The 55,534-nt window shown below is 70.3% G+C and carries 50 protein-coding genes and 2 riboswitches (2 of these 52 cut by a window edge); of the genes, 29 read left to right on the forward strand and 21 right to left on the reverse strand.

The features are described 5' to 3' along the window. The 4 genes from AB4112_RS03805 to AB4112_RS03820 form a co-directional block, all read left to right on the forward strand. Positions 1 to 245, forward strand: the 3' portion of a protein-coding gene (locus AB4112_RS03805) for a phosphatidate cytidylyltransferase (RefSeq protein WP_441717183.1). The gene continues 694 nt to the left of window position 1, outside the view; only the last 245 of its 939 coding nucleotides appear in the window; the start codon falls outside the window, past its left edge; the stop codon is at positions 243 to 245. Positions 246 to 258: 13 nt separating this feature from the next. After that, positions 259 to 894: a lysophospholipid acyltransferase family protein gene (locus AB4112_RS03810; protein ID WP_309795146.1), complete on the forward strand. Its 636-nt coding sequence runs from the start codon at positions 259 to 261 to the stop codon at positions 892 to 894. Between the two features lie 191 nt (positions 895 to 1,085). After that, positions 1,086 to 1,598, forward strand: coding sequence for a hypothetical protein (locus AB4112_RS03815; RefSeq protein ID WP_441717185.1), 513 nt, complete (start codon positions 1,086 to 1,088; stop codon positions 1,596 to 1,598). 112 nt (positions 1,599 to 1,710) lie between these two features. Beyond that, positions 1,711 to 1,956: a hypothetical protein gene (locus tag AB4112_RS03820; protein WP_441717187.1), complete on the forward strand. Its 246-nt coding sequence runs from the start codon at positions 1,711 to 1,713 to the stop codon at positions 1,954 to 1,956. Positions 1,957 to 1,998: 42 nt separating this feature from the next. On the opposite strand, the gene AB4112_RS03825 is transcribed toward AB4112_RS03820, so the two are convergent. Both AB4112_RS03825 and AB4112_RS03830 read right to left on the reverse strand, forming a co-directional pair. Continuing rightward, positions 1,999 to 2,421: a group III truncated hemoglobin gene (locus AB4112_RS03825; protein WP_309795140.1), complete on the reverse strand. Its 423-nt coding sequence runs from the start codon at positions 2,419 to 2,421 to the stop codon at positions 1,999 to 2,001. Between the two features lie 227 nt (positions 2,422 to 2,648). Beyond that, entirely contained in the window at positions 2,649 to 3,653 is a 1,005-nt protein-coding gene (locus tag AB4112_RS03830) for an aldo/keto reductase (RefSeq protein ID WP_309795138.1), read from the reverse strand. Between the two features lie 117 nt (positions 3,654 to 3,770). Here AB4112_RS03830 and AB4112_RS03835 point away from each other — a divergent pair, with 117 nt between their 5' ends. Continuing rightward, positions 3,771 to 4,670, forward strand: coding sequence for a LysR family transcriptional regulator (locus tag AB4112_RS03835; protein WP_309795136.1), 900 nt, complete (start codon positions 3,771 to 3,773; stop codon positions 4,668 to 4,670). A gap of 129 nt (positions 4,671 to 4,799) precedes the next feature. On the opposite strand, the gene AB4112_RS03840 is transcribed toward AB4112_RS03835, so the two are convergent. From AB4112_RS03840 to AB4112_RS03850, 3 genes are all read right to left on the reverse strand, one after another. Further along, complete coding sequence (locus tag AB4112_RS03840) at positions 4,800 to 5,696, reverse strand: fatty acid desaturase (RefSeq protein WP_309795134.1); 897 nt, start codon at positions 5,694 to 5,696, stop codon at positions 4,800 to 4,802. 45 nt (positions 5,697 to 5,741) lie between these two features. Further along, positions 5,742 to 6,755: a D-cysteine desulfhydrase gene (locus AB4112_RS03845; protein ID WP_441717191.1), complete on the reverse strand. Its 1,014-nt coding sequence runs from the start codon at positions 6,753 to 6,755 to the stop codon at positions 5,742 to 5,744. 89 nt (positions 6,756 to 6,844) lie between these two features. Continuing rightward, complete coding sequence (locus AB4112_RS03850) at positions 6,845 to 7,933, reverse strand: LacI family DNA-binding transcriptional regulator (protein WP_309795129.1); 1,089 nt, start codon at positions 7,931 to 7,933, stop codon at positions 6,845 to 6,847. Between the two features lie 141 nt (positions 7,934 to 8,074). Between AB4112_RS03850 and AB4112_RS03855 the strand changes: the two genes are divergently transcribed. The 4 genes from AB4112_RS03855 (at position 8,075) to AB4112_RS03870 (ending at position 13,167) form a co-directional block, all read left to right on the forward strand. Next, positions 8,075 to 9,715 (forward strand): alpha-glucosidase family protein, encoded by a 1,641-nt coding sequence (locus tag AB4112_RS03855; RefSeq protein WP_441717194.1) that lies wholly within the window; start codon positions 8,075 to 8,077, stop codon positions 9,713 to 9,715. Positions 9,716 to 9,844: 129 nt separating this feature from the next. Beyond that, positions 9,845 to 11,125, forward strand: a complete 1,281-nt coding sequence (locus AB4112_RS03860) for an ABC transporter substrate-binding protein (RefSeq protein ID WP_441717196.1) — start codon at positions 9,845 to 9,847, stop codon at positions 11,123 to 11,125. A 76-nt stretch (positions 11,126 to 11,201) separates the two neighbouring features. Beyond that, positions 11,202 to 12,311, forward strand: coding sequence for a carbohydrate ABC transporter permease (locus AB4112_RS03865; RefSeq protein ID WP_309795123.1), 1,110 nt, complete (start codon positions 11,202 to 11,204; stop codon positions 12,309 to 12,311). A 10-nt stretch (positions 12,312 to 12,321) separates the two neighbouring features. Then, the gene (locus tag AB4112_RS03870) at positions 12,322 to 13,167 is read left to right on the forward strand and encodes a carbohydrate ABC transporter permease (RefSeq protein ID WP_374710622.1); all 846 of its coding nucleotides are present in this window, start codon (positions 12,322 to 12,324) and stop codon (positions 13,165 to 13,167) included. 30 nt (positions 13,168 to 13,197) lie between these two features. On the opposite strand, the gene AB4112_RS03875 is transcribed toward AB4112_RS03870, so the two are convergent. Beyond that, positions 13,198 to 14,694: an MDR family MFS transporter gene (locus AB4112_RS03875; protein WP_309795121.1), complete on the reverse strand. Its 1,497-nt coding sequence runs from the start codon at positions 14,692 to 14,694 to the stop codon at positions 13,198 to 13,200. Positions 14,695 to 14,982: 288 nt separating this feature from the next. On the opposite strand from AB4112_RS03875, the gene AB4112_RS03880 reads away from it, so the two are divergent. Then, positions 14,983 to 15,561, forward strand: a complete 579-nt coding sequence (locus AB4112_RS03880; protein WP_441717199.1) for a septation protein A — start codon at positions 14,983 to 14,985, stop codon at positions 15,559 to 15,561. Beyond that, positions 15,558 to 16,235: a pyrimidine 5'-nucleotidase gene (locus AB4112_RS03885; protein ID WP_441717201.1), complete on the forward strand. Its 678-nt coding sequence runs from the start codon at positions 15,558 to 15,560 to the stop codon at positions 16,233 to 16,235. Before AB4112_RS03880 ends, AB4112_RS03885 begins: the two co-directional genes overlap by 4 nt. 4 nt (positions 16,236 to 16,239) lie before the next feature. On the opposite strand, the gene AB4112_RS03890 is transcribed toward AB4112_RS03885, so the two are convergent. Further along, the gene (locus AB4112_RS03890; protein ID WP_441717203.1) at positions 16,240 to 16,701 is read right to left on the reverse strand and encodes a DUF2147 domain-containing protein; all 462 of its coding nucleotides are present in this window, start codon (positions 16,699 to 16,701) and stop codon (positions 16,240 to 16,242) included. A 199-nt stretch (positions 16,702 to 16,900) separates the two neighbouring features. On the opposite strand from AB4112_RS03890, the gene leuC reads away from it, so the two are divergent. Next, positions 16,901 to 18,307: a 3-isopropylmalate dehydratase large subunit gene (leuC, locus tag AB4112_RS03895; protein ID WP_441717205.1), complete on the forward strand. Its 1,407-nt coding sequence runs from the start codon at positions 16,901 to 16,903 to the stop codon at positions 18,305 to 18,307. Positions 18,308 to 18,445: 138 nt separating this feature from the next. Then, a complete protein-coding gene (locus AB4112_RS03900) occupies positions 18,446 to 19,156 on the forward strand; it encodes an SAM-dependent methyltransferase (protein ID WP_309795112.1) in 711 nt (236 codons plus the stop codon). 159 nt (positions 19,157 to 19,315) lie between these two features. Here AB4112_RS03900 and AB4112_RS03905 read toward each other — a convergent pair whose 3' ends face one another. Continuing rightward, positions 19,316 to 19,912: a YqgE/AlgH family protein gene (locus AB4112_RS03905; protein ID WP_309795718.1), complete on the reverse strand. Its 597-nt coding sequence runs from the start codon at positions 19,910 to 19,912 to the stop codon at positions 19,316 to 19,318. 114 nt (positions 19,913 to 20,026) lie between these two features. On the opposite strand from AB4112_RS03905, the gene AB4112_RS03910 reads away from it, so the two are divergent. Continuing rightward, on the forward strand, positions 20,027 to 22,156 hold the full coding sequence (locus tag AB4112_RS03910) for a protein-disulfide reductase DsbD family protein (protein WP_441717207.1): 2,130 nt from the start codon (positions 20,027 to 20,029) through the stop codon (positions 22,154 to 22,156). A gap of 53 nt (positions 22,157 to 22,209) precedes the next feature. Beyond that, positions 22,210 to 22,695, forward strand: coding sequence for a peroxiredoxin (locus tag AB4112_RS03915; protein ID WP_441717209.1), 486 nt, complete (start codon positions 22,210 to 22,212; stop codon positions 22,693 to 22,695). A 181-nt stretch (positions 22,696 to 22,876) separates the two neighbouring features. Here AB4112_RS03915 and AB4112_RS03920 read toward each other — a convergent pair whose 3' ends face one another. The 3 genes from AB4112_RS03920 to AB4112_RS03930 form a co-directional block, all read right to left on the reverse strand. After that, positions 22,877 to 23,875, reverse strand: coding sequence for a hypothetical protein (locus AB4112_RS03920; protein WP_441717211.1), 999 nt, complete (start codon positions 23,873 to 23,875; stop codon positions 22,877 to 22,879). A gap of 62 nt (positions 23,876 to 23,937) precedes the next feature. Next, positions 23,938 to 24,393, reverse strand: coding sequence for a ribonuclease HI (gene rnhA / locus AB4112_RS03925; RefSeq protein WP_309795717.1), 456 nt, complete (start codon positions 24,391 to 24,393; stop codon positions 23,938 to 23,940). Positions 24,394 to 24,446: 53 nt separating this feature from the next. Then, on the reverse strand, positions 24,447 to 25,412 hold the full coding sequence (locus AB4112_RS03930) for a homoserine kinase (protein ID WP_309795106.1): 966 nt from the start codon (positions 25,410 to 25,412) through the stop codon (positions 24,447 to 24,449). 368 nt (positions 25,413 to 25,780) lie between these two features. Here AB4112_RS03930 and AB4112_RS03935 point away from each other — a divergent pair, with 368 nt between their 5' ends. The 3 genes from AB4112_RS03935 to AB4112_RS03945 all read left to right on the forward strand — a co-directional run bounded on the left by AB4112_RS03935 (position 25,781) and on the right by AB4112_RS03945 (position 31,264). Further along, entirely contained in the window at positions 25,781 to 26,677 is an 897-nt protein-coding gene (locus AB4112_RS03935; RefSeq protein WP_309795105.1) for a LysR family transcriptional regulator, read from the forward strand. Positions 26,678 to 26,947: 270 nt separating this feature from the next. Then, on the forward strand, positions 26,948 to 28,126 hold the full coding sequence (locus AB4112_RS03940) for an efflux RND transporter periplasmic adaptor subunit (RefSeq protein ID WP_309795103.1): 1,179 nt from the start codon (positions 26,948 to 26,950) through the stop codon (positions 28,124 to 28,126). Positions 28,127 to 28,129: 3 nt separating this feature from the next. Further along, positions 28,130 to 31,264 carry a multidrug efflux RND transporter permease subunit gene (locus AB4112_RS03945; RefSeq protein WP_309795101.1) on the forward strand — a complete coding sequence of 1,045 codons (3,135 nt, stop codon included), beginning with the start codon at positions 28,130 to 28,132 and terminating at the stop codon, positions 31,262 to 31,264. A 117-nt stretch (positions 31,265 to 31,381) separates the two neighbouring features. Here AB4112_RS03945 and AB4112_RS03950 read toward each other — a convergent pair whose 3' ends face one another. Together AB4112_RS03950 and ispH are read right to left on the reverse strand one after the other, a co-directional pair. Further along, entirely contained in the window at positions 31,382 to 32,449 is a 1,068-nt protein-coding gene (locus AB4112_RS03950) for a lysine-2,3-aminomutase-like protein (protein WP_309795099.1), read from the reverse strand. Between the two features lie 2 nt (positions 32,450 to 32,451). After that, positions 32,452 to 33,438 carry a 4-hydroxy-3-methylbut-2-enyl diphosphate reductase gene (gene ispH, locus AB4112_RS03955; RefSeq protein WP_309795097.1) on the reverse strand — a complete coding sequence of 329 codons (987 nt, stop codon included), beginning with the start codon at positions 33,436 to 33,438 and terminating at the stop codon, positions 32,452 to 32,454. Positions 33,439 to 33,477: 39 nt separating this feature from the next. Here ispH and AB4112_RS03960 point away from each other — a divergent pair, with 39 nt between their 5' ends. The 6 genes from AB4112_RS03960 (at position 33,478) to AB4112_RS03985 (ending at position 39,512) form a co-directional block, all read left to right on the forward strand. Beyond that, positions 33,478 to 34,173, forward strand: coding sequence for a hypothetical protein (locus tag AB4112_RS03960; RefSeq protein ID WP_309795095.1), 696 nt, complete (start codon positions 33,478 to 33,480; stop codon positions 34,171 to 34,173). A 75-nt stretch (positions 34,174 to 34,248) separates the two neighbouring features. After that, a riboswitch (glycine riboswitch) is annotated at positions 34,249 to 34,348 on the forward strand. Between the two features lies 1 nt (position 34,349). Next, a riboswitch (glycine riboswitch) is annotated at positions 34,350 to 34,444 on the forward strand. A 58-nt stretch (positions 34,445 to 34,502) separates the two neighbouring features. Continuing rightward, positions 34,503 to 35,621: a glycine cleavage system aminomethyltransferase GcvT gene (gene gcvT, locus AB4112_RS03965; RefSeq protein ID WP_441717215.1), complete on the forward strand. Its 1,119-nt coding sequence runs from the start codon at positions 34,503 to 34,505 to the stop codon at positions 35,619 to 35,621. A 20-nt stretch (positions 35,622 to 35,641) separates the two neighbouring features. After that, a complete protein-coding gene (gcvH, locus tag AB4112_RS03970) occupies positions 35,642 to 36,019 on the forward strand; it encodes a glycine cleavage system protein GcvH (protein WP_441717217.1) in 378 nt (125 codons plus the stop codon). Then, complete coding sequence (gene gcvPA, locus AB4112_RS03975; protein ID WP_441717219.1) at positions 36,019 to 37,368, forward strand: aminomethyl-transferring glycine dehydrogenase subunit GcvPA; 1,350 nt, start codon at positions 36,019 to 36,021, stop codon at positions 37,366 to 37,368. Before gcvH ends, gcvPA begins: the two co-directional genes overlap by 1 nt. Beyond that, positions 37,365 to 38,888 carry an aminomethyl-transferring glycine dehydrogenase subunit GcvPB gene (gene gcvPB, locus AB4112_RS03980; RefSeq protein ID WP_441717221.1) on the forward strand — a complete coding sequence of 508 codons (1,524 nt, stop codon included), beginning with the start codon at positions 37,365 to 37,367 and terminating at the stop codon, positions 38,886 to 38,888. The genes gcvPA and gcvPB overlap by 4 nt, the downstream gene beginning before the upstream one ends. Positions 38,889 to 39,122: 234 nt before the next feature. After that, the gene (locus AB4112_RS03985; RefSeq protein WP_309795088.1) at positions 39,123 to 39,512 is read left to right on the forward strand and encodes a Rid family detoxifying hydrolase; all 390 of its coding nucleotides are present in this window, start codon (positions 39,123 to 39,125) and stop codon (positions 39,510 to 39,512) included. 23 nt (positions 39,513 to 39,535) lie between these two features. Here the strand turns inward: AB4112_RS03985 and AB4112_RS03990 are convergent, their stop codons facing one another. Together AB4112_RS03990 and AB4112_RS03995 are read right to left on the reverse strand one after the other, a co-directional pair. Next, the gene (locus AB4112_RS03990; RefSeq protein WP_441717223.1) at positions 39,536 to 40,054 is read right to left on the reverse strand and encodes a hypothetical protein; all 519 of its coding nucleotides are present in this window, start codon (positions 40,052 to 40,054) and stop codon (positions 39,536 to 39,538) included. Beyond that, positions 40,051 to 40,482, reverse strand: coding sequence for a hypothetical protein (locus tag AB4112_RS03995; protein WP_309795084.1), 432 nt, complete (start codon positions 40,480 to 40,482; stop codon positions 40,051 to 40,053). The genes AB4112_RS03990 and AB4112_RS03995 overlap by 4 nt, the downstream gene beginning before the upstream one ends. 285 nt (positions 40,483 to 40,767) lie before the next feature. Here AB4112_RS03995 and corA point away from each other — a divergent pair, with 285 nt between their 5' ends. Further along, positions 40,768 to 41,730: a magnesium/cobalt transporter CorA gene (gene corA / locus AB4112_RS04000; RefSeq protein ID WP_441717274.1), complete on the forward strand. Its 963-nt coding sequence runs from the start codon at positions 40,768 to 40,770 to the stop codon at positions 41,728 to 41,730. Positions 41,731 to 41,778: 48 nt separating this feature from the next. On the opposite strand, the gene AB4112_RS04005 is transcribed toward corA, so the two are convergent. The 3 genes from AB4112_RS04005 to AB4112_RS04015 all read right to left on the reverse strand — a co-directional run bounded on the left by AB4112_RS04005 (position 41,779) and on the right by AB4112_RS04015 (position 46,115). Then, a complete protein-coding gene (locus AB4112_RS04005; RefSeq protein ID WP_441717226.1) occupies positions 41,779 to 42,324 on the reverse strand; it encodes a sterol desaturase family protein in 546 nt (181 codons plus the stop codon). A 121-nt stretch (positions 42,325 to 42,445) separates the two neighbouring features. Beyond that, a complete protein-coding gene (metG, locus tag AB4112_RS04010; RefSeq protein ID WP_441717228.1) occupies positions 42,446 to 44,137 on the reverse strand; it encodes a methionine--tRNA ligase in 1,692 nt (563 codons plus the stop codon). A 259-nt stretch (positions 44,138 to 44,396) separates the two neighbouring features. Then, positions 44,397 to 46,115, reverse strand: coding sequence for a diguanylate cyclase domain-containing protein (locus AB4112_RS04015; RefSeq protein WP_441717230.1), 1,719 nt, complete (start codon positions 46,113 to 46,115; stop codon positions 44,397 to 44,399). 96 nt (positions 46,116 to 46,211) lie between these two features. On the opposite strand from AB4112_RS04015, the gene AB4112_RS04020 reads away from it, so the two are divergent. After that, positions 46,212 to 46,973 (forward strand): tRNA-uridine aminocarboxypropyltransferase, encoded by a 762-nt coding sequence (locus AB4112_RS04020; RefSeq protein WP_309795077.1) that lies wholly within the window; start codon positions 46,212 to 46,214, stop codon positions 46,971 to 46,973. Here AB4112_RS04020 and AB4112_RS04025 read toward each other — a convergent pair. After that, complete coding sequence (locus AB4112_RS04025; RefSeq protein WP_441717232.1) at positions 46,970 to 48,403, reverse strand: DHA2 family efflux MFS transporter permease subunit; 1,434 nt, start codon at positions 48,401 to 48,403, stop codon at positions 46,970 to 46,972. The genes AB4112_RS04020 and AB4112_RS04025 overlap by 4 nt on opposite strands. 232 nt (positions 48,404 to 48,635) lie before the next feature. On the opposite strand from AB4112_RS04025, the gene AB4112_RS04030 reads away from it, so the two are divergent. The 3 genes from AB4112_RS04030 to AB4112_RS04040 all read left to right on the forward strand — a co-directional run bounded on the left by AB4112_RS04030 (position 48,636) and on the right by AB4112_RS04040 (position 51,876). Beyond that, positions 48,636 to 49,256, forward strand: a complete 621-nt coding sequence (locus AB4112_RS04030; protein ID WP_309795073.1) for a TetR/AcrR family transcriptional regulator C-terminal domain-containing protein — start codon at positions 48,636 to 48,638, stop codon at positions 49,254 to 49,256. A gap of 129 nt (positions 49,257 to 49,385) precedes the next feature. Beyond that, positions 49,386 to 50,333: an AEC family transporter gene (locus AB4112_RS04035; RefSeq protein WP_441717235.1), complete on the forward strand. Its 948-nt coding sequence runs from the start codon at positions 49,386 to 49,388 to the stop codon at positions 50,331 to 50,333. 157 nt (positions 50,334 to 50,490) lie between these two features. Continuing rightward, on the forward strand, positions 50,491 to 51,876 hold the full coding sequence (locus AB4112_RS04040) for a carbohydrate porin (protein WP_441717237.1): 1,386 nt from the start codon (positions 50,491 to 50,493) through the stop codon (positions 51,874 to 51,876). A gap of 63 nt (positions 51,877 to 51,939) precedes the next feature. Here the strand turns inward: AB4112_RS04040 and AB4112_RS04045 are convergent, their stop codons facing one another. Together AB4112_RS04045 and AB4112_RS04050 are read right to left on the reverse strand one after the other, a co-directional pair. Then, positions 51,940 to 54,138, reverse strand: a complete 2,199-nt coding sequence (locus tag AB4112_RS04045) for a hypothetical protein (RefSeq protein ID WP_441717239.1) — start codon at positions 54,136 to 54,138, stop codon at positions 51,940 to 51,942. 434 nt (positions 54,139 to 54,572) lie between these two features. Then, positions 54,573 to 55,534 carry the 3' portion of an SDR family oxidoreductase gene (locus AB4112_RS04050; RefSeq protein WP_309795066.1) on the reverse strand. The gene runs 85 nt beyond the window's last position, so only the last 962 of its 1,047 coding nucleotides appear in the window; the start codon falls outside the window, past its right edge — the gene reads right to left on this strand; its stop codon occupies positions 54,573 to 54,575.

Genomic DNA, 55,534 nt, shown 5'->3' on the forward strand with positions numbered 1-55,534 from the left:
TCGTCGCCGGGCTGATCGGCCCGCTGCTGGCGCCCCTGTCCTGGCCGATGGCGCTGTGGGTCGGGGCGCTGATGGCGATCAGCGGCTTCTTCGGCGACCTCACCGTCTCCGCCGTCAAGCGCGACATCGGCATCAAGGACACCGGCACGCTGATCCCCGGCCATGGCGGCGTCCTGGACCGGGTGGACAGCCTGATCTTCGCCGCGCCGCTGTTCTTCCACTTCATGCGCTACTTCTACTACTGAGGGGCGGCGGAGCATGTGGCGCCTGCTGTTCCACTGGCTGGTGACCAAACCGGCGATGCTGCTGTTCGTCGGGCTGCATGTGCGGAACCCCGAGCGGCTGCCGATGGCGGGCCCGGCGATCATCGTCGCCAACCACAACAGCCATGCCGACACCGTGGCCCTGACCTCGCTGTTCCCCAGCCGGATCCTGCACAAGGTGCGCCCCGTGGCGGCGGCCGACTATTTCCTGAGCAGCCGGGCGATGGCCTGGTTCTCGATCAACTGCATGGGCATCCTGCCCTTCGACCGCCATGCGCGGGAGCGCGGCGAGGACCCGCTGACCGGCTGCGTCGAGGCGCTGGACCGTGGGGACATCCTGATCCTGTTCCCGGAAGGGTCGCGCGGCGAGCCGGAAAAGCTGCAGCACTTCAAGAAGGGCATCTGCCATCTGGCGGCGCGGCGGCCGGAGGTGCCGATCATCCCGGTCTACTTGCACGGCCTCGGCAAGGTGCTGCCGCGCGGCGCCTTCCTGCCGGTGCCGTTCTTCTGCGACGCCTTCGTCGGCCTGCCGCTGGCCGAGCGGCCGGAGGACACCGACGCCTTCGTCGCCGGGCTGGAGGCCGCCATGGCGAAGCTGGTGGAGGGCACGAGGTTCCCGGAATGGGAGTGAGAGATCGCCTGCAAACACGCCGGCGCGGTCGTCTGAAGGCGGTTCCTCTGCTTCCGGTGCTCACGGACCCAACGTCCGCTGCGCGCCGGTTCTCGGGACCACCTCCAGCCGACTCACGCCAGCGCGTTTTCAGACGATCTCTTACGGCCCTCGCCTTTCTGTGGGGTATCGCTGAGGCCTGCCTGTTCTTCGTGGTGCCGGACGTGCCGGTGTCGCTGATCGCCCTGGCCCGGGGCTGGCGGGCGGGGCTGCGCGCCGCCGTGGCCGCGGCCGCCGGGGCGGTGGTCGGCGGCACGGCGCTGGCGCTGTTCGCAACCTGGGCCCCCGAGACGGCGCTGGCCGTGGTCGAGCGCGTACCGGCAATCTCGCCCGCCATGATCGCCCGGCTGCAGGCCATGATGGCGCAGGCGGATTCGCCCGCGGCGCTGGTCGGCACGCTGATCCTGGCCAGCCTGACCGGCATTCCCTACAAGATCGCCGCCGCCAGCGCCCCGGGCCTGGGCATCCCGGTGTGGGAGCTGGCGCTGATCACCCCGCTGGTGCGGCTGCCGCGCTTCGCGTCCCTGGCCGCCGCCGGGGCGATCCTGCGCCGGCTGACCCCGGCGATGCCGGGCTGGATGCAGCCGGTGCGGGTGCGGCTGATGATCGCCGCGCTGGGCTGGTCTGCGTTCTACGTGAACTACTGGATGCATGTCGGGGGATGACGCCGGGCCCCGGCCGCCCTATTTTCCCTGAACAAGAAGAAACATCGGACGTAATTGACGCTGCCGCCGCGGAGATTCGGCTCAGCCGGACCGCCCGTGTTTGGAGAGAACCATGGCCCTGTCGCGGATCGAAGACCACACGGACGGCGTGGCGTCGGCGTCGGAGAAGTCCTCCGACCTGCGGTCGCTGCTGACGGTCGGCGGCATCTCGGCCGCGGGGCTGGGCGTCAGCCTGGTGGCGCTGTTCGGCCCGCCCGGCAGCGACCTGTCGATTGCGCTGACCATCGTCACCGCGGTCGGCGCCGTGGCCGCCATCGGCGCCGGCTTCGTCCTGGCCTCGATCGCCAGCCGCCGCTGATCCCGCTCAATCCCGGTTTTCGCGATCCCGCTGCGGCGGGCATCAGCCGGCGCGGCGCGCCGGGATGTCCGGCAGGATGCCGCGCTGGAACATGATGCCGAGCCGCAGGCTTTCGGCGATCTTCTCCGCCCGGGCGATGAACCGCCCGGCCGCCCGCGGCGGGCAGACCTCGCGCGCGGTGGCGCGGAACAGCTCCAGCCAAAGGGCGAAATGCTCCGGCTGCAGCGCCGGGACGCCGGCATGGGCCTGCATCGGCCGGCCGCCGTAGCGCGCGGTGCGCAGCATCACCGACGACCAGAAATCGCACATCTTGGCGAGGTGCGGCGCCCAGTCGGCGCCGATCACGCCGGCGAAGACCGGGCCGAGCACGGCGTCGCGCCGCACCCGGCCGTAGAAGGCATGGACCAGCGAGACGATCATCGCCTCGTCGATCGGCTCGATGGGATCGGCATCCGTCATATCCATCGGGATATATGGCCCGACGGCGCCGACCACGGCAAGCGGATCAAAGGTCGCGGACATGGGTGAGGGGACAGACCCCGCCTCCTATCCCACCCGTCATCCCCGCGAAAGCGGGGATCTCGTCACGCTCTGAATCGGATGGAGATTCCCGCTTTCGCGGGAATGACGTTCAAGAGAGCGGCGACGGGACACGGCACGCCCAAGAGTGTGGGTGCCATGGCTTCCGCCGATCACCCCCGCCGTTCGCTGTCGAGGGTGGCCATGCCGTGCGGCGCGTAGCGTTCGCCCGCCGCGGCGTTCCGGGGCACCGTCTGCTCGATCTGGGCCAGGTCGTCCGGCGTCAGGGCGACGTCGAGCGCGCCCAGCGCTTCGGCCAGCTGGTCGCGGCGGCGGGAGCCGACCAGTGGCACGATGTCCCCGCCCTGCGCCGACACCCAGGCGATGGCGATCTGGGCGACGCTGACGCCCTTGGCCGCCGCGATGGTCCGCAGTGCCTCGACCAGCTCGAGGTTGCGGTCGACATTGCCGTCCTGGAAGCGCGGGCTGTGGCTGCGAAAATCCTTCGGGTCGGTGCTGCCCTTCTGCCAGTGGCCGCTGATCAGGCCGCGCGACAGCACGCCATAGGCGGTGATGCCGATGCCGAGCTCGCGGCAGGTGGCCAGGATGCCGTCCTCGATGCCGCGCGAGATCAGCGAATATTCGATCTGCAGGTCGACGATGGGGTGCACCGCCGCGGCGCGGCGCAGCGTCTCCGACCCCACCTCGGACAGGCCGATGTGGCGCACATAGCCCGCCTCCACCATGTCGGCGATGGCGCCGACCGTGTCCTCGATCGGCACGTTGGGGTCGAGGCGGGCCGGGCGGTAGATGTCGATGTGGTCGACGCCGAGCCGCTGCAGCGAATAGGCCAGGAAGTTCTTCACCGCCCCGGGACGGCCGTCGAACCCGCCCCAGCCGCCGGCAGGGTCGCGCATCCCGCCGAACTTGACGCTGAGCACGGCGGCGTCGCGCTTGGGACTGGCCCGCAGCGCCTCGCCGATCAGCATCTCGTTGTGGCCCATGCCGTAGAAGTCGCCGGTGTCGATCAGGGTGATCCCGGCGTCGAGCGCGGCGTGGAGGGTGGCGATGCTCTCGGCCCGGTCGGACGAGCCGTACACGCCGTGGGACATGCCCATGGCGCCGAGGCCGAGGGCCGAGACGCGGGGGCCGGTGGCGCCGAGCTGACGATACTGCATGGTCGAAACTCCTGGGTGCCGCAGGCAGCGGCGCATTGCATCGGTCCCTATTATGGGGCGCCGCCATCCGTGCGATAATCCGACCAATTACAAACAAGCCGTTCGGGAAAACGCACAATGGCCAGCCCCGACCTGTCCGATCTCGACGCCTTCGTGGCCGTCGCCCGGGCGCGCAGCTTCCGCGGCGCCGCCACGCTGCGCGGCGTCTCCGCCTCCTCGCTCAGCGAGGCGCTGCGGCGGCTGGAGGCGCGGCTGGGCGTGCGCCTGCTGAACCGCACCACGCGCAGCGTCACCCCGACCGAGGCCGGGGAGCGGCTGATCGAGCGGCTGACCCCGGCGCTGGGCGAGATCGCCGGCGCGCTGGACGCGGTGAGCAGCGTCCGCGACAGCGCGACCGGGACGCTGCGGCTGGACGTGCCATCGATCGTGGCGCGCCACATCCTGCCGCCGATCGCCTGCCGCTTCCTGGCCGCCCATCCCGGCATCACCCTGGAGGTGACGGCCAACGACACCTTCATCGACGTGCTGGCCGCCGGCTTCGATGCCGGCATCCGCTATGAGGAGCGGCTGGAGCGCGACATGATCGCGGTGCCGATCGGCCCGCGGATTCAGCGCTTCGTCATCGCCGCCGCCCCGGCCTACCTGGCCACGCGGGGCCGGCCGCTTCACCCCAGGGACCTGCTGGAGCACGCCTGCATCCGCCACCGCTTCCCCAGCGGCCGGATCGTGTCCTGGGAGTTCGAACGCGACGGCGAGACCATCCGCATCACCCCGGACGGCCCGCTGGTGGCGACGACGATCGATCTGGAGCTGGCCGCCGCCATCGCCGGGCTGGGCGTGATGTGCATCTTCGAGGAGGTGGTGCGGCCGGCGCTGGACAGCGGCGCGCTGGTGCCGGTGATGGAGGATTGGTGGCAGAGCTTCTCCGGCCCCTTCCTCTACTACCCCAGCCGCACCCACATGCCCGCGCCGCTGCGGGCGTTCGTGGATTTCATCAAGACGGATCGAGGGCGGTGAAAGCCCAACCTACTCGGACTTTTGTTGTCATTGCCCGGCTTGACCGGGCAATCCAGGGGCAGTCGAGAGCCGCTCTGGCCGCCCCTGGATGCCGCGGTCGAGCCGTGGCATGACATTTAAATTGTAACCCTACCCAGCCAAAGTCCGGCGGATCTCGCCATGCGCCGCCGGATAGCCCGGCGACACCGCCCGCAGCCGGTCGGCGACCAGGGCGTGCAGGCGCGGCAGGGCGTGGAACGGCACGCCCGGCACCAGATGGTGCTCGGCATGGTAGCTGGCGTTCCAGAACAGGCCGCGCAGCACGAAGCCGGCCAGCGTCGTCCGGGTGTTGGCCCAGCGGTCGTTGCTGCGGACGCAGCCGGAATGCTCGGCCAGCAGCACCCAGCGCAGCAGCGGCTGGGCCAGCAGCACCGGCCCGGCCCACAGGATCAGCGCCAGGGCGCTGCCGGTGGCGAGGCTGGCCGCCACCAGGATCGCGTAGAGCGACAGGTACAGCCGCGCCTCGGCCACCACCCGCGGCCGGTCCTGCGCCGGAATCCACGGCAGGTCGGCCCGGCCCGCCGCGGTCCGCACCAGCCCGGCGACCTGGGCGCGCCAATAGGGCAGGCCGGTCAGGATCAGCAGGTAGCGCCCGCGGGTCAGCGGCGCGGCGCCGATCAGCTCCGGGTCGCGATCGGGGTCCTGGGTGTGGCGGTGATGCGCCAGGTGGAACAGCCGGAAGCCCTCCGGCGGCAGCACCAGGACGAAGCCGGCGACCCAACCCACCAGCCGGTTCAGCCACAGCGACTTGAACGGCGTGCGGTGGGTGGTTTCGTGCAGCGGGCTGAACAGGGCGATCTCGGCGGCGCCGAGCACCGCCATCGCCGGCCACAGCCAGAGGCTGCCGCGCGCCGCCAGCACCAACGCGGCGCCGAGCGCGATCAGCCCGAGATGCCAGGCCAGCGCCTGCAGGCCGCGCGCGTCGGAGCGCCGGGACAGATCCTTCAACGCCCCCGGCGGGAGCGGCCGCGTGGCTGCGTCGGTCATGCCGTATCCTGCCGCCGGCCGCCCATCCGGATCAAGGCCGGGCGATCATTCGCCCCAATGGATCGGGAAGGCGTCTGGGTAGGCGAACAGCGACGGGGCGCCGCCGGTGTGCAGGAACACCACCACGTCATCCGGGCGGAAGCGGCCGGCGCGGATGCCGGCGATCAGCCCGGCCATGGCCTTGCCGGTGTAGACCGGATCGAGCAGCAGCGCCTCCTGCGCCGCGGCCAGGCGCAGCGCCTCGACCATGCCGTCCGTCGGCAGGCCGTAGCCTTCGCCGACCACGCCGTCCTCCAGCACCACATCGTCCCCAGACAGCGGCGAGGCGACGCCCAGCAGCGCGCTGCCCGCCTGCAGCAGGGCGGCGACGCGCGGCCGCTGCTCCTGCGACGTCCGGCTGATGCAGTAGCCGATCGCCGGGGCCGTGCTGCCGCCCAGCGCCAGGCCGAGCGCCAGCCCGGCATGGGTGCCGCCGCTGCCGCTGGCCAGCGCGACATGGGTGATGCCGACGCCCTGGGCCTTCGCCTGCGCCAGCAGCTCCCGCGCCGCATCGACATAGCCCATCATCCCCAGCGCGTTCGACCCGCCGATCGGGATGATGTAGGGCGTGCCGCCCTCTGCCCGGCACTGTTCGGCCGCGCGCGCCAGCTCCGCGTCGGGGTCGGCGGTGCCGGGGTGGAGTTCGATGCGGGCGCCGAACAGCTCGTCCAGCAGCAGGTTGCCGTTGGTGTGGTAGGTCGGGTCGCGCCCGGCCACCGCATCGGTCAGGATCAGCACGCAGTCGAGGCCTAGCTTCGCCGCCGCCGCCGCGGTCTGGCGGGCGTGGTTGGATTGCGGGCCGCCGGCGGTGATGATGGTGTCGGCGCCCTGGGCCAGCGCCTCGCCCAGCAGGAACTCCAGCTTGCGCACCTTGTTGCCGCCCAGCGCCAGGCCGGTGCAGTCGTCGCGCTTGATCCACAGCTGCGGCCCGCCCAGCGCGGCGGTGAGGCGCGGCATCGGCTCGAGCGGCGTCGGCGCGTGCTGCAAGGCGATCCGCGGCAGCTGGTCCAGCGAGGGCATCGGTTCCGTCCCGTGAAGCTGCGGCCCCGCCGGCCGCCTGCCCGCTTCGTATCACGGTTTGTGATCGGGCCAGAAGGGGCGGCCGGGTGCTACCCGGAGGGCGGGCGCGTCGAGCCGCGGATGACCAGCTCGGTCGGCAGCAGGCGCCGGGTCGCGGGGATGGGGCTGCCGTCGGCCACCGCCTTCAGCAGCAGCGTCGCCGCGGTGGCGCCCTTGTCGAACAGCGGCTGGCGGATGGTGGTCAGCGCCGGCCGCACCAGGGCGGCGCGCCGGATGTCGTCGAAGCCGGCGACCGAGACGTCCTCCGGCACCCGCAGGCCCAGCGACCGCGCCGCCTCGATCGCGCCGATCGCCAGCCGGTCGGACATCGCCAGGATCGCGGTCGGCCGGTCCGGCCGGCGCAGCAGCACCAAAGCGGCGTCGCGGCCATGCGCCTCGCTGCTGGCCGGGCGCTCCTCGATCGGCATCGAGTCCGGGTCGAGCCCGGCGGCGGCGATGGCCTCGGCATAGCCTTCCAGCCGGTCGACGCTGGTGCGGAAGGTCATGATCGCCCGCCGCGCGGCGTCGAGCGGCCCGACATAGCCGTCGACCGAGGATTCCAGCGAGATGATGCCGAGCTGGCGGTGGCCGAGCCCCAGCACATGCTCGGCCACCCGCCGGGCGGCGCCGTGGTCGTCGATGCCGACGAAGGCCACGCCATCGGGCGCCTGGTTGTCGATCGCGACCACCGGCAGGCCGCGGCGCAGCAGCGGCGCCCAGGCCTCCGCCCCATTCAGGAAGCCGTAGACCAGGAAGCCGTCGACCGCGGCGCGGTGGATGGCGCTGCGGCTGGCCGGGCTTTTCACCGCCGGCAGGATCAGGAGGCCGGACCGCGCCTTCTCGCAGGCCGCCGCCACGCCGCGCAGCATGCCCACCGCCGCCGGGTCGTCGAAGGCGAAGGGCAGCGTCTCGTGGAACAGCAGGCCGATGGCCTCCGCCTTGCCCGTCCGCAGCATCCGCGCCGCCGGGTTGGGGCCGTGCACGCCCATCGCCCGCGCCGCCGCCATGATCCGGTCGCGCAGCTCGGCCGACAGCTGGTCCGGCCGGTTGAAGGCGTTCGACACCGTGGTGCGCGAGACCCCGACCGCCGCCGCGATGTCCAGCAGCGTGCCCCGCCGCTTGTCGGTTCCGTCATTCATGCGGACACCCTAGGGGGCCCCTCTTGATCGATCAAGAAACTCTCGATACTGTCAAAACTGAATGCATTCAGAAGCCTTGTTCAGGGGACCGGGGCGGCTGGCGGGATCGCGGCCGGAATGCAGGAGATGCGGAGGGGTTGAATGCGCGAATGGTGGCGCGGCGCGGTGATGTACCAGATCTACCCGCGCAGCTTCCTGGACACGAATGGCGACGGCGTCGGCGACTTGGCCGGCATCACCGCCAAGCTGGACTACATCGCCGATCTCGGCGTCGACGGCATCTGGATCTCGCCCTTCTTCAAGTCGCCGATGAAGGATTTCGGCTACGACGTCTCGGATTACTGCGACGTCGACCCGCTGTTCGGCACGCTGGCGGATTACGACCGGCTGATCGAGAAGGCGCATGCGCTGGGATTGAAGGTGATCATCGACCAGGTGATCAGCCACACCTCGGACGCCCATCCCTGGTTCACCGAGAGCCGGGCCAGCCGCGACAACCCCAAGGCCGACTGGTTCGTCTGGGCCAACCCGAAGCCGGATGGCAGCCCGCCGAACAACTGGCTGTCGATCTTCGGCGGCTCGGCCTGGCAGTGGGACACCCGCCGGCGCCAGTACTACATGCACAACTTCCTGACCCAGCAGCCCGACCTGAACCTGCACAACCCCGAGGTGCAGGATGCGGTGCTGGCGGCGCTGGAGTTCTGGCTGCAGCGCGGCACCGACGGCTTCCGCCTGGACACCGCCAATTTCTACATGCACGACCGGCTGCTGCGCGACAACCCGGCCAAGCCGGCGGACACGGCGCCGACCGGCGACGAGCGGCCGGACAATCCGTACTTCATGCAGTTCCACCGCTACGACAAGTCGCAGCCGGAGAACCTGCTGTTCCTGCGCCGGCTGCGCGCGCTGCTGAACCGCTACCCCGACAGGATGGCGGTGGCCGAGATCGGCGATGACGACCCGATCGGCCGGACCGCGGAATACGTCCAGGCCGACCTGCTGCACACCGCCTACAACTTCAGCCTGCTGAACGACACCTTCAACGCGCCGCACATCGCCAAGGCGCTGATCGCCTTCCACCACGCCACCGACGACGGCTGGCCGTCCTGGGCCTTCTCCAACCACGACGTCAAGCGGGTGGTGTCGCGCTGGGGCGGGCCGGACGCCGACCCGCGGCTGGGCCGGATGCTGACGGCGCTGCTGAGCTCGCTGCGCGGCACCGCCTTCATCTACCAGGGCGAGGAGCTGGGGCTGCCCGAGGCGGAGGTGCCCTACGACAAGCTGCGGGACCCCTACGGCATCACCTTCTGGCCCGACTTCAAGGGCCGCGACGGCTGCCGCACCCCGATCCCGTGGGACGTCGAGGCGCCCCAGGCCGGCTTCTCCACCGCCGAGCCCTGGCTGCCGATCCCGGAGGCGCACCGCAAGCTCGCGGCCGGCGCCCAAGCGCACGACCCCGAATCGACCCTGGCCTTCACCCGCCAGTTCCTGCGCTGGCGCCGCAGCCACCCCGCCTTCGCCACCGGGGCGATTCGCTTCCTCGACACCGCCGACGGCGTCCTGGCCTTCGAGCGGGTGCTGGATGGCGAGCGCATGCTCTGCGTCTTCAACCTGACCGGCGAGACCCGGATCTGGACGGCGCCGACGGTGCAGATCGCTCCGACCGACGCGCCCGGGCTGGGCGGTCGGCTGGAGGGCGGGCGGGTGGCGCTGCCGCCCTACGCCGCCTTCTTCGGCGCGGTCGCCGCGGAAGCGATGCAGGCGGAGCAGAACGCGGCCTGACGGGTTGTCTCAGGAATAGTTTCGTTTCGACTCGCCAGAGGCCGGCCTGGCGAGTCACCCTTCACGACAAGACACGCACGCGGGGGGCGCGCCGGTCTTCCCCCGCTGCCAAAAGCAGATGGAGGAGACATGTCGAAGAGCGCGCTCTTGCCCCTCGCCCTTGCCCTGACCTTGGCCGGCGGCGCCGCCGCCCAGGCGGAAGGGGTCAAGGTCACGATCTCCTGCGGCTCGGTCGGCGCCGAACAGGCGCAATGCCGCGAAGGCGCCAAGGCCTGGTCGGCGAAGACCGGCAACACGGTCGACATCGTCGCCCCGCCGCAGTCGACCTCGGACCAGCTCGCCCTCTACCAGCAGATCCTGAACGCCAAGTCGGGCGACATCGACGTGTTCCAGATCGACGTGGTGTGGCCCGGCATGCTGGGCAGCCATTTCATCGACCTGAAGCAGTATGTCGACCAGGCCACCATCGACCAGCACTTCCCCGGCATCATCAAGGGGCTGACCCGCGACGGCCAGCTGATGGCCCTGCCGTGGTTCACCGATGCCGGGCTGCTCTACTACCGCCAGGACCTGCTCGACAAATACCAGCTCAAGGTGCCCACCACCTGGGAGGAGATGACCGCCGACGCCAAGACCATCCAGGAGGGCGAGCGCAAGGCGGGCAACGACCGCTTCTTCGGCTTCGTCTTCCAGGGCCGGGCCTATGAGGGGCTGACCTGCGACGCGCTGGAATGGATCGTCAGCTTCGGCGGCGGCGACATCGTGGAGGCCGACGGCAAGATCACCGTCAACAATCCGCAGGCGGCCAAGGCGCTGGACCTCGCCGCCTCCTGGATCGGCACCATCGCGCCGGACGGCGTGCTGAACTACATGGAGGAGGACGCCCGCGGGGTGTTCCAGTCCGGCAACGCCGCCTTCATGCGCAACTGGCCCTACGCCTACGGGCTGGTGAATTCCGGCGACAGCCCGGTCAAGGGCAAGGTCGGCACCGCCGCCCTGCCTAAGGGCGACGGCGACGGCGCCCGGGTCGCGGCGACCCTGGGCGGCTGGAACCTCGCCGTGTCGAAATACTCCGCCCATCCCAAGGAGGCCGCCGACCTCGCCGCCTTCCTGACCGGCAAGGACGAGCAGAAGCGCCGCGCCATCACCGGCGCCTTCCAGTCGACCATCCCGGCGCTCTACGACGACGCCGACGTGCTGAAGGCCCAGCCCTTCTTCGCCCTGTTGAAGACCGCCTTCGAAGGCGCGGTGGCGCGGCCCTCGGCGGTGACCGGCGAGCGCTACAACGAGGTCTCGACCCTGTTCTGGAACGCGGTCCACAACACCCTGTCGAAGCAGGGCGACGGCGCCACCAACCTGGCGCAGCTGCAGAAGGACCTGAACCGCCTGAGCCGCGGCGGCCGCTGGTGACAGAGCGGGCCGGCCCCACCCCGCACGGGGTGCCGCCGGCCCGTCCCGACCCACCCTCGATCCCGGGGAGGATCCCATGACCGTCGCCACCTCGACCACCGCCCCTGCCGCCGACAATGTGAAGCCGGTCGCCTCCCGGCTCAGCCGACAGCGCATCCGCGCCGCCTGGATCTTCCTGATCCCGATGCTGCTGGTGCTGCTGCTGGTGGCCGGCTGGCCGCTGGTCCGCACCATCGCGCTCAGCTTCACCGACGCGACCCTGCAGGCGGACAGGCCGACCCGCATGGTCGGCTTCGACAACTACCTGTTCTACGGCCCCAACCGCGCCGACTACGACGACAAGCTGGGCGGCTACTACGTCTTCTACGACCCCAAGGGCACCAACCTGGTGTGGAAGGCCGAAGAGGGCAAGTTCTGGGACATCGACACCAACCAGCCGGTCGATTACGACGTCGACACCAGCGGCATCTTCAGCTGGCAGGGGCTGCTGGTCGACCATGTCTGGTGGCGGTCGGCCTGGAACACCATCCTGTTCACGGTGGTGTCGGTGACGATCGAGACCATCCTCGGCCTGCTGATCGCCATGACCCTGAACGCCCATATGCCGGGCCGCGGGCTGCTGCGGGCCGCGGTGCTGATCCCCTGGGCCATCCCCACCATCGTCTCGGCCAAGATGTGGGGCTGGATGCTGAACGACCAGTACGGGGTGATCAACGAGGTGCTGCTGTCGCTGGGCGTCATCACCACCCGGGTGGCCTGGACCGCCGACCCCAGCCTGTCGCTGGCCTCGGTGATCGCGGTCGATGTGTGGAAGACCACGCCGTTCATGACGCTGCTGATCCTGGCCGCACTGCAGATGCTGCCCGGTGAGGTCTACGAGGCGGCGAAGGTCGACGGCATCAGCCCGTGGCGGGTGTTCACCAAGATCACCGTCCCGCTGATCTGGCCGGCGCTGATGGTGGCGATCCTGTTCCGGGCGCTGGATTCGCTGCGGGTCTTCGACCTGATCTACGTGCTGACCTCGAACAGCATCAGCACCATGAGCATGTCGGTCTTCGCCCGGCAGCAGAGCATCGATTTCGGCAATGTCGGCTTCGGCTCCGCCGCCTCGACCCTGCTGTTCGTCATCATCGCCGTGATCGCCGCCCTGTGGATGGTGGCGGGTCGCGTGCGCTTCGACAAATAGGGGGCGCGCCATGGCCATGTCCAAGACCCTGAAGCGCCGCGTCGGCCAACCGCTTTTCTACCTGCTGGTGGCGGTGATCATCGTCTACACCGTGTTCCCGTTCTACTGGGCGGTGGTGTCGTCGCTGAAGACCGGCCAGCAGCTGTTCGGCACCGACCTGCTGCCGCCGACGCCCACGCTGGACAACTATGTCGGCGTGTTCCGCGAGCAGCCGTTCCTGACCAACATCGTCAACTCGCTGATCGTCGCCGGGTCGACCGTGCTGATCTGCCTGGTGCTGTCGGTCAGCGCCGCCTACGCGCTGGGCCGGGTCCGGTTCCGCGGCCGCAGCACCATCCTGATGCTGACCCTCGGCGTCTCGATGTTCCCGCAGGTGGCGGTGCTGACCGGGCTGTTCGAGCTGGTGCGCTGGCTCGGCATCTACAACCAGCTCGGCTCGCTGATCCTCAGCTACATGATCTTCACCCTGCCCTTCTCGGTCTGGGTGCTGACGACCTTCATGCGCGAGCTGCCGCGCGAGCTGGAAGAGGCGGCGATCGTGGACGGCGCCAGGCCGTGGCAGATCCTGGTCCGGGTGTTCCTGCCGCTGCTGGGCCCGGCCCTGGCGACCACCGGCCTCCTGGCCTTCATCGCCGCCTGGAACGAGTTCCTGTTCGCCCTGACCTTCACCCTGACCAACGAGGTGCGGACGGTGCCAGTGGCGATCGCCCTGATCTCGGGCGCCACCCAGTTCGACATCCCCTGGGGCCTGATCATGGCGGCATCGGTGGTGGTGACGGTGCCGCTGATCGTGCTGGTGATGATCTTCCAGCGCCGCATCGTGTCCGGCCTGACGGCGGGCGCGGTCAAGGGTTGAGCGATCGGGCGGCGGCAGGCCCGCCGCCCGTCACTCTACGAGCGCTTCCTTGGCATGGGCGGCGGCGCCGCTGCGCAGCGGGCGCTCCTCCATCAGCAGCAGGCTGACGAAGCCGAGGGCGAGGCCGGCCGCGGCGGCCAGGAACAGCCAGTGGAAGCTGCCGACCAGCGCGTCGCGCAGCGCCGGGTTGAGGTCGCCGAGATTTTCCGGCGACTGGCCGGGGGTTCCGCCGATGGCGCCGAGCACGATGGCGCCGAAGCCGGCCACCACAATGGCGCTGCCCAGCGAGCGGAAGAAGTTCATGCACGCCGTGGCGGTGCCGAGCTGGTGCATCGCCACCGAATTCTGGATCGAGATGGTGGTGACCGGCAGCACGGTGCCGAGGCCGAGGCCGACCACGCCGAGCATGATCTCGACCGACCATTGCGGCAGGCCGGTGGGGTGGACCGCCAGCACCAGCAGCGCGGCCACGGCGCAGGTCAGCCCGATCAGCGGCGTGCGCTTGTAGTGGGTCATGATGGCCATGAAGCGGCCGGCCAGGTTGGCGCCGGTCACGGTCCCCGCCATCAGCGGCAGCAGCGCCAGGCCGGCATTGCTGGGCGACAGGCCGAGGACGCCTTCGAGATAGACCGGCACATAGATCGACAGGCCGATGAAGGTGCCCATGACGCAGAAGGCCGCCGCCGTGCCGGTGCCGACCACCGGGTTGGACATCACCGCCAGCGGGATCAGCGGTTCGGACGCGGTCAGCAGGCGGATGGCGAACAGCACCCAGAACAGCAGCGACACGCCGAGCAGGCCGAGGATCTGGACCGAGGCCCAGGGGTAGTAGTTGGCGCCGCCCCAGGTCAGCGCCAGCATCACCGCCACGGTGGCGACCACCATCAGCACCGCGCCGAGCACGTCGAGCTTGTGCCGCCGTTCGTGCCGCGGCAGGCGGCGCAAGGTGTTCCAGGTCATCCAGAAGGCGCCGAGGCCGAGCGGCAGGTTGATCCAGAAGATCACCGACCAGTGCAGATGGTCGGCGATCAGGCCGCCCAGCACCGGCCCGACCACGCTGGAGGTCACGAAGACGCTGGCGATGTAGGCCTGGTAGCGCGACCGTTCCTTCGGCAACACCACGTCGGCGATGATGGTCTGGGCCAGCGAGATCAGCCCGCCGCCGCCCAGCCCCTGCAGCGCCCGCGCCAGGATCAGCGCCAGCATGGTCGGCGCCAGGGCGCAGACCACCGAGCCGACGATGAACACACCGATGCTGACCAAGAGCGTGATCCGCCGGCCGTGGATGTCGCTGAGCTTGCCGTAGAGCGGGGTGACCGCGGTCGAGGCCAGCAGATAGGCGCTGACCACCCAGGACAGGTGTTCGACGTCGCCCAGCTCCTGCCCGATGGTCGGCAGCACCGTCGCCACGATGGTCTGGTCCAGCGCGGCCAGCATCATGGCCAGCAGGATTCCGATGATGATCGAGCGGATTGCGGCATGGTCGAGCGGCGCCGGCCCGGCGACCGCCTCGTTGTGTGCGGACATGGTCTCTGTCGTTTCCGAATCCTGGAATCGGCGGTGGCGGCGTGGCCTGCACCGAGCGGTCCAGGTTTCGCCTACGGCACTTGTCAGACAAGAGCGGTCTCGGCAGTGCAGCCATCGCCCCCCGGCATGGAGCGAAAGGCCATGCGGTCGCAGGCCTCTCGCGCCGCGCCGGGGAGCGGCCCATATCGGCGGCTCCGACGCTTGCCCTTCTCCCGCCACGCGGGAGCGGTAAGGCGAACCGACCGGACTCCACTTCCATCAGGGCCGAACGCGCTCTAGGGTGCCGCCATGACTGACCAGACCCAACCCAGGGCCGAAAAGAGCCCCTTCCTGCGCCTCGGGCTCGAAGCCGGGCCGCTGCTGCTGTTCTTCATCGCCAACCAGGCCGCGGGCATCATGCCGGCGACGGCGGTGTTCATGGTCGCGACCGTGGTGGCGGTGGTGCTGTCGGTGCGGATCGAGCGCCGCTGGCCGATCATGCCGGTGGTCGGCTGCGTCTTCGTGCTGATCTTCGGCGGGCTGACGCTGTGGCTGGACAACGACCTGTTCATCAAGCTCAAGCCGACGGTGGTGAACCTGCTGTTCGCCGCCATCCTGTTCGCGGGCCTGGCCACCGGCCGCAACTTCCTGAAGCTGATGATGGGCACGGTGTTCGAGCTGACCGAGGGCGGCTGGCGCATCCTGACCTGGCGCTGGGCGGTGTTCTTCGTGGCCCTGGCGGTGATCAACGAGATCGTGTGGCGCAACTTCTCGACCGAGTTCTGGGCCGGCTTCAAGCTGTTCGGCATCCTGCCGCTGACCCTGGTCTTCGCCCTGGCCCAGATGCCGGTGCTGATGCGGCACCAGGAAAAGCCGGCAGCGGAATGACCGATCCCCTGCGCCATGTCGAGGATTGGGTCTTCGACCTCGACAACACGCTCTATGCCGCCAAGACCGACCTGTTCGCCCAGATCGACCGGCGCATGGGCGAATACATCCGCACCCATTTCGACCTGCCGCCGGCCGAGGCGCGGGCGCTGCAGAAGCGGCTGTTCCGCGAGCACGGCACCACCCTGCGCGGCCTGATGAACGAGCGCGCGGTCGCGCCGGGCCCGTTCCTCGAATTCGTCCACGACATCGACGTCTCGGCAATCGGCCCCAGCCCGGTGCTGGCGGCGGCGCTGGCCGAGCTGCCGGGGCGGAAGTTCATCTTCACCAACGGGTCGGTGCCGCATGCCGAGCGGGTGCTGGAGCGGATGGGCCTGGCCGGGCGGTTCGACGGCATCTTCGACATCGTCGCCGCGGCCTATGTGCCGAAGCCGGATCCCGGCCCCTACCAGGCGCTGCTCGACCGCTACGGCCTGGCGCCGGAGGCGACGGTGATGGTCGAGGACATGGCCCGCAACCTGCTGCCGGCGCACCGGCTGGGCATGACCACGGTGTGGGTCCGCACCCCTTCGGACTGGGGCCAGCCGCTGCCCGGCGACGGCCACATCGACATCGCCATCGACGACACCGCCGACTGGCTGGCCGCCGTGGTCGCCGCGCGCCGGGCGGGCTGAGGGATCAGCTACACGCTTTGAAACTGCCCGGCTGCTGCCGCGTCCAGGTGTCGGTGCGGCCGAACAGGCTGATGCCGACATAGCCGCGCAGGTCCAGCGTGTCCGCCCCCGTCAGGGTCATGGTGGCGTCGTAGGTCTTGCCGCTCTTCGGGTCGTAGATCGTGCCGTCCTCCCACTCCGTGTCGGAGGACTGGGTGAAGCCGTGCAGCATGATCAGCTTGCACAGCGCCTTGCTGCGCTTGCTCTGGTCCGGGTTGTTCACGTCGGTGGCCGGGGCGTCCGGCGGCAGGCCGGCGATGCGGCCGCAGATGCCGGTGGTGCAGTCGAGGATCTCGATCACCGAACGGCCATCCCCGGTGCGCCAGAAGCCCTTGATCCCGCCGGCGGCGGAGGCGGTCGACACGCCCAGGGCGGCGGCGAGCCCGACGGCCAGGCATGCGGCAAGAACGGCGCTGCGGATGGTCATGGGCACTCCCATATTGGTCGTGTTGCTTCTGCGTCGAGCATGCGGCGAGACGGGAGTCCTGTCCATTGCGCCGATTTGCACCGCGCAGACGGTGACAACTTTGAAACTATTCGAGCTTTTGCCTCGGTTTGGGCTCGGCTATGGTCCAGCATCGGCCGAGAGGAGCCGCCGGCGGGTTGCCGGGTGACGGAGAATTGAGATGAGTGCGCCGCGTACGCTGTTCGACAAGATCTGGGACAACCATGTCGTCCATCGCCAGGATGACGGCACGTGCATTCTCTACATCGACCGCCACCTCGTGCATGAGGTGACCAGCCCGCAGGCCTTCGAAGGGCTGCGCCTGGCCGGCCGCCGCGTGCGCCAGCCGCACGCCACCCTGGCCGTGCCCGACCACAACGTGCCGACCTCGGACCGCGCCGGCGGCATCGCCGACGAGGAAAGCCGCATCCAGGTCGAGACGCTGGAGCAGAACGCCGCCGATTTCGGCGTGCCGATCTTCACCATGAACGACGTGCGTCAGGGCGTGGTCCACATCATCGGGCCGGAGCAGGGCTTCACCCTGCCAGGCACCACCATCGTTTGCGGCGACAGCCACACCTCGACCCATGGCGCCTTCGGGGCGCTGGCCTTCGGCATCGGCACCAGCGAGGTCGAGCATGTGCTCGCCACCCAGACGCTGCTGCAGAAGCCGGCCAAGAACATGCGCATCACGGTCGAGGGCGACCTGCCGCTGGGCGTGACCGCCAAGGACATGATCCTGGCGATCATCGGCACCATCGGCACCGCCGGCGGCACCGGCCATGTCATCGAATATGCCGGCGACGCCGTCCGCGCTTTGTCGATGGAAGGCCGCATGACGGTCTGCAACATGTCGATCGAGGCCGGCGCCCGGGCCGGGCTGATCGCCCCCGACGACACCACCTTCGCCTATGTGAAGGGCCGGCCGATGGCGCCGAAGGGCGCTGACTGGGACCAGGCCGTCGCATACTGGCGGACCCTGCCGACGGATGAGGGCGCCCGCTACGACCGCGAGGTGGTGCTGAAGGCCGCCGACATCGTGCCGATGGTGACCTGGGGCACCAGCCCGGAGGACGTGGCGCCGATCACCGGCGTGGTGCCGAACCCGGACGCCGCCCCCGACGCCAACAAGGCCAGCGCCTGGCGCCGCAGCCTGGACTACATGGGCCTGCAGCCCGGCCAGCGCATGAGCGAGCTGGCGGTCGACAAGGTCTTCATCGGGTCCTGCACCAACGGCCGGATCGAGGATCTGCGCGCCGCCGCCGCGGTGGCCCGCGGCCGGCACGTCGCCGACAGCGTCTACGCGATGATCGTCCCCGGCTCGGGCCTGGTGAAGCAGCAGGCCGAGGATGAGGGGCTGGACGAGGTGTTCAAGGCCGCCGGCTTCGACTGGCGCGAGCCCGGCTGCTCGATGTGCCTGGCGATGAACGCCGACAAGCTGTCGCCGGGCGAGCGCTGCGCCTCGACCTCGAACCGCAACTTCGAGGGCCGCCAGGGCCGCGGCGGCCGCACCCACCTGGTCAGCCCGGCCATGGCCGCCGCCGCGGCGATCGCCGGCCACCTGACCGATGTGCGCGACCTGAACTGAGCCGCGCGTAGGTTGGGTTCGCCCCTCGGCGAACCCAACGACCGGCCCTCAGACCATCCGTCCCGGAGTGTTGGGTTCGCAACGCGAACCCAACCTACGTCATGACCTGCCTGTCCTGTCGGGAAGGAATGCCCTGCCATGTCCGTTCCCATCGACGCCGCACGCAAATTCGACCCGGCACGGGCCGGCGAATACGAGACGCAGAGCCGCATCGCCCTGGCCGGCTATGACGCGTGCCATGAGCTGTCGGCCTGCATGCTGGCGGCGGCGCTGGGCTCCGGCGGTCCTGCCGAGATCCTGGTCGCCGGCGCCGGCGGCGGGGCCCAGGAGATCGTTACCGCCGGGCCGCTGGAGCCGGGCTGGCGCTTCACCGCCGTCGACCCGTCCGCGCCGATGATGGAGCTGGCCGTCGCCCGGCTGCGCGAGACCGGGCTGGACGGCCGGACCGAGATTTTCCTGGGCACGGTCGACGACCTGCCGGCCGACCGCCGCTTCGATGCCGCGACCCTGATCGGCGTGCTGCACCACCTGCCCGGCGACGACGCCAAGCGCGCCATCCTGCGGTCGCTGGCCGCACGGCTGAAGCCGGGGGCGCCGCTGATCCTGGCCGGCAACCGCTTCGCCTATGCCAGCCAGCCGCTGCTGCTGGCCGCCTGGGGCCAGCGCTGGCGGATGAAGGGCGCGACGCCGGACGAGGTCGAAGCCAAGCTGAGCAAGATCCTGCAGGGCGCCGACCCGCCGCATTCCGAGGAGGCCGTCGCCGACCTCCTGGCCGAAACCGGCTTCGGCCCGCCGACCCGCTTCTTCTCCAGCCTGTTCTGGGGCGCCTGGCTGGCCCGGCGGAACTGATCGCAGACGCGCGCCATCAGAGGCCGTTCGAAAACGTGTCGGCGTGAGTCGATTGGCGGTGGCGCCGAGAACCGGCGCGCAGCGGACATGGCCGTCCGTGAGCACCGGAAGCACAGGCACCGCCGTCAGGCGGCCGCGCCGGCGCGTTTGCGGACGGCCTCAGGCGTGGCCGGCTTCGGTCGACAGCATGGTCGGGTCGAAGCCGAGCTTGGCGATCGCCTGCTCCCACTTCACCGACAGGTCGTCGCCGAACAGGATGTCCGGGTCGCAAGGCACGTTGAGCCAGCCATTGGCCTGGATCTCGGCGTCGAGCTGCCCCGCGCTCCACCCGGCATAGCCCAGCGCCAGCAGGTGCCGGCTGGGGCCGGCGCCATTGGCGATCGCCTGCAGCACCTCGAGCGTCGAGGTCACCGCCACCTCGCCCACCACCACCGTCTTCTCGGCGCGGTAGTCGGCGGAATGCAGCACGAAGCCGCGGCCGGATTCGACCGGCCCGCCGAACTGCACCCGGGTCTTGCCCAAGAGGTCGCCATGCGGGATGCCGAGCTGGTCGAGCAGGGTCGGGAAGTCGATGCTGGGCAGCGGCTTGTTGACCACCAGCCCCATCGCCCCCTGGTCGTTGTGGGCGCAGAGATAGATCACCGTGCGGGCAAAGGGCGGCGCCACCAGGGTCGGCATGGCGATCAGCAGCTGCCCGGCGAGGTAGGCCTCGCCCGCTGGTGCCTTGTCGCTTTCGGTAGACTTCGCCCGACTCATCCTGGCCACTGCCCATTCTCCGCATCACCCGCGACAATAAGCTAACCCGCGGCGATCTGGTTTCGAACGACTATATAGGACAAAGAAAGGCCGTTTCATGGTGCCGGGGTCTCGATGACGCGTGGGTTCGCATTCCTGTTCGGCACTGCGCTTGGTTTGGCCGCCCTGGCGCAGCCCCAGGCGGCCGACGCCGCTGCCACGTCGTGGCAGCAGGGCAAGGGCGCGTCGGCACGGCTGATCACGGCGGTGGACGGCACCGGCACCCTGGCGGCGGTGCCGGCCGGGCTGCAGATCAAGCTGGACCCGCATTGGAAGACCTATTGGCGGTCGCCGGGCGACGCCGGCCTGCCGCCGGCGCTGGACTGGACGGGATCCGCCAACCTCGGCACCCCGACCCTGGCCTATCCGGCGCCGCAGCGCTTCCAGCTGTTCGGCCTCGAGACCTATGGCTACGAGACCGAGGTGGTGTACCCGCTGACCCTGCCGGTGCAGCAGGCCGGCCAGGCGCAGCACCTGGCGCTGGCCGCGACCGTGCTGGTGTGCAGCGACATCTGCATCCCGGCCAATTTCAGCTTCGCGCTCGACCTTCCGGCCGGCCCGGCGGCGCCCGACCCCGAGACGTCCAACCTGATCGACCGCTACGACAACGCGGTGCCCGGCGACGGCAGCGCCGCCGGCCTGGCGATCGGCGCCGTCACCGCCAACGCCACGGGGGCCGACACGCCCAATGGCGGGCTGCGGGTCGAGGCGACGGCGCGCGAGCCGTTCCAGTCGCCCGACATCTTCGTCGAGGCCGCGCCGGGCGACGCCTTCGCCGCCCCCCGGGTCGAGACCAGCGACGGCGGCCGGACGCTGGTTGCGGTGATCGACCGGATCCAAGCCGGCGACCCGCCCACCGCCCTGGCCGGCAGCCCCGTCACCCTGACCCTGGTCGACGGCCCGCGCAGCGTCGAGGCCAAACCCACCATCGGCGCGGCGGTGGCGGCGCCGGTCGACGCCACCGCCTGGGTGACCATCCTGGGCGTGGCGCTGCTGGGCGGGCTGATCCTGAACCTGATGCCCTGCGTGCTGCCGGTGCTGTCGCTGAAGCTGCTGTCGATCGTGAAGGCGGGCGGCCAGACGCCGCGGCGGCAGCGGCTGGGCCTGCTGGCCACCGCCGCCGGCATCGTCGCGTCCTTCCTGCTGCTGGCCGCCGGCGCGGTCGGGCTGAAGGCGGCCGGCGCCTCGGTCGGCTGGGGCATCCAGTTCCAGGAGCCGGTGTTCCTGGTGGTGATGGTCGTCATCCTCACCCTGTTCGGCTGCAACCTGCTGGGCCTGTTCGAGGTGGTGCTGCCCGGCCGGGCCATGGACGCCGCGGCCCGCGCCAGCGGCGCCGACCAGCCCACCGAGCGGACGGGGCTGCTGGGGCTGTTCCTGACCGGCGCCTTCGCCACGCTGCTGGCCACCCCCTGCTCCGCCCCCTTCGTCGGCACCGCGCTGGGCTTCGCCCTGTCGCGCGGTCCCACCGAGATCGGGCTGACCTTTGCCGCCCTCGGCCTGGGCATGGCCCTGCCCTATCTGGTCATCGCGGCGGTGCCGGCCCTGGCCCGGCTGCTGCCGCGGCCCGGCCGCTGGATGCTGTGGGTCAAGGCGGTGCTGGGCCTGGCCCTGTTCGGCACCGCGATCTGGTTGCTGTTCGTGCTGTCGGTGCAGGTGCCGCCGGGCGCCGCTGTCGCGGTCGCCGCCGCCATGGTGCTGATCGGCCTGACCCTGTGGCTGCGGCCGCGCGGCGGGCCGGCCGGGCGCCGCCTGGGTGCCGGCCTCGCCGCCGTGCTGGCCCTGGCCGCCATCCTGCTGCCGCTGCGATTCGATCGGTCGGACGCCGCCGCCACGGCCCTGGCGTCCGTCGGCTGGACCCGATTCGACCGCGCCGCCATCCCCGGCCTGGTCGGCCAGGGCAAGGTGGTGTTCGTCGACGTCACCGCCGAATGGTGCCTGACCTGCCAGGTCAACAAGCTGCTGGTGCTGGGCCGCGACCCGACGGCGGCGGCGCTGGGCGGCGACGGCGTGGTGCCGATGCTGGCCGACTGGACCAATCCGGACCCGGCCATCGCCGACTACCTTGCGGCGCATGGCCGCTACGGCATACCGTTCAACGCCGTTTACGGGCCGGGTGCGCCGGACGGGATCGTGCTGCCGGAGTTGCTCAGCGCCGACGCGGTCCTCGACGCTTTAGCCAAAGCTCGCGGCGGCGCAGGTTCCTGATCCCCCGGACCTTCGGGCCGGCCACGACATACAGTTTCGCGGAGAGAGCACCCATGACGATCAAGGTTGGCGACCGCATCCCGTCGGTCACGCTGAAGCATCTCGGCAAGGAAGGCATGGCCGAGGTCAAGACCGAGGACCTGTTCAAGGGCAAGACCGTGGCGCTGTTCGCGGTGCCCGGCGCCTTCACCCCGACCTGCTCGGCCAAGCACCTGCCGAGCTTCACCAACAACGCCGAGGCGCTGAAGGCCAAGGGCGTCGACCAGATCGTCTGCCTGTCGGTCAACGATCCCTTCGTGATGAAGGCCTGGGCCGACAAGAACGAGATCTCCGGCGACACCGTGTTCATGCTGCCGGACGGCAACGCCACCCTGACCAAGGCGCTGGGGCTGGAGATGGACGGGTCGGGCTACGGCCTGGGCACCCGCTCGCAGCGCTTCGCCCTGATCGCCAAGGATGGGGTGGTCATCCATCTGGCGGTCGAGAAGCCGGGTGCCTTCGAGGTGTCGAGCGGCGAGGCCGTGCTCGCGGCGCTCTGAGGCACTGCGCGTCGGTCGGGTTCACCTCGGATGAGCCCGACCGACCGATTACTCTCAACTGTCATTGCCCGGCTTGACCGGGCAATCCAGGGGCGGCCAGAGCGGCTCCTGGTGGCCCCTGGATCCTCGGGTCAAGCCCGAGGATGACAATCGGGTGAGATGACGACTCGGGTGCCGGCCTTCAGGCCGGGTCCGTCTCGGCCGTGATCCGCACGCCGAACTGCTCGAACCGCGCGATCGCCGCTTCGGGCGCGACCAGGGTCTCGGGCAGCTGCAGCCCGCCCGCTGGCAGTGGCAGGCCATCCAGGCCCAGCACTCGCTCGGCGATGACCAGGGTGCCCAGCGCCGTCATGTGGCCCACCCCTTTCGGGTCCGACACCAGGACCCGCCGCCGGACGCGCTGGCCGGACCGCAGCGTCCCCGCAATCTCGATCACGCCCTCATGCGAGGCGCGGTGGCCGGCCCGGGTGCCGAGCGATTCGCCCTCGCCGAAGTCGAAGCGGATGTCGGGCGCGCCGGTGATCGCCGCCAGGCTGGGGACATCGAGCGTCGCCAGCGGCTGCACCATCGCCTCATGCCCGTCGGCCAGGCGCAGGGCGCGGGTGTGATCGCCGCCATCGACCCAGGCCCATTGCCCGCCCCGGCGCAGCAGGGACCGGCCGGAGAAGGCCGCGGCATCGCTGGCGCTCATCGGCCCGACCGCGTCGGCCGCATCGAACAGGGCGGCCATGGCCACGGACTCGACCCGGGCAAACTCCGCGAGCGCCGGCCTTGCCGCCAGGATCAGCACCCCGGCCGCCCAGTGGCCCGCCAGCACGATCGGCCGCCGCGGCGGCGCATGCAGCGCCGCGAACACCGCCGGCCCGGTCTCCTCCACCACCTTGGTGATGCCGATATGGGCGGCGCCCTGCGCCAGCGCGGCCTGGATCAGCGTGTCGCCGCGGTCCTGCAGCGCGGCCACGATCAGGTCGACCGGCCCGAGATCGGCCAGCGCCGCCGCGGGGTCGGCGACGTCGAGCCGCAGGGTCGAGGCCCCGATCTCGCGCGCCAGCGCCGCGCCGGCCTCCGGCGACCGCCCCGCCAGGATGATGTCGAGATCGGGCGCCAGCCCGCGCAGGTGTCGTGCCGCGGTGCCGCCAACGACACCGTAACCGCCCGCGATCAGGACTCGTTGGGCCATAGCTCCCTCCATATTACAGATCGTAAGTTACGATTCGTAATATGGAGCCGGAGTGATGCGCGTCAAGCCTCGATCGGTGCCAGGCCGCGGCCCTCTTCCTTCAGGCCGCGGCGGGCGAGTTCGTCGACCCGTTCGTTCTCGGCATGGCCGGAATGGCCGCGGGTCCAGCGCCAGTCGACCTTGTGCTGGGCCATCGCGGCCTCCAGCCGCTGCCACAGGTCGACATTCTTCACCGGCTTGCGGTCGGCCGTCATCCAGCCCCGTGCCTTCCAGCCCTTGAGCCATTGGGTGATGCCGTTGCGGACATACTGGCTGTCGGTGGTCAGCACCGCGTCGACCGGCCGCTTCAGCGCCTCCAGCGCCCGGATCGCCGCCATCAGCTCCATCCGGTTGTTGGTGGTCAGCACCTCGCCGCCATAGAGCTCGCGCTCGGTCTCGCCCATGCGCAGCAGCACGCCCCAGCCGCCGGGGCCGGGATTGCCGCTGCAGGCGCCGTCGGTGAAGATCTCGACCTTCATCGGCTTCACCGCGGCCGCTGTCTTCGGGGCAGGGGGCTTGGTCACAGGGTCTGTCACGGATCGATCCCATAGGCGGCCACGCCGGCCACGTGTTGATGGAAGCGCAGCTTGCGCCAGTATTCGAGCGGGTCCTTCGGGCGGACGAAGGCGCCCGGCGGGTGGTTCAGCCAGTCGTACAGCCGGGTCAGCAGGAAGCGCAGCGCGTTGCCGCGGGCCAGCAGCGGCAGCGCCGCCAGCTCCGCCGGCGATAGCGCCCGTTCGGCGCGGTAGCTGGCCAAGAGCGCCCGCGCCTTGGTGACGTTGAAGGCGCCGTCCGGCTCGAAGCACCAGGCGTTCAGGCAGATCGACAGGTCATAGGCCAGCATGTCGGTACAGGCGAAGTAGAAGTCGATCAGGCCGCTCAGCCGGTCGCCGCGGAAGAAGACGTTGTCCGGGAACAGGTCGGCATGGATCAGCCCGGTCGGCAGGTCGGTGGGCCAGCGCGATTCGAGGAAGGCCAGTTCCCGCGTGATGCCCTCGGCCAGGCCCGGCTGCACCGTGTCGGCGCGGCCGGTGCAGTCGGCCACCAGCCGGCGCCAGCCTTCGATCGACAGGTTGTTCGGCCGGGTCATGGCGAAGTCGGCCCCGGCCTCGTGCATCCGCGCCAGTGCCCCGCCCAGGGCCTGGCAGTGCCAGGGCTGGATCCGCTTCGGCCACAGCCCGTCGAGGAAGGTCACGATCACCGCCGGCCGCCCCGCGAGGCGGCGCAGCGCCTGGCCGTCGCGGGCCGCGACCGGCTGCGGGCATTCGATGCCGCGCGCCGCCAGATGCTCCATCAGCCCGAGGAAGAACGGCAGGTCGGCCTCGGCCACCCGCTTCTCGTAGAGGGTGAGGATGTGCGGGCCCGCGGTGGTGACCAGCAGGTAGTTGGAGTTCTCCACGCCCTCGGCGATGCCCTTGAGCGATCGCACGGAGCCGAGGTCGTATTCGGCCACGAAGGCGGCGACATCCTCGTCGGTGACTTCGGTGTAGACGGCCATGGGAATCCCGGAAGCAGCGGCGCCCGCCTTCATAGAGCGGCGGGGCCGGCTTGTCGAAGGGAGAGACGCGGAACGCGCCGGCCGTCCGCCCGGATGGGACCGCCTGCCTATTGAGCCCTGCCCAGAACCTTGCTTCAGAAGAAGCAAGTTAAAACTGCCTTACTCTTAGTTAATGAACTGTAAATCCTGGTTCATCTTCTGGTGCGGCACAGTGTCCCGCTGTCGTCTTACTGTGATGATTAGCACTGATGCCATCCGCATCTGTCCGGCAGTGTTTGCTGCAGCACAGCATTTTTCCTTTGTCGCCGAACTGCCAGGCCGGGCGGCAGCCGATCACCGTAGCCACCGCGCCCGCGAAAGTCCTGCCGATGCCCGACCTGAACTGGGGCGCCTTCGACCTGAACTTGCTGATCGTGTTCGATGCGGTGATGCGCGAGCGCAGCGTCACCCGCGCCGGCGCCCGGGTCGGGCTGAGCCAGCCGGCGATGAGCCACGCTTTGGCCCGGCTGCGCCATGTGCTGCGCGACGAGCTGTTCATCCGCACCCCGCAGGGCATGCTGCCGACCGGCCGGGCCGAGGAGATCGCAGTGCCGATCCGGCGGGCGCTGGGCGACCTGCAGCTGTCGCTGCACGCCGCCGAGTTCGACCCGGCGCTGGCGACGCGGACCTTCCGGATCGCGGTCGACCCCTATGCCGCCGCCGTGCTGGCGGCGCCGATCGTGGCGCGCTGCATCGCCCTCGCCCCCGGCCTGACCCTCGACATCCGCGCCAGCGGCAGCCTCGACCTGACCGAACGGCTCGACCGTGGCGACCTGGACCTGGCGATCGGTGCGCCCGACCCGGACGGCGAACGCTTCGCCCACCAGCCGCTGCTGCATGACGATTTCGTCGCGGTGCTGCGCGGGCCGGCGGCGGCCCTCGGCGCCGACGCCTTCGCGACCCTGCCGCATCTCGAGATCTCCACCCTCGACGACGACCTGCGGTTCATCGACCGCGCCCTGGCCGCCCGCGGCCTGAAGCGCCGGATCGCGTTGCGCATGCCCTATCTCTCGGCCGGCCCGGTCCTGGCCGGATTGCCGACGGTGGCGGCGCTGCGGCGGCGCATGGCGGATCGGCTGGCGCAAGCCCATGGGCTGGAGGTCCTGCCGCTGCCGCACCCGTCGCCGCGGATCGAGACCGCGATGCACTGGCACCGGCGGGCCGACGGGCTGCTGGCCCATCGCTGGCTGCGCGACACCGTGGCGGAGGTCGCCCATGCCCTGTGAACGGCCCCTGGCCGACGCCGCCGAACACCATGCAAGGCCTGCATGGCACCGTGAAGACGTTGCATTGGCGGGGGCGGATGCCCGCCACCAACTGACGCTTGCACCGGTCCGCGAAGCAGAGACCCGTCCCGGCCTTCGGCCGGGCCTCGGGGCACGCATCGGACTGGCCCGAATGATCGGGAGGAGACGTCGATTGCGGGCGCCGCCGCCAGCCAGGCCGCGGCGCCCGCTGTTCGCTCGCCTTCCGATTGTCCCGCTGGAGAGATGCAGATGCCCCTAGTCGCCCGCCGGACGATGCTCCGCATCGGTGCCCCGATCGCCATCCTTGTCGTCGTCGGCGCCGTTCTGGCAGGGCGGGAGCTGACCAGCACCGCGGCATCGGCCGCGGCGCTGAAGGCCGCTGCCCCGGTGGCGACCGTGCCGATCGAGGCGGCGACGGCGCAGCGCAGCGACGTGCCGGTCTACCTCACCGGCCTCGGCACGGTGCAGGCCCAGAACACGGTGACGGTGAAGAGCCGGGTCGACGGCCAGCTGCAGGCCGTGTCCTACCAGGAGGGCCAGGACGTGACCGCCGGCCAGGTGCTGGCGCAGATCGACCCGCGGCCGTTCCAGGCGGCGCTGGACCAGGCCAAGGCGGCCAAGGCCAAGGACGAGGCCCAGCTGACCAACGCCCAGCTCGACCTGCAGCGCTTCGAGAACCTGCACCAGTACGCGACGGTGCAGAGCGTCGACACCCAGAAGGCGCTGATCGCGCAGATCCAGGCCCAGATCGAGGGCGACCAGGCGACCATCGACAACGCCGCCACCCAGCTAAGCTACACCACCATCACCTCGCCGCTGAACGGCCGCACCGGCATCCGGCTGGTCGACCAGGGCAACATCGTCCACGCCACCGACACCGGCGGGCTGGTGGTGATCACCCAATTGCACCCGATCACGGTGATCTTCACCCTGCCCGAGGAGAACCTGCCGGACATCTCCGCGGCGATGGCGCAGGGCACGCTGCAGGTCTTCGCCGACACCCGCGGCGACGAGAAGCCGCTGGACCAGGGCACCCTGACCCTGATCGACAACGAGATCGACCAGGGCACCGGCACGATCCGGCTGAAGGCGACCTTCCCGAACAAGAGCAACACGCTGTGGCCCGGCCAGTTCGTCGACGCCAAGCTGCTGCTGCGCACCCAGCACGATGCGGTGACGGTGCCGGCGACCGCGGTGCAGCGCAGCCAGGACGGCCTGTATGTCTATGTCGTCAAGCCCGACGGCACGGTCGACACCAAGCCGGTCGATGTCGACCGCATCGCCGACGGCGTCGCCGTGATCCAGCAGGGCCTGGAGGCCGGCGACAGGGTCGTCACCGCCGGCCAGTACCGGCTGCAGCCGGGAACCCATGTCGAGATCCGCGAGGCCGCCGCCGCATCACGGCCGGCCGCCGCGCCGGGAGCCTGAGCCATGAGCATCTCGGCCCTGTTCATCAAGAAGCCGATCGCCACGTCGCTGATCATGGCCGGGGTGCTGCTGGTCGGGCTGGTCGCCTATCCGCTGCTGCCGGTCGCCCCCCTGCCCCAGGTCGATTTCCCGACCATCCAGGTGTCGGCCCAGCTGCCCGGCGCCGACCCCACCACCATGGCCTCGTCGGTCACGGCGCCGCTGGAGCGGCAATTCGCCGAGATCCCCGGCGTGTCGCAGATGACGTCCAGCAGCACGCTGGGCAACACCTCGATCACCCTGCAGTTCGACCTCGACCGCAACATCGACGGCGCGGCCCAGGACGTGCAGACCGCGATCAACGCCGCCGGCGGCCAGCTGCCAAAGACCCTGCCGTCGCCGCCGACCTACCGCAAGGTGAACCCGGCCGACAGCCCGATCCTGCTGATCGCCGTGCGGTCCGACACGCTGCCGCTGACCACCGTCGACGACTACGCCGAAAACATCCTGGGCCAGGCCATCAGCCAGGTCCCGGGCGTCGCCCAGGTCAATATCGGCGGCCAGCAGAAGCCGGCCGTCCGGGTCCAGCTGGACCCGCAGAAGCTGGCGGCGCTGGGCATCGGGCTGGAGGATGTGCGCAGCGTCATCACCGCCGCGACCACCGACAGCCCGAAGGGCAGCATCGACGGCGCGACCCGTACCTTCACCATCTACGACAACGACCAGGAGCTGAAGGCCGACCCCTGGAACGACGTCATCATCGCCTACAAGAACGGCGCGCCGGTCCGCATCCGCGACGTCGGCAAGGCGGTGGAAGGGCCGGAGAACAACAAGCTGGCCGGCTGGGCCAACGGCCAGCGGGCCATCATCCTGATCGTGCTGAAGCAGCCCGGGTCCAACGTCATCGACGTCGTCGACCACATCAAGGCCCTGCTGCCCCAGCTGCAGGCGGCCGTGCCGCCGGCGGTCAAGGTCGACATCATCAGCGACCGCACCACGACGATCCGCGCCTCGGTCAGCGACGTCCAGTTCACCCTGGTGCTGACCATCGCCCTGGTGGTGATGGTGATCTTCGTGTTCCTGCGCAACTTCTGGGCGACGCTGATCCCCAGCATCACGGTGCCGCTGGCGCTGGTCGGCACCTTCGCGCTGATGTACGTGTTCGGCTACAGCCTGGACAACCTGTCGCTGATGGGCCTCAGCATCGCAGTCGGCTTCGTGGTCGACGACGCCATCGTCATGCTGGAGAACATCCACCGCCACATCGAGGCGGGCCTGTCGCCCGTGCAGGCCGCGATCAAGGGCGCCGGCGAGATCGGCTTCACCATCCTGTCGATCAGCCTGTCCCTGGTCGCCGTGTTCATCCCGCTGCTGCTGATGGGCGGCATCGTCGGCCGCGTGTTCCGCGAATTCGCCGTCACCGTGACCATGACCATCCTGGTCTCGGCGATCGTGGCGCTGACGCTGACGCCGATGATGTGCTCGCGCTTCATGAAGCACGACACCGGCAAGCACGGCCGGCTGTACATGCTGTCGGAACGCGGTTTCGACCTGATGCTCGCCGGCTACCGCCGGTCGCTCGACGCCGCCCTGAAGCACCGCCGCATCACCCTGGGCGTGTTCCTGCTGACCGTCGCCTGCACCGGCTATCTCTTCGTCATAATCCCCAAGGGCTTCTTCCCCCAGCAGGACATCGGCATCATCGTCGGCACCTCCGAGGCGTCGCAGGACATCTCCTTTGCCGAGATGAGCCGCAAGCAGGTCGAGCTCGGGAAGATCGTGGCCGCCGACCCGGATGTCGCCGGCGTCGTCATGTCGCTGGGCGCCGGCGGCGGCCAGACCCTGAACAACGGCCGCATGTACATCAACCTGAAGCCGCGCGACGACCGCGAAGCCTCGGCCGCCCAGATCATCGACCGGCTGCGGCCGCAACTGGCCAAGGTCGAAGGCGCCGCCCTGTTCCTGCAGCCCTCGCAGGACATCAACATCGGCGGCCGGCTGAGCCGGACCCTGTACCAATACACCCTGCAGGACGCTGGCATCGACGAGCTGAACCAGTGGGCGCCCAAGATCTACACCAAGCTGAAATCGCTGCCGGAGCTGCGCGACGTCGCCACCGACCAGCAGACCGGCGGCACCACCCTGACCCTCGACATCGACCGTGACGCCGCCGCCCGCTACGGCATCCAGCCGCAGTTGATCGACGACACGCTGTACGACGCCTTCGGCCAGCGCCAGGCCGCGCAGTACTTCACCCAGATCAACAGCTACCACGTGGTGATGGAGGTGCTGCCGGAGCTGCAGGACAAGCCCTCGGCGATCGACCGGATCTACATCAAGTCGCCGCTGACGGGGGAGCAGGTGCCGATCAGCGCGCTGGCGAAATGGACGACACGGCCGACCGCGTTCCTGTCGATCAACCACCAGGGGCAGTTCCCGGCGGTGACGGTCAGCTTCAACCTGGCGCCCGGCGTGGCGCTGGGCCAGGCGGTGACCGCGATCCAGCAGGCGGAGACCGAGCTGGGCGTGCCGCCCTCGCTGACCGGCGCCTTCCAGGGCAACGCCCAGGCCTTCCAGTCGTCGCTGGCCAGCGAGCCCTACCTGGTCGCCGCCGCGCTGATCGTGATCTACATCATCCTCGGCGTGCTCTATGAGAGCTACATCCACCCGCTGACCATCCTGTCGACCCTGCCCTCGGCCGGGGCCGGCGCGCTGGTGATGCTGATGCTGTTCGGCTTCGACTTCAGCGTCATCGCGCTGATCGGCGTCATCCTGCTGATCGGCATCGTCAAGAAGAACGGCATCATGATGGTGGACTTCGCCATCCAGGCGGAGCGCGACCAGGGGCTGACGCCCCTGGAGGCGATCCGCCAGGCCTGCCTGCTGCGCTTCCGCCCGATCATGATGACGACGATGGCGGCGCTGCTGGGCGGCCTGCCGCTGATGCTGGGCGCCGGCACCGGGTCGGAGCTGCGGCAGCCGCTGGGCTATTCCATCGTCGGCGGCCTGATCCTGAGCCAGGCCCTGACCCTGTACACGACGCCGGTGGTCTACCTGTACCTCGACCGCTTCCGGGTCTGGCTGGCCCGCCGCGGCAAGGCGGCCGGCACGCTGGCCCCGCACCCGGTCCTGGAGGGGGCGCCGGCGGCGGGGGAGTAAGTCCCTTTTTGACTGTCATTGCCCGGCTTGACCGGGCAATCCAGGGGCCACCAAGCGCCGCTCCGGCCGCCCCTCGATGCCACAGTCAAGCCGTGGCATGACAATCAAAACAGATGGTTAAGCCTTCGGCGGATACTCGTGCCGGCGGCCGTTCGGGTCCTCGACCGTCCAGCCCTCGGCGTCCGAGCCGTCGAGGTAGTCCGGTCCGATCGGCACCTTGCCCTGGCCGCCGGGGATGTCGAGCACATAGGTCGGCTGGGCCAGCCCCGACAGGCGGCCGCGCAGGACGCGCATGATCCGCCGCCCGTCCGCGATGCCGGTGCGGAACTGGGCGGTGCCGGGGGCGAGGTCGCCGTGGTGCAGGTAGTAGGGCTTGACCCGCAGGCGAACGAGGTCGCGGAACAGCTGCTCCAGCACCGCCGGGTCGTCGTTGACGCCGCGCAGCAGCACGGTCTGCGACACCAGCGCGACGCCGGCATCGGCCAGGCGCCGGATGGCGCCCCGCGCCGCTGGCGTCAGCTCGCGCGGATGGTTGCTGTGGATGGCCAGCCAGACCGCGCTGTCCGAGGTGCGCAGCGCCGCGATCAGCTCCGGCGTCACCCGCTCGGGCTCGACCACCGGCACCCGGCTGTGCAGCCGGATCACGCCGAGATGCGGCACCGCATCGAGCCGCGCCACAGCGTCGGCCAGGCGCCGCGGCGCCAGCATCAGCGGGTCGCCGCCGGTCAGGATGGCTTCCCAGATCTGCGGCCGGGTGCGGATGTAGTCGACCGCCGCCGCCAGCTCGGCCTCGCCCATCGCGTCGCCGCCGGGCCCCACCATCTCGCGCCGGAAGCAGAAGCGGCAATAGACCGGGCAGGCGTGCAGCAGCTTCAGCAGCACCCGGTCGGGGTAGCGATGGACCAGGCCCGGAAGCGGGCTGTGGGCGTCGTCGCCGATCGGGTCGGACAGCTCGTCGGGCCGGGTGTCCAGCTCGGCCGCGTCGGGCACGAACTGGCGCGCGATCGGGTCGGCCGGGTCCGCCGGGTCGATCAGATCGGCCATCGCAGGGGTCACGGCGATGGCGTAGCGCTGGGCCACGGCGCGCAGTTCGCCCAGGCGCTCATGCCCGGCCAGCCCGGCTTCGACCAATGCCTCGGGGGTCCGCAGGCGCTGCTGCGGAAGCAGGTGTCCGTCTTTGGGCATGATCAGGCGGGGCTGAGCTCGCGCGGCAGCTTGAAGGTGATGGTCTCGACCGTGGTCGGTTCCGACTGGATGGTGACGACATAGCGCTCGTGCAGCGCCTTCATCACCTCCTCGACCAGGACCTCGGGCGCCGAGGCGCCGGCGGTGATGCCGAGGGTGGCGATGCCGTCGAACCACGACCAGTCCAGCTCGGCGGCGCGCTGCACCAGCATCGACTTGGCGCAGCCGGCGCGGCGCGCCACCTCGACCAGTCGCACCGAGTTCGAGGAGTTCGGCGCCCCGATCACCAGCACCGCGTCGCAATGCGGGGCGATCACCTTGATCGCCTCCTGCCGGTTGGTGGTGGCGTAGCAGATGTCCTGCTTGTTCGGCGCCGAGATGCTGGGGAAGCGGGCCTTGAGCGCCTCGACGATCTCGGTGGTGTCGTCCAGCGACAGGGTGGTCTGGGTGGCGAAGGCGAGGTTGCCGGCGTCCTCGATCTCCAGCGTCGCCACATCCTCGACCGATTCGACCAGGCGCACCGCGCCCGGCGGCAGCTGGCCCATGGTGCCGACCACCTCGGGATGCCCGGCATGGCCGATCAGCAGCACGGTGTGGCCGGTCTTGAAGTGGCGCTCGGCCTCGCGATGCACCTTGCTGACCAGCGGACAGGTGGCGTCGAGATACAGCAGCTTGCGCCGCTCGGCCTCGGCCGGCACCGCCTTCGGCACGCCATGGGCGGAGAACACCACCGGAGCGTCGTCCGGCACCTCGTCCAGCTCCTCGACGAAGATGGCGCCCTTGGCCTCCAGCGTCTCGACCACGAAGCGGTTGTGCACGATCTCGTGCCGGACATAGACCGGCGCGCCGTATTTCTCGATGGCGCGCTCGACGATCTGGATGGCGCGGTCGACCCCGGCGCAGAACCCGCGCGGCGAGGCCAGCATCACCGTCAAGGGCGAGCGCGCGTCCCGCGTGTTCGCGCCTGCGCTTGTGCCAGCCTGTGCCATTTCCTATGGTCCTGAAACCGTTGGTTGAAGGAGAGGGCGATGCCCGCCGAACTGTTGCGCCGCGACCCTAATATAGGTGCTCTCCCAAAAAAAGCGCGGTCCGCCATCTCTGGACGACTCCGCGCCGGCGGTTCCGTCCTGCTGCTGATGGGACTAGCAGGCTGTGGTGGCGACAATGCGGCACAGACCGCTGCGCTGAAATGTCCGCATATCGATATCCCCAAGGAGCTCTCGATCTATGACCTGACCCGGAACGGCAGCACCAGCCCGCGGGATCTGATCGTCGAGAGCAAGATCAGCAACTACTACGGCGGCTGCAACTACGGCGACAAGGACGTCACGGTGGGCGTCGACATCGAATTCACCTCGGTGCGCGGCCCCGCCGCCGGGCTTCAGACGAGTGTCCCGGCCAATTATTTCGTCGCCGTGACCGACGCGCAGGGCAAGGTCCTGGACAAGGCCGTCTTCACCGTCAACCTGCCGGTGCCCAAGGAGGGCATCACGCCGCGCGAGACCACCCGCGAGCCGCTGGAGCAGGTGATCCCCCTGTCCAACCTCGCGAGCGGCAGCAGCTACAAGATCGTGGTCGGCTTCCAGCTGTCGCCGCAGCAGCTGGAGTTCAACCGGCACCGCGGCGCCCTGCCGGAGGTGCCCGGCGCCGCGGCCGCAGCCGCCGGCCGCAAGACCATCGCCCCGGTGATTCCCGACCCGCGGACCACGCCGCCGGCGGAATGATCGTCTGAAAGCGTCGTTGCGATTGACTTTTGCGACGCGGCAGGAGAGTCTCCGGCCGCGCATTGATACAGGCCTACGACCCTGGCGGGAGAGACTGGAACCGCGTCACCGCGGAACCGGCGCCGAAGGAGCAAACGCCCCGGAAACTCTCAGGCCAAAGGACCGTCAGGGTAAGGCACTCTGGAGAGCAGGAAGCGGCCCAGCCGCGACCTCACCGATGGGGTAAGCCGGACAGAGTTCCCGGCGATTCTCTCAGGTCCCAGACAGAGGGGGTGGCGCGCGAGAATGGTCTCGCACGCCCACCTTTTGTCTGTGAGGACCGGGACCCCGTGACCGAAAACCCCCTGCTGCGTACCCCGCTTCACGAGCTGCATGTCGAACTCGGCGGCAAGCTGGTGCCCTTCGCCGGCTATGAGATGCCGGTGCAGTATCCGGCCGGCATCCTGAAGGAACACCTGCACACCCGGGCCGAGGCCGGGCTGTTCGATGTCAGCCATATGGGCCAGGCCTGGCTGGAGGCCGAGCCGGGCCAGGACGCCGCCGCGCTGATCGAGACGCTGGTGCCGGGCGACGTCGCCGGGCTGGCGCCCGGCCGCATCCGCTATTCCCTGCTGCTGAACGACGACGGCGGCATCCTGGATGACCTGATGATCACCCGCACTGCCGACCCGGCGCGGCTGTTCCTGGTGGTCAACGCCGCCTGCAAGGACGCCGACTTCGCCCATATCGCGGCGAAGCTGGCCGGCCGCGCCCGCGTGGTCCGGCTGGACGATCGCGGCCTGATCGCCCTGCAGGGCCCCAAGGCGGCCGAGGTGCTGGGCCGCCACGCCTTCGGCGCCGACGCCCTGGCCTTCATGGAATCCGGCACCTTCGCCCTCGACCGGGTGGAGTGCATGATCAGCCGGTCCGGCTACACCGGCGAGGAAGGGTTCGAGATCTCGGTCGCCGAGGCCGATGCCGAGCGCGTCGCCCGCCTGCTGCTGTCGGAGCCCGAAGTGGCGCCGATCGGCCTGGGCGCCCGCGATTCGCTGCGGCTGGAGGCGGGCCTGTGCCTCTACGGCCATGACATCGACACCACCACCAGCCCGGTCGAGGCCGGCCTGTCTTGGACCATCGGCAAGCGCCGACGGGCCGAGGGCGGCTTCCCCGGCGCCGCCCGCATCCTGAAGCAGCTGGCCGACGGCCCGGCGCGCAGGCGGGTCGGGCTGAAGCCCGAGGGCCGGGCCCCGGCGCGCGAGGGCACGCCGATCCTGTCGACCGACGGCCGCGAGATCGGCCGCATCACCTCGGGCGGCTTCGGCCCGTCCGTCGGCGGCCCGGTCGCCATGGGCTATGTCGAGGCCGGCTTCGCCGCCACCGGCACGCCGCTTTCCCTTCTCATCCGCGACAAGGCGCACCCGGCCGTGGTGGCCGCCCTGCCCTTCGTCGCCCCCAATTTCCACCGCTGACCAGACAGGGACGCCAGCACATGAGCACGCTCCGCTACACCAAGGACCATGAATGGGTCCGCGTCGAGGGCGCCACCGCCACCATCGGCATCACCGCCTATGCCCAGGAGCAGTTGGGCGATGTGGTGTTCGTCGAGCTGCCGGCGGTCGGCAAGCAGCTCGAGGCCGGCGGCGACGCCGCGGTGGTCGAATCGGTCAAGGCGGCGAGCGAGGTCTACGCCCCGCTGGCCGGCGAGGTCGTCGCCGTCAACCAGGCGCTGGTCGACACCCCGGCTTTGGTCAATGACGACCCGACCGGCGAGGGCTGGTTCATGCAGCTGAAGCTGGCGGACCCCGCCGCGGCCGACGCGCTGATGGACCAGGCCGCCTATGACGCCTATGTCGAGGGTCTGCACTGATGCGTTACCTGCCCCTGACCGAGGCCGATCGCGGCGCGATGATCGCGACGATCGGCGCCGGCTCGGTCGATGAGTTGTTCCGCGACGTCCCGGCCAGCGCGCGCCTGCCCGGCCCGCTGACCGAGCTGCCGCCGCACCAGGGCGAGCTGGAGGTCGAGCGCACCCTGGGCGCCATGGCGGCGAAGAACGTGCCGGCCGGGTCGGTGCCGTTCTTCTGCGGCGCCGGCGCCTATCGCCACCACGTGCCGGCGACGGTCGACTACCTGATCCAGCGCGGCGAATTCCTGACCAGCTACACGCCGTACCAGCCCGAGGTCACCCAGGGCACGCTGCAGTACCTGTTCGAGTTCCAGACCCAGGTCGCGCTGCTGACCGGGATGGAGGTCGCCAACGCCTCGATGTATGACGGCTCCACCGGCTGCGCCGAGGCGATCATGATGGCGAACCGGGTCACCCGGCGCAGCCGCGCGGTGATCTCCGGCGGCCTGCACCCGCAGTACCGCGACGTCTGCCGCACCCATGCCGACTTCACCGGCTTCACCCTGGACGAGGCGGCGCCCTGCCCCGAGGGGGTCGAGGACCTGGCCAGCCGGATCGACGGCGAGACCTCCTGCGTCGTGGTCCAGAACCCGTCGGTGTTCGGCCATGTCCTGGACCTGTCGGCCCTGGCCGAGGCGTGCCACGCCAAGGGTGCGCTGCTGGTCGTGGTGGTCACCGAGGTGGTGTCGCTGGGCCTGATGACCCCGCCGGGCGATATGGGCGCGGACATCGTGGTCTGCGAGGGCCAGTCGATCGGCAATTCGCTGAACTTCGGCGGCCCCTATGTCGGCCTGTTCGCCACCCGCGAGAAGTTCCTGCGCCAGATGCCCGGGCGCCTCTGCGGCCAGACCGTCGACGCCGAGGGCAAGCGCGGCTATGTGCTGACCCTGTCGACCCGCGAGCAGCACATCCGCCGCGAGAAGGCGACCAGCAACATCTGCACCAACAGCGGATTGTGCGCCCTGGCCTTCACCATCCACCTGTCGCTGCTGGGCGAGGCCGGCTTCACCAGGCTGGCCCGGATCAACCACGCCAAGGCCGTGTCGCTGGCGGCCAAGCTGGCCAAGGTGCCGGGCGTCACGGTGCTGAACGACAGCTTCTTCAACGAGATCACGGTCAAGCTGCCGAAGCCGGCCGAGCCGGTGATCGACGCGCTGGCGGCGAAGCGGATCATCGGCGGCGTGCCGGTCAGCCGGATCTACGCCAACCGCCCGGCCCTGGCCGACCTGCTGCTGGTGGCCGTGACCGAGACCAACACCGAGGCCGATATCGACGCGCTGTGCGCCGGCCTGTCGGAGGTGCTGCGATGACCAAGACGGACACCTTCACCGGGAACCGCGCCCTCGACATCGACGAGGCGCTGATCTTCGAGCAGGACAGCCCCGGCCATTGCGGCGTCGACCTGCCCGAGCCAGCGACCGCCGAACTGCGCCTGGGCGGGGTCAAGCCGCGCGCCCGGGTCGGGCTGCCCGGCCTGGCCGAACCGACGGTGATGCGGCACTACACCCGCCTCAGCCGCATGAACATGGCGATCGACACGGCGCTGTATCCGCTCGGCTCCTGCACCATGAAGCACAATCCGCGCCTGAACGAGCGGATGGCGCGGCTGCCCGGCTTCGCCGACATCCACCCGCTGCAGCCGGTTTCGACCGTGCAGGGCGCGCTGGAGCTGATCGACACCCTGGCGCATTGGCTGAAGACGCTGACCAACATGCCGGCCGTGGCCCTGTCCCCGGCCGCCGGCGCGCATGGCGAGCTGTGCGGCATGATGGCGATCCACGCCGCCCAGGAGGCCCGCGGCGAGGGCCATCGCCGGCGGGTGCTGGTGCCGGAATCGGCCCATGGCACCAACCCGGCGACGGCGGCGGCGATCGGCTACACCGTCGACCCGATCCCGGCGACCTCGGAGGGCCGGGTCGATCTGGCCGCGCTGAAGGCCAAGCTGGGACCGGATGTGGCGGCGATCATGCTGACCAACCCGAACACCTGCGGCCTGTTCGAGCGCGACATCGTCGAGATCGCGCGGCTGGTGCATGAGGCCGGCGCCTTCTTCTACTGCGACGGCGCCAACTTCAACGCCATCGTCGGCCGGGTGCGCCCGGGCGACCTGGGCGTCGACGCCATGCACATCAACCTGCACAAGACCTTCTCGACCCCGCATGGCGGCGGCGGCCCGGGCTCCGGCCCGGTGGTGCTGTCGGCGGCGCTGGCGCCCTATGCCCCGATCTCGGCCGTGGTGCATGACGCGAGCGGCTTCCGCGTCGCCGAGCACAAGGGCCGCGACGGCGCGCCGGAGCACAGCTTCGGCCGGCTGAAGGCCTTCCACGGCCAGATGGGCATGTTCGTCCGCGCGCTGAGCTACATGATGAGCCACGGTGCCGACGGGCTGTGGCAGGTGGCCAGCGACGCCGTGCTGAACGCCAACTATGTCCAGGCCGGGCTGAAGGATGTGCTGAGCCCGGCCTTCGGCGGCTTCTGCATGCATGAGGCGCTGTTCGACGACAGCGCGCTGAAGGACACGGGCGTGTCCACGCTCGACATCGCCAAGGCGATGATCGACGAGGGCTTCCACCCGATGACCATGTACTTCCCGCTGGTCGTCCACGGCGCCATGCTGATCGAGCCGACCGAGACCGAGAGCAAGGCCACGCTGGACCAGTTCATCGGCATGATGCGGTCGCTGGTGGAGAAGGCGAAGGCCGGCCAGGCCGAATGGTTCCGGGGTGCGCCGTACCACGCCCCGCGCCGCCGCCTGGACGAGACCGGCGCCGCCCGCAAGCCGGTGCTGCGCTGGACGCCCGACGCCCCGCTGGCCCAGGCCGCGGAATAGTCCGCGACCGAGGCCGCGGAGTAGTCCGGCACACGCTCCCAACCTCCGGTTCCCCAGGGAATCCGGGGGTTGGGGAGCGACTTTCGGCAAGGCTTCCGAACGCGGAATGTGACAGTCGTCACGAAACCTTGGCGGTCTTCACAAAACTGTCTTCCAACCGCCGCGCTCTCACGGCATCATCGCCGCGCATCCGAGTGGTGCGGCACACGCCTGAGGGGGCGAGATGGGGGTGCGATGGCGCGCAAGACTGTGACGAGTGCGCAGGCTCGGGCCATCGGCCCCTATTCGCATGGGGTGGTCGGGCGCAGCGACCTGCTGTTCCTGTCCGGCCAGACCCCGATCGATCCGATCACCGGGCTGCTGGTCGAGGGCGATGCCGCGGCGCAGACCGAGCAGTGCCTGGCCAATCTCAGCCATGTGCTGGATGCCGCCGACCTAACCTTCGACGCCGTGGTGAAGGTCAACGTGTTCCTGACCGACATGGATGATTTCGCGGCGATGAACGCGGTGTACGAGCGGCACTTCCGCGCCCCCTACCCCGCCCGCTCGACCATCGGCGTCGCCGCCCTGCCGCTCGGCGCCCGGGTCGAGATCGAGATGATCGCGGCGATGCCGCGGGAGTGAGCCGCGACCGAGGCCTCGACCCTCTATTGCAGGTACCCCCAGCGCTCCACGGCGGGTTCGGCCGTGGCCCATTTCCAGGTCTGGCCCTGACGGCAGACGGTGGCGACCAGGATGTCGCGCGTGGCCTTCGCCCCCTCGCCGCTCTCCACCGTCACCAGAATCTCCTTGCAGCTGGCGATCGGCGTCTCGATCAGCCGGGTGACCTGGACCGCGCCGTTCTCGTCGGCATAGCCGAAGGGCAGGTCGTGATCGGCCCGCCATAGCTTGGTCTCGCCCGGCCCCATCTGCCCGGCGATGGCGGCGATCGTGTCCTGTTCGTCCTGGTGCAGGCTGCGCATCGCATAGGCCACCCCGGCATTGACCGCGGCGCGCGTGCCCAGGGCGACGCTGTAGCCGACGATCGGGTTGGCGGTGATGGCGCCGACTGTGCCCCCGGCCGCGATGCCGGTGACATCGCCGGCCACGCTGGCACAGCCCGACAGCAGGGCCAGGGCCGGCAGCAGCAGGGCGGCCCGCAGGCGGCGGCGCCGGGGCGCCCTCACTGCAGCGAGCCCCACCGCTCGGTGGCCGGCTCGGCCGAAGCCCATTTCCAGGCCGTGCCATTCTGGCAGACGATCGCGGTGTAGAAGGCGCGCTGTTCCCCTTCCACCGAGAACACGATCTCCTTGCAGGCCAGGGGCGGCGCCCCGATCAGCCGGCTGACCGTGACGTCGCCCTGTTCGTCATCCTCGATCGGGACATCATGCGATATGCTCCAGCGCGCGACTTGGCCGACCGCCAGCGGGCCGGCCGAGGCGGCGATGCTGTCCTGTTCCGCCCGGTGCACCTTGCGCTCGCCATATTGCAGGCCGGCGCTGGCCAGCGACCGGACGCCGAGGCCGATGCCGGACGCCACCAGCGCATTCTTGGTGACCGCCGCGGCGGCGGCAGTGCCGCCGATGCCGGCAAGATCCGCCGTGCCTTCATGCATCAGTGAGCCACAGCCGGCCAGCGACAACGCTGAAACCATCAGTAGAAGGCCAATACTGGCCCTGCACGTTTTGATTGTCATTGCACCGTGTCGGGCAGCGATCTTGGAGAGTCCAGGGTGAGGCACGAATCACCGTAACATCAGTTTGTTACGAATGTCGATGAATGCAGAACCTTAATTGTCCTCAACTGCGGGACCAGCCCGCCCCAGGCCCCGGCTGGCGGCGCCGCGGCCGCGTGCTATCGTGCGCGATCGCCGGAACGACGGAGAACGCCTTTGGGTCGCGTGGTTGCGGCCGTCGCCTATGAGAACGGGCGGCGGGTCGCCGAGTTCGCCCTGTCGGAGGGCAAGAGCTGGTCGGAGAAGCCGGGCCATTTCGTCTGGATCGGCATCCATGAGCCGGAGGAGGCCGAGCTGCGCGACCTGGCGCAGCAGTTCGGGCTGCACCCGCTGGCGATAGAGGACGCGCTGAACGCGCATCAGCGGCCCAAGCTCGAGACCTATGGCGACGCCCTGTTCGTGGTGCTGCGCACCGCGCACCGGGTGAAGGAGACGACCGAGTTCGGCGAGACCCACATCTTCATCGGCACCGGCTACGTCATCTCGGTGCGGCACGGCCCGTCCTCCTCCTACTCCAAGGTGCGGGAGCGGACGGAGTGCAACCCCTCGCTGCTGAAGCACGGCGAGGATTTCGTGCTGTATTCGATACTCGACTTCGTGGTCGACAACTACACCCCGGTGGTCGAAGCGATCGAGGCCGAGGTCACGGAGATGGAGCGGCGGGTGCTGAAGCAGCCGCTGACCGCCGAGGACATCGAGCGCATCCACGCGCTGCGCCGCGAGCTGATGGTGATCCGCCGCACGGTGACGCCGACGGCCGAGGTCTGCAAGCAGCTGGAGCACACGGAATCCGGGTGCATCGACCCGGTGATCCACCCCTATTTCCGCGATGTGGCCGACCATGTGAAGCGGGTCAGCGACCACATCGACGCGCTGCGCGAGATCGTCACCCACACCTTCGAGGCCGGCCTGCTGCTGGAATCCTCGCGCCAGAATCAGGTGCAGCGCAAATTCGCCGCCTGGGCCGCGATCCTGGCCTGCCCGACCGCGATCGCCGGCATCTACGGCATGAACTTCGACAACATGCCGGAGCTGCGGCTGCCCTACGGCTACTACATGGTGCTCGGCGTCATCGTCGGGCTGTGCGGCTTCCTCTACTGGCGGTTCAAGCGCTGGGGCTGGCTGTAGCCCGCCGCGCCAGCCGATCGGCGGCGAGCGTCGCGACCGGACCTGCGGTCAGGAGCGGCGGTCGGCCTCGACGGCGGTGCGGAAGACATGGTCCCACAGCGCCGTGGTCACGCCGAAATTGCCCGGCCGCCGCCCGTGATGGTGCAGCCCATGGCGCCGCTTGGCGCGGTACATGTAGCTGGCGGGGTCCGGCCGCGCGTGATGCGACTTGTGGTGCACCACGACATACCAGAGGTATCCCGCCACCAGCCCGGCGCTGACGCCGCTGGCGAGGTCGAGGCCCAGCAGCGCCCACAGCGCCAGGAAGGCCACGCCCAGCAGCGCGCCGCTGACCCAGATCGGAGTGCCGATCATGGCGCTCGGCCGGCGGTGGTGCTCGTCATGCATCGCCGCCAGGACCGGGATGTGGTGCAGGAAGGCGCGGTGGGCGATGTATTCGATCAGCGTCCAGGCGAACAGGCCGATCCCGACGGTCGAGAACCAGAACAGCCAGGCGGCGGGAGGGATGGTTGCGAGGGCCCCGCCGGCCAGGCCGAACAGCACGACCGGGTAGGCGAAGAAGTCGACATAGTAGACCCACCGCGTCAAATGCATCGTCCCTCGCCCCCGGCCGAATCGGTGCAGGCCTCGGGCCTGTAACGCAACCGTAACACCACCGATTCCATCCTGGCGCGAAATTGGCCGCGACATGATCGCCGGCGCCGCGATCCAGCCGTCACGGCGACGCGCCGGCGAAGGTCCGGCTCTGCGCCTCGGCCCAGCCGGGCGGGAATTTCGCGAACAGGATCGGCGGCGCGGCGACCCGGCCGCCGGGCACGGTCCGGTTCAGCGCCGCCGCACCGGTCTCCGGCAAGGCCGGCACCGCATCGTCGACACCGAGCAACCGCAGCACCCGGCCGGCGGCGTCGGGGATGAAGGGCCAGGCGACGGCCGCCGCGATCCGGACCAGGTTGACCCCGGCGCGCAGCACCGCGGCGGCGCGATCGGGATCGGTGCGGATGACAGTCCAGGGCGCCTCGGCCGCCAGATAGGTGTTGGCAAGGCGCCAGATCGCCCGCACCTCCTCCGCCGCGCGGCGCAGGGCGAGCGCCCGGTGATGGCCGCGCAGCGCCGCCAGGTGCCGGTCCAGCGCCAGAGCGAGCCGGTGTTCGGGTTCGGCCGGCTCTCCGGCCTCGGGGACCAGCCCGCCATGGCGGGCTGCGACGAAGCTCAGCACCCGGTGGACGAGATTGCCGAAGCTGTCGGCGAGGTCGTGGTTCACCTCCGCGGCGAAGCGCTGGAAGCTGAAATCCGTGTCGCCGCCCTCCGGCGCGTTGGCGGCCAGCCACCAGCGCCAGCTGTCCGCCGGCGCCAGCTCGAGCGCCCGGTCGAGGAACACGCCGCGCCCCTCGCTGGTGGAGAACTTGCCGCCCTCATAGGTCAGCCAGTTCACGCCCTTGATCACATCGACCGTCTTCCATGGCTCGCCGGAGCCCAGCAGGGTGCAGGGGAAGCTGACGGCGTGGAACGGCACGTTGTCCTTGCCCAGGAACTGGAGGTATTCGACATCCTCCGCCGCCCACCACCAGGCCCGCCAGTCGCGTCGCGCCGGGTCGGCGTCGGCCCAGCCCTGGGTCGCGGCGATATAGGCGATCGGCGCGTCGAACCAGACATAGAACACCTTGCCCTCATAGCCCGGCCGCGGCACCGGCACGCCCCAGGACAGGTCGCGGGTGATGCAGCGGTCCCGCAGGCCCTCGTCCAGCCATTTGCGCGCGATCGCGGTCACCAGCGGCGGCCAGCCGCTGCGGCTGCCGAGCCAGCGCTCCAGCACGTCGACCAGGGCCGATTGGCGCAGGAACAGGTGGCGGGTGGGCCGATGCTCCAGGTCGGCGGCGCCGGACAGGGCCGAGCGCGGCGCGACCAGGTCGGTGGGGTCGAGCGGCCGGGTGCAGGCCTCGCACTGGTCGCCGCGGGCGCCGCCATGGCCGCAATGCGGGCAGGTGCCGATGACGTAGCGGTCGGGCAGGAAGCGGCCGTCGGTCGGGGAATAGACTTGGCTCAGCACCCGCTCCTCGATCAGGCCGCGGGCATCGAGGCGCTCGAAGAAGTGCCGGGTCAGGGCGTGGTTGCGCGGGCCGGAGGACCGGTCGAAATGGTCGAAGGACAGGGCGAAGCGACGATAGATCTCCGCCTGAACGTCATGCTGGCGGGCGCAGTAGGCGGCGACATCCAAGCCAGCCGCGGCGGCGGCGAGCTCCGCCGGGGTGCCGTGTTCGTCGGTGGCGCAGAGGAACAGCACCTCGTCGCCAATCTGGCGGCGGAAGCGGGCATGGATATCAGCGGGCAGCAACGATCCCGCGAGGTTGCCGAGATGCTTGACGCCGTTGATGTAGGGCAGCGCGCTGGTGATCAGGACCTTGGCCATGGGGATCTCCCGGGATCGCATGGGTGGGGCGCCGGACTCCGGACATGAAAAACCCTCCGCGGGGAACCGGGAGGGCGTGGGTCCGAGCGCTCGCACGCGCACCATCCAGGCGCGCGTCACCCCCTCCGGCAGGTCTCCTGCAGGTCGGGCCGGCGCATTCGTGGGGCGCGGCGGAGGGGGGGCATGGACGACATCCGATCAGGGAACGACGGAACCATAGTCCGCCGGCCGGCGGGCGGATGCAAGCGGATGGGCCGGGTCAGCCGGCGGTCTTGGGGTCCGATGCCCGGGTCGAGGCGAGTTCCATGTCTGGGGTGTAGACGCACCAGCGGTTGCGGCCGGCGGCCTTGGCCCGGTACAGCGCGGTGTCGGCCTGGACCATCAGCCGGTCCGGGTCGATGTGCCGGTCGCGGGCGACCGCGACGCCGATGCTGACCCCGATCGTCACCCGCGCCTCGTCCGCCTCGAAGGGCTGCGACAGCAGCGCCAGCAGCCGCGCCGCCGCGGTCTCCGGCGGCTCGGACTGTACGGTGAGGATGACGGCGAATTCGTCGCCGCCGAGCCGCGCCACCACATGATCCTCGCCCACCGCTTCGGTCAGACGGCGCGCCACCAGCTGCAGCACCATGTCGCCGACCGCGTGACCAAAGGCGTCGTTCACCGGCTTGAAGCCGTCGAGGTCGAGATACAGCAGCAGCACTGCCTCGCCCGCCGGCCGCGGCCGGCCCAGGATCTCCGCCAGCCGGCCGGAGAAGTGGAAGCGGTTGGCCAGGCCGGTCAGCGGATCGTGATGCGCCAGATGGGTGATGTGCGCCTCGGACCGCACCCGCTCGGTGACGTCGATCAGCGCCACCAGCAGGGCCTGGCGCCCGTCATGGGTCAGCGACCGGACGAAGGTCAGCACCTTGACCTCCTCCCCCGCCGCCGTGCGCTGTGCCCACACCCGCTCGTCGTCATGGCCGTCGCCGGGGGCGAGCAGCCGGGCGGAGGCGGCCTTGCGCTGCGCCGGCAGGTAGAGGTCCAGCAGCGTCAGCCCGATGAAGCGGTCGAGGTCGTAGCCGTAGCGTTCGATCGCCGCTTCATTGGCCGAGAAGATGGCGAAACCGTCGGCATCCGCCAGCACCATCGGCACCGGATTGGCCTCGAACAGCAGCCGCAGCGAGGCTTCCCGGCGCTTCAGGTCGGTGATGTCGACGCGCACGCCGATGACGCCGCCATCGGCGGTGCGCCGCTCGTCGTGGCGGACCCAGCGGCCGTCGCGGAACTGCTGCTCGTCCTGGCTCTGCGGCTTGCCGTGCTGGGCCATCCGCCACGCCAGCCAGGCCTCGGGGTCGTCCGTCCGCTCCGGCATCTCGCCGGTGGCGATGCTGGCCCGCAGGATGTCGACGAATGGCACCCCGGCGCCCAGCAGCGGCGCGATCTCGGGGTACAGCTCGGCGTATTTCCGGTTCCACAGGACGTAGCGGTCCTCGGCATCGAACACGGCGATCGCCTCCGGCAGCATCTCGACCAGGTCTTGCAGGCGCCGGTCGCGCTGCTGCAGCTCGGCCTCGGCACGGTCGGCCCGGTCGAGCGCCGCGGCCAGGGCATCGCCGGCGGCCGATACGGTGCGGATGACCGCCCCCAGGATCCGCCGCGCGCCCTTGTGCCAGGCGGCGAAGGCCAGTTCGACCGGAATCGGCGGGGCCCCGTGCGGCAGGATCGTCGCCCGGACCCGGGTGCCGTCCGGTCCGGCCGCCCAGGGGACGACCAGCGTATCCGCCCTGCGGCCGAGCAGGTCCGCCCGCCCGAACAGGACCGCCGCGGCCGGGTTGGCAAACAGGATCCGGCCGCCATCATCGGTGGCGATCATGGCATCGGACGAAAGCTCTGCGAGGACCAGGGCGTCCGGCAGATCGTCGGCCGTCCCGGCAGGATCCCTGTTCTGTCTGGGCACCGCTTGGCCGGATGTCCCTCTTCTGTCTCGCGAGCATGACACAGGGACGCCAGAGTTGAAGCATTTCCCGACGCGACGCCGACGCGTCGCAGGGCCGCGCGGCTTGCGTCGGCGGCCGGAGTGCGGTTCAACACCGGGATGACCGGAGCCGAAGATCCCCTCGCCGCCGCCGACGACGCACCCCAGCCGGGCGCGACGGAGGCGGAATGCCCGCGCTGCGTGAAGCCGATGGCGCTGTGCGTCTGCGACGGCGTGGAGCCGATCGACAACCGCATCGCGCTCCTGATCCTGCAGCACCCGCAGGAGCAGGTGAAGGAGCTGGGCACCGCCCGGCTGACGGCGCTGCACTTCAAGGATGCGGTGTTCAAGATCGGCCTGTCCTGGCCCAGCCTGGCGGCCGCCCTGGGCCGGCCGGCCGACCCGAAGCGCTGGGCCGTGCTGTATCTCGGCTCGATGCGGCCGGAGGATTTCCCGCCGGGCCGCGAGCTGGTGGTGCTGGACAAGAAGGGCGAGGCCCTGCCCGAGCAGGATGAGGCGCTGGCCGAGATCGAGGGCGTGGTGGTGCTGGACGGCACCTGGAGCCAGGCAAAGACCCTGTGGTGGCGCAACGCCTGGATGCTGAAGGGCAAGCGCATCGCGCTGCGGCCGCAGCGCCCCTCGCTGTACGGCAAGCTGCGGCGCGAGCCCCGGCGCGAGGCGCTGTCGACGCTGGAATCCTCCGCCCTGCTGCTGAGCCGGCTGGAGGGGCGGCCGGAGATCGAGACCGCACTGCTGGCCAGCTTCGCCCGGATGCTCGACCGCTACCGCGCCACCCAGCCGGCGCGGCCACCCCGGGCAGACGGTCCGCGCCCCGATCGCCGCCGGCCGCAGCAGCGCCGCGGCCGGTCCCGCGCCTCCTAGGCCCTGGCACCGCGCTCCGCCCGCAGCAGCATGAGCGCCGGCAGCAGCGGCAGCGCCGCGACCAGTGCCAGGATGCCGTGCGTGGCGTCGAAGGCAACCAGCGCCCCCATCGGGTAGGCCGGCCCCGGCGGCAGGAACAGGCCGAACAGCGCCACCGCCAGCGCCGCCCCGATCGAGGCGCCGGTGCGGTCGAGGATGTTCAGCAGCGGCACCCCGTCCGGCACCCGCTCCTTCGGCAGCGAGGCCAGGGCCGCGGTCATCGCCGGCATGCCCGACAGCACCATGCCGAAGCCGCGCACCGCCAGCACGGCGGAGAGCCAGAGATAGCTGGTGTGGATCTCCAGCAGGGCCAGCGGCACGGTGCCGAGCACGGTCAGGATGACGCCGGCCACCACCAGCCGGCCGCCGCCGAAGCGGTCGGCCAGCCGCCCGGCCAGCGGCATGGCCAGGGCGATGCCGAGATCCTGCGGCAGGATCAAGAGGCCGGTCATGAACACCGTCTCGTGGCGCACCAGCAGGTAGTAGAGCGGCAGGGCGATCTGCGCCCCGTACACGGTGAAGCCGCCGCAGAGCAGGATCAGCCCGGCCGAACCGAAGACGCGCTCGCGCAGCAGGCGGATGCGGATCAGCGGCGCCTCCATCCGCCGCGCCCGCAGCGCGAAGCCGACGATAAGGGTCAGGCCCAGCAGCAGCGCGCCATCCGCCGCCGCGGCGCCGAAGCCGCCGGCCTGGGCGATGGCGACGACGCCCCAGGTCATCAGCGGCAGGCCGAGGGTCATCAGCACCAGGCCGGGGAGGTCGAGCCGGCCGGCGGGCCCCGCGGCGCCGGGCCCGACGCGCGGCAGCCAGAGCCAGCCGGCCAAAAGGGCGGCGAGGCCGACCGGCACGTTGATCCAGAACAGCCAGGGCCAGCCCTGCCACGCCAGGAGCGCGCTGCCGACGGTGGAGCCGATCGCCGGGGCCAGCACCACGACCAGGCCCATCGTGCCCATCATCCGGCCCATCCGCCGCGGCCCGGCCGCCATGCCCAGCAGCATCTGCCCGACCGGCACCAGGAGGCCGCCGCACAGGCCCAGCAGCACCCGCGCCGCGATCAGCTGCCCGGCCGTGGCCGACAGGGCGCAGGCGACCGAGGCCAGGGTGAACAGGGCCAGGCTGGCGAACCACAGCCGGGTCGGCCCGACCCGTCGCGCCGCCCAGCTGCAGATCGGGATCGAGGCGGCCAGGGCCAGCAGATAGCCGGTCGCAACCCATTGCATGGTGTCGAGCGACACGCCGAAGCCCTCGCCCATCGGCGCCAGGCCGATGTTCACGATCGAGGTGGTGAGCCGTGACAGGAAGCCGCCGCCGACCAGGATCGCGGCCTGGCGCCACAGCGCGGCCGGGATCCTGTCCAGCGTTGCGGCCGCCGCAGGGGCGATGGAGACCATGGCAAGGTTCCTTATCGATGATAAATTTATCATCGATAAGGAACTGAACGCGGCTAGGATGTCAAGCGCCTCGACCGCAGAGCCGACTGACCAGGACACACCCGATGCCCCGCCCCACACCGTCATTGCGAGCGCAGCGAAGCAATCCATGGCGCCGCCTGGCATGGATGGATTCGTCGGCTGCGCCTCCTCGCAATGACGTCGGGAGAGTGGACGGCCCGGAGACCAGACGATGAAGCTGCAGCGGGACGTGGTGATCCGGACGGCGCTGGATCTGCTGGACGAGGTCGGCATCGACGGGTTGACCACCCGCCGCCTGGCTGAGCGGCTGGGCGTGCAGTCGCCGGCCCTGTACTGGCACTTCAAGAACAAGCGCGCGCTCTTGGACGCCATGGCCAAGGCGATGATGGAGGCGGCCGGGATGGACCGGCCGGTCGACCCCGGCGCCGACTGGCGGGATTGGATCGCCGAGGATGCGCGCCGGTTCCGCCGGGGGCTGCTGGCGCGGCGCGACGGCGCCCGGCTGCATGCCGGCACCCGGCCGGAGCCGGCGGAGTTCGCCGCGGTCGAATCCGAGACCGCCCTGTTGTGCGCGCACGGCCTCAGCCCGGCCGACGCGCTGCGCGCCGAGATCGCGATCGGCCGCTATGTCGTCGGCTGGGTGCTGGAGGAGCAGGCCGACGCCGCCGATGCCGGCGAGCGCGAGGGCGAGCGGATGTCCGCCGCGGAGCTGGCCGCCTATCCCCGGCTGGCCGAGGGCATGGCGGTGGTGCGCGACGCCGACCCGGATGCCGCGTTCGATTTCGGCCTCGGCCTGCTGCTCGACGGCATCGCGGCCAGGCTGGCGCGGTGAGCGGCCGGACCTCCCGGCCGGATCCAGGGCACCCCGGCTGCGACATCAGGGCGAATTCGGCTGGGCGCGGTATGCTTCGGTGTGCGCGCATGACGCGGCTGATCAGCCCACCGCCCAGGGGGAGCCAAGATGGACGTTGCCGACCTGGTCCTTCCCGTGTTTGCGATCATCGTCACCGGATGGCTGGCCGGCTGGTCTGGCTACCTCTCGCGGTCCCTGGCCGATGGCCTGGTGCATTTCGCCTACAACATCGCCATGCCGGCGCTGCTGATCGTCACCATCGCGCAGGAGCCGGCGCGCAATCTTCTGGAATGGCGGTTCCTGCTGGCCTTCGGCGGCGGGTCCATCCTGTGCTTCGCACTGGTGTTCCTGGCCGTCCGCATCGGGTGGGGACGTGATCTCGCCAGCAGCACCATCCACGGCATGGCGGCGGCGATGACCAACACCGGCTTCGTGGCGCTGCCGGTCCTGCACGCCATCTACGGCCAGCCCGCCGTCCTGCCCGCCGCCATCGCCACCGTGTTCGTGGCGGCGGTGATGTTCCCCGTGACCGTGGTCCTCCTGGAAAGCGGGGAACACGCCGCACGCGGGCGGTCGGCACGCCCGGTCGTCCTGGCGAAGCAGATTCTGCTCAATCCGATGGTGCTCTCGACCATCATCGGCCTGGCCGGGGCGATCACAGGCCTGCCGATCCCGGCCCCGGTCGCGGCCTATCTGAACATCCTTGCCGCCGCGCTCACCCCGTGCGCGCTTTTCGCCATCGGGCTCGGCCTGTCGGTCGAGGGCATGCGCTCGAACCTCGCGGCGTCCTTCGGCCTGGCGGCTGTGAAGCTTCTGGTGATGCCGCTGATCGTCTACGGGCTGAGCGCAGCGTCGGGCCTCAACCCGCTCTACACGATCGCCGCCGTGGTCTGTGCGGCCGTGCCGACCGCGAAGACGGTGTATATCCTGGCCGGCGAATACAAGGTGGAGCAGCCGCTGGTCGCGGCCACGGTCTCGATCACGACGCTGCTGTCGGTCGCGACGCTGCTGGGCTGGCTTTATGCACTTTCAGGATTTGCGGCACGAGCGGGCTGAGGGGTCGAGAGGCTGGCCGGCTATCCGCTGCCGGCCGAGGGGGTGGAGGAGCTGCGGCGTGGCCCTGCGGAGGGTGAAGCTTGCCTTCTTGTCACTTGCCGGTCCGGTCCGCGCTGCTCATGGTGGCCGGCCGAGCGCCTTCGGCAGGATGGACCAGATGGTAAAGATTATGGGTGGGCCCCCGGCGGTCCGGCGCTGGCTTCTGGCGTTGTCCTGCGTGGCCGGCGGCTTGCCGGCCATCCCGTCCGCTTTCGCGCAGACCGTTCCGGATGCGGGCTCCGCACCCGCGGCCGATGACGGCCTGTGGGGCCGGGATACGCTGTTCGGGGATCTCGGCGGCATCCGCAGCCGGCTGGGCGATGCGGGAGTCCAGCTGAGCCTGCAGGAGACCAGCGAGGTGCTGGGCAACGTCACCGGCGGGGTCCATCGCGGTGCGATCTATGAAGGCGCCACGCTGGCCACCCTGTCGGTCGACACCGGCAAGCTGCTGGGGATCGATGGCGGCACCATCAATGCCAGCGCCTTCCAGATCCATGGCCGGGGGCTGAGCGCCACCAACCTGGACAATCTGAACACCGTCAGCGGCATCGAGGCACCGCCCTCCACCCGGCTGTTCGAGCTGTGGTACGAACAATCCCTGCTGGGCGGCAAGGCGGCGATCCGCGTCGGCCAGCAGGCGGCGGACCAGGAATTCGCCGTCAGCCAGTACGGCGCCCTGTTCGTCAATTCCGGCTTCGGCTGGCCGACCCTGGCGGCAATCGACCTGCCTTCGGGCGGCCCCGCCTATCCCCTGGCGACGCCCGGCATCCGGGTGAAGGCCCAGCCGACGGATGCGCTGACGCTGCTGGTCGGCCTCTATAACGGCGATCCCGACGACAACGGCTCCGGCACGTCGTTCCGTGTCGACAAGGGCGCCTTCCTGATCGGCGAGGCCCAATACGCGGTCAATGGCGACGGGGACGGCCTGCCCGGCACCTACAAGCTCGGGGCCTGGTACAATTCGAACCGTTTTGCCGACCAGCGCTTCGACGACAACGGCCTGTCCCTGGCCGACCCGGCGAGCGACGGCGTCGCCCTGCTGCACCGCGACGACTGGGGCCTCTACGCCCTGGCGGACCAGATGATCTATCGGGTGCCGGGCACCAAGGACCAGGGCCTCGGTCTGTTCGCGCGTATCATGGCCGCGCCCGGCGACCGCAACGAGGTCGACCTCTTCGTCAATGCCGGCGCCAGCTACAAGGGCCTGCTTGCGGGGCGGCCGGACGACACCGCCGGCCTCGGCGTGGTCTATGCCCGGATCGGCGCCAGGGCCAGGGACCTGGACGCAGACGTCGCCGCGTTCTCCGGCAGCGGCCGCCCGATCCGCAGCGGCGAGACCGTGCTGGAGGCGACCTACCAGGCGCAGATCGCCCCCTGGTGGACGCTGCAGCCGGATTTTCAGTACGTCTTCAGCCCCGGCGGCCATATCCCCGACCCGGAGGATCCGTCGCGGCCGATCGGCGACGCCGCCGTCCTCGGCCTGCGCACGACGGTGACGTTCTAGGCCGCGGCCCGAGAAGGCCCCCCGCCGGAGCGGGGAGCCCTCCTGTCTTCATCCCTGCAGATCCTAGGCCGGCCCGCTCCGGCTGAGGGTGAAGGCCTCGAAGTCGCCGCTGTCGAGGTATTGCAGCCGGCCCCAGCCGTCGGTCGCCATCGCCGTGACGTATTCGAGGGAGGCGAAGGCAGCGACGTTGCAGCCGCCCGGCAGGCAGCCGACCGGCAGGTTCAGGTCCATCAGCCCCTGGGCGCTCTGCACCGTGCTGTGGTTGCCGACCAGCCCGACCGGCCCGGATGTCGCGAACACCACCTGGTCGACCCGCTTGGTGGTGAAGCTGTAGCTGGCGAAGCCATTCTTGTGCTTCGCCCGCCACGGCAGCGTGACCATGTCGCCGGCCGAGAAGCCGAGCACGCCGCAGCACGGGTCGGCCGAGGCCATGCCGATGGTCGGCGCATCGATCTCGGCATAGGTCGGGTTGTTGTCGACATGGACGGTCACGACCATGGCGTTGCCGTCGACCAGGCCCAGCGGGGCCGCCTCCACCGTGGTGATCGCGCCGGCCAGGTTGTCGACATCCGGCACGAAGTAGCGGATGCCGAGCGCGCCGATGTTCACCGGGGCGCCGGCGGTGTCGAACAGCTCGAGCCGGATCTCGAACTTGCCGGAATGGTCGGTGCCGACCTCGGCGCCGTTGGCGTCGTAGCTGATGCCCGGCGCCGGCAGCGTCGTGTCGAAGACCCCGTTCTGGTAGTCGACCGGCGCGATCACCGGCCCCCAGACGCCCTGCGGCGGCAGCGACGGCGGGATCTCGAACAGGTTGGCGACCGGCGCCTCGGGCGGCGACAGCGGCCCCAGCTTGTACAGCGCGCTGACCGGCTGCCCGCCGCCGCCGTCATAGGTGTAGTGGCGGCCGACATCGTCCAGCATCTGGAACCAGTCGACGGTGCCGGCGCGGCGCCAGAACAGGCGGTAGTACTTCACGCCCAGGGATTCGCGCAGGCTGTTGTCGAACAGCAGCTGCGGCCGCAGTGTGCCACCGAAGGGCGCGCCGCCGCTGGTCAGGCCGCGGTTGGCCACGGTCGTGGTGCCCTGCAGCGCAGCGGAATCACCGAAGATCGCGTTCATCGAGGTCTGGCCGATGGCGGTGAACAGCACCCAGTTGTCGCCGGCCACCACCGGGGCGCAGGGCGGGCAGGTCCGCGCCAGCGGATGGTGGGTGACCAGCGTGACCTCGGACCCGCACATGTAGTTCCACCACGTGTAGCAGGGCACCGGGGTCGGCGCGTAGATGGTGATGTCCCAGAACAGGAAGCGCTGCTTGACCTTGAAGTACAGGTCCGGCGTGTCGTGGTTGTTGCAGCCCTGGAAGAACAGCGTGTGGAAGTGGCCGCAATCGTCGGTGTGCGCGGTGGCCACCCGCTGCATGGTGAAGAAGCCGGGGAACAGGATGCAGAAGATCGGCCGCAGCAGCAGCTCGTGGTCCAGAAGGGCGCGCTGGAAGTCGAGGTCGCTGGCGGTCCGTGCCGCGAAGCGCAGGGTGCTGGCCTGCTCCAGCCCGGCCAGGGCGGTCGCCGCCTCGGCATGGGTGTGGGCGAGCTGCGGCGCGGCCGCGGGGTCGAGGCGCCGCAGCCCCGCGCCGGCCTGGAGCGGCGCCGGGTCCGGGCCGGGTCCCGGGGGGAACGGGCCGGGGAACGGGCCGGGCAGCGGGTCCGGGATCGGGTCGGGCAACGGCACCGGATGCAGGATGATGTCGCGCAGCCGGTCGATCACCCATTTCGGCAGCTTCGGCAGGATGATGATGAAGCGGTCGACCTCATAGACCTCGACGGTGGCGTCGCAGACCGGCAGGTCGATGCTCTGCCCGCCCAGCGTGGTGCGCTTCAGCACGGTGCCGTTGACGAAGCACAGGCCGCGCAGCCAGCACAGGATCTGGTCGATCCGCACCGGGATATCGATCGCCAGGCGCTCGGCGCCGAGATCGACGCGCAGATGACGCTCGACCGCGCCGCGGCGCACCAGCTCGGCCAGCGAGCGGTCGTCGCCCTCCAGCCGCGGACCGACCAGCAGCCGCAGATTGGTGCCCTCGGCACCGATCGGGACGCGGAGGGCGGCCTCGCCCTTCGCCTCCACCGGCTTCATGTCAAGCAGCCTGCCGCCTTGCGAGAACGCGTAGACGGCGAGCGACGCCTTGCGGGCGCGCTCATCCTCCGGCAGCGCCACGCGGACGGCGATGCCGTGATCCTTGGGAGTGTCGGGTCTCTTCGCCATGATAAGCCTCCTGGTCGCGGACCGGGGCGCCGGAGGGTTCCGGTCCCGCCGTCACGCGCGGATAGGGATGGGAGGCAGGTTGCGCGGTCGTCCCTGGCTGCGCCGTCGGCCAGGCGCCGTCGTCATGCCGGAACCGGCACGGGCGCCACAGCCTGTCCTCGTCTCGCATTGCCCAGGAGACATCCGGGGCGGTCCTTCAGCGGCCGCCGGGATGATCATTTTCTTGATGAATATATTGATATTCGGCGTATCAGGGAGCGCACACGCTCCTACCGATTCTTCAGGTTTCCTTGGAATTTGGTACCGTCATGGGTCAATGATTCCCTCCATTCAATAATATAATATGTAATCCTACGACTCGATTGTGGTTTTGTTATGCCGCGACTGCCGGAGACTCGTCTCCGACAGCCCTCGCCTTGGTCGCTGCCCGCGCCTCAGGGGATGATCCGGCGCCGGCGCAGGTCCTGGAACAGGCCCAGGAACATGGCCTCGGTGTCGACGAAATCGTGGAAGCCGAAGCGCCGCGCCTTGGAGCTGTCGGCGAACATGTCGTAATCGAAGCCGAACACGAAATCGGCGAAGCGCCAGGACGACACGTCCTGGTAAGGCACCGGCGCCAGGCCGTGCTTCGCCGCCATCGCCGCCCAGAGCGGTTCCTTGTCCGCCATCATGGTGGCGAGCGGCATCGGCAGCGGCGGCGCCACATCGAGGTCGAAGAAGCGGGCCAGCCGCGGCCACAGGTCGTTCCAGCGGAACAGGTCGCCATTGGCGATGTTGAAGGCCTGGCCGGCGGCGCGCGGGTCGGTCGCCGCCCACAGCGTGGCCCGGGCCAAGAGGCCGGCATCGGTCATTTCCAGCAGCTTGTCGTGGGCGCCCGGCTTGCCCGGGAAGCGCAGCGGCAGGCCCAGCTCCTTCGACATCGACGCGTAGACGGCGATGGCGACGGCCAGGTTCATCGGGTTGCCCAGCGCCGTGCCGCCGACCACCGAGGGGCGGATCGCCGACCAGCTCCAGCCCCCGGCCCGCGCCTGCAGCCAGGCCAGCTGGTCGATCATGAATTCCGGCGGCATCGGCCCGGGGTCGTCCTCCCGCGCCGGCGTCTTGAACGGGCCGAGATGGCCGCCATAGACCTTGTAGCCCTGCATCAGGCTGATATGGCGCAGGCCCGGCGCCGCGGCTTCGACCGCCTCGACCGCGTTGACCAGCATGGCGAGGTTGGGCGGCACCAGCTCGGCCCAGCTCGGCCGGTCCTGGAAGGCGGCGTAGAAGATGTGGGTGACCTCGCGCAGGCCACCCAGCCTGGCCCTGGCGTCGTCACGGTCCAGCAGATCCACCGCGACATGCCGGACCCGGCCAGCATCCTCGCCGCCGCGGCGCGACAGGCCGATGACCTCCC

The organism is Inquilinus sp. 2KB_23 (assembly GCF_052115705.1).
Classification (GTDB): Bacteria; Pseudomonadota; Alphaproteobacteria; order DSM-16000; family Inquilinaceae; genus Inquilinus; species Inquilinus ginsengisoli_A.

What these genes read in the sequence shown, in the direction of transcription:
- gcvPA (WP_441717219.1), top strand. Translation starts at nt 36,019, where the DNA reads ATGCGTTACCTGCCCCTGACCGAGGCCGATCGCGGCGCGATGATCGCG.
- AB4112_RS03855 (WP_441717194.1), top strand. Translation starts at nt 8,075, where the DNA reads ATGCGCGAATGGTGGCGCGGCGCGGTGATGTACCAGATCTACCCGCGC.
- AB4112_RS03940 (WP_309795103.1), top strand. Translation starts at nt 26,948, where the DNA reads ATGCCCCTAGTCGCCCGCCGGACGATGCTCCGCATCGGTGCCCCGATC.
- AB4112_RS03840 (WP_309795134.1), bottom strand. Translation starts at nt 5,696, where the DNA reads ATGACCGACGCAGCCACGCGGCCGCTCCCGCCGGGGGCGTTGAAGGAT.
- AB4112_RS03820 (WP_441717187.1), top strand. Translation starts at nt 1,711, where the DNA reads ATGGCCCTGTCGCGGATCGAAGACCACACGGACGGCGTGGCGTCGGCG.
- AB4112_RS03885 (WP_441717201.1), top strand. Translation starts at nt 15,558, where the DNA reads ATGACCGATCCCCTGCGCCATGTCGAGGATTGGGTCTTCGACCTCGAC.
- AB4112_RS03950 (WP_309795099.1), bottom strand. Translation starts at nt 32,449, where the DNA reads ATGCCCAAAGACGGACACCTGCTTCCGCAGCAGCGCCTGCGGACCCCC.
- AB4112_RS03960 (WP_309795095.1), top strand. Translation starts at nt 33,478, where the DNA reads ATGCCCGCCGAACTGTTGCGCCGCGACCCTAATATAGGTGCTCTCCCA.
- AB4112_RS03845 (WP_441717191.1), bottom strand. Translation starts at nt 6,755, where the DNA reads ATGCCCTCGCTGGACCAGCTGCCGCGGATCGCCTTGCAGCACGCGCCG.
- gcvPB (WP_441717221.1), top strand. Translation starts at nt 37,365, where the DNA reads ATGACCAAGACGGACACCTTCACCGGGAACCGCGCCCTCGACATCGAC.
- AB4112_RS03890 (WP_441717203.1), bottom strand. Translation starts at nt 16,701, where the DNA reads ATGACCATCCGCAGCGCCGTTCTTGCCGCATGCCTGGCCGTCGGGCTC.
- metG (WP_441717228.1), bottom strand. Translation starts at nt 44,137, where the DNA reads ATGGCCAAGGTCCTGATCACCAGCGCGCTGCCCTACATCAACGGCGTC.
- AB4112_RS03995 (WP_309795084.1), bottom strand. Translation starts at nt 40,482, where the DNA reads ATGCATGAAGGCACGGCGGATCTTGCCGGCATCGGCGGCACTGCCGCC.
- AB4112_RS03900 (WP_309795112.1), top strand. Translation starts at nt 18,446, where the DNA reads ATGTCCGTTCCCATCGACGCCGCACGCAAATTCGACCCGGCACGGGCC.
- rnhA (WP_309795717.1), bottom strand. Translation starts at nt 24,393, where the DNA reads ATGAAGGTCGAGATCTTCACCGACGGCGCCTGCAGCGGCAATCCCGGC.
- AB4112_RS03850 (WP_309795129.1), bottom strand. Translation starts at nt 7,933, where the DNA reads ATGAATGACGGAACCGACAAGCGGCGGGGCACGCTGCTGGACATCGCG.
- AB4112_RS03880 (WP_441717199.1), top strand. Translation starts at nt 14,983, where the DNA reads ATGACTGACCAGACCCAACCCAGGGCCGAAAAGAGCCCCTTCCTGCGC.
- AB4112_RS03825 (WP_309795140.1), bottom strand. Translation starts at nt 2,421, where the DNA reads ATGGATATGACGGATGCCGATCCCATCGAGCCGATCGACGAGGCGATG.
- AB4112_RS04025 (WP_441717232.1), bottom strand. Translation starts at nt 48,403, where the DNA reads ATGGTCTCCATCGCCCCTGCGGCGGCCGCAACGCTGGACAGGATCCCG.
- AB4112_RS04035 (WP_441717235.1), top strand. Translation starts at nt 49,386, where the DNA reads ATGGACGTTGCCGACCTGGTCCTTCCCGTGTTTGCGATCATCGTCACC.
- AB4112_RS03870 (WP_374710622.1), top strand. Translation starts at nt 12,322, where the DNA reads ATGGCCATGTCCAAGACCCTGAAGCGCCGCGTCGGCCAACCGCTTTTC.
- AB4112_RS03930 (WP_309795106.1), bottom strand. Translation starts at nt 25,412, where the DNA reads ATGGCCGTCTACACCGAAGTCACCGACGAGGATGTCGCCGCCTTCGTG.
- leuC (WP_441717205.1), top strand. Translation starts at nt 16,901, where the DNA reads ATGAGTGCGCCGCGTACGCTGTTCGACAAGATCTGGGACAACCATGTC.
- AB4112_RS03835 (WP_309795136.1), top strand. Translation starts at nt 3,771, where the DNA reads ATGGCCAGCCCCGACCTGTCCGATCTCGACGCCTTCGTGGCCGTCGCC.
- AB4112_RS03920 (WP_441717211.1), bottom strand. Translation starts at nt 23,875, where the DNA reads ATGGCCCAACGAGTCCTGATCGCGGGCGGTTACGGTGTCGTTGGCGGC.
- AB4112_RS04045 (WP_441717239.1), bottom strand. Translation starts at nt 54,138, where the DNA reads ATGGCGAAGAGACCCGACACTCCCAAGGATCACGGCATCGCCGTCCGC.
- AB4112_RS03810 (WP_309795146.1), top strand. Translation starts at nt 259, where the DNA reads ATGTGGCGCCTGCTGTTCCACTGGCTGGTGACCAAACCGGCGATGCTG.
- AB4112_RS03905 (WP_309795718.1), bottom strand. Translation starts at nt 19,912, where the DNA reads ATGAGTCGGGCGAAGTCTACCGAAAGCGACAAGGCACCAGCGGGCGAG.
- AB4112_RS04020 (WP_309795077.1), top strand. Translation starts at nt 46,212, where the DNA reads ATGACCGGAGCCGAAGATCCCCTCGCCGCCGCCGACGACGCACCCCAG.
- AB4112_RS04030 (WP_309795073.1), top strand. Translation starts at nt 48,636, where the DNA reads ATGAAGCTGCAGCGGGACGTGGTGATCCGGACGGCGCTGGATCTGCTG.
- AB4112_RS04005 (WP_441717226.1), bottom strand. Translation starts at nt 42,324, where the DNA reads ATGCATTTGACGCGGTGGGTCTACTATGTCGACTTCTTCGCCTACCCG.
- AB4112_RS03875 (WP_309795121.1), bottom strand. Translation starts at nt 14,694, where the DNA reads ATGTCCGCACACAACGAGGCGGTCGCCGGGCCGGCGCCGCTCGACCAT.
- AB4112_RS03860 (WP_441717196.1), top strand. Translation starts at nt 9,845, where the DNA reads ATGTCGAAGAGCGCGCTCTTGCCCCTCGCCCTTGCCCTGACCTTGGCC.
- AB4112_RS03915 (WP_441717209.1), top strand. Translation starts at nt 22,210, where the DNA reads ATGACGATCAAGGTTGGCGACCGCATCCCGTCGGTCACGCTGAAGCAT.
- AB4112_RS04040 (WP_441717237.1), top strand. Translation starts at nt 50,491, where the DNA reads ATGGTAAAGATTATGGGTGGGCCCCCGGCGGTCCGGCGCTGGCTTCTG.
- AB4112_RS03910 (WP_441717207.1), top strand. Translation starts at nt 20,027, where the DNA reads ATGACGCGTGGGTTCGCATTCCTGTTCGGCACTGCGCTTGGTTTGGCC.
- AB4112_RS03830 (WP_309795138.1), bottom strand. Translation starts at nt 3,653, where the DNA reads ATGCAGTATCGTCAGCTCGGCGCCACCGGCCCCCGCGTCTCGGCCCTC.
- AB4112_RS03945 (WP_309795101.1), top strand. Translation starts at nt 28,130, where the DNA reads ATGAGCATCTCGGCCCTGTTCATCAAGAAGCCGATCGCCACGTCGCTG.
- gcvH (WP_441717217.1), top strand. Translation starts at nt 35,642, where the DNA reads ATGAGCACGCTCCGCTACACCAAGGACCATGAATGGGTCCGCGTCGAG.
- AB4112_RS03865 (WP_309795123.1), top strand. Translation starts at nt 11,202, where the DNA reads ATGACCGTCGCCACCTCGACCACCGCCCCTGCCGCCGACAATGTGAAG.
- AB4112_RS03935 (WP_309795105.1), top strand. Translation starts at nt 25,781, where the DNA reads ATGCCCGACCTGAACTGGGGCGCCTTCGACCTGAACTTGCTGATCGTG.
- ispH (WP_309795097.1), bottom strand. Translation starts at nt 33,438, where the DNA reads ATGGCACAGGCTGGCACAAGCGCAGGCGCGAACACGCGGGACGCGCGC.
- AB4112_RS03985 (WP_309795088.1), top strand. Translation starts at nt 39,123, where the DNA reads ATGGCGCGCAAGACTGTGACGAGTGCGCAGGCTCGGGCCATCGGCCCC.